The organism is Paenibacillus sp. P46E (assembly GCF_001909095.1).
GTDB classification, from domain to species: Bacteria; Bacillota; Bacilli; order Paenibacillales; family Paenibacillaceae; genus Paenibacillus_AQ; species Paenibacillus_AQ helianthi.
On the sequence record NZ_LVYZ01000042.1, the window covers coordinates 57672 to 100300 of the forward strand.

Annotated in this window: 36 protein-coding genes, 7 tRNA genes and 2 rRNA genes (1 of these 45 only partly in view); 7 read left to right on the top strand and 38 right to left on the bottom strand. The window is 49.7% G+C overall.

Features of this window, described 5'->3' with window-relative positions; all coding sequences use genetic code 11:
* The 8 genes from A3849_RS15115 to A3849_RS15150 all read right to left on the bottom strand — a co-directional run.
* A protein-coding gene (locus A3849_RS15115) for an NCS2 family permease (RefSeq protein WP_074112169.1) crosses the window boundary here: on the bottom strand, positions 1 to 104 show its 5' end (the start). The gene continues 1198 nt to the left of window position 1, outside the view; 104 of the gene's 1302 nt are visible here — the first part of the coding sequence; the start codon lies at positions 102 to 104; the stop codon falls past the left edge of the window.
* 160 nt (positions 105 to 264) lie between these two features.
* On the bottom strand, positions 265 to 1020 hold the full coding sequence (locus A3849_RS15120; protein ID WP_074112170.1) for a tRNA threonylcarbamoyladenosine dehydratase: 756 nt from the start codon (positions 1018 to 1020) through the stop codon (positions 265 to 267).
* A gap of 58 nt (positions 1021 to 1078) precedes the next feature.
* On the bottom strand, positions 1079 to 2857 hold the full coding sequence (aspS, locus tag A3849_RS15125; RefSeq protein WP_074086271.1) for an aspartate--tRNA ligase: 1779 nt from the start codon (positions 2855 to 2857) through the stop codon (positions 1079 to 1081).
* Between the two features lie 76 nt (positions 2858 to 2933).
* Complete coding sequence (hisS, locus tag A3849_RS15130) at positions 2934 to 4187, bottom strand: histidine--tRNA ligase (protein ID WP_074112171.1); 1254 nt, start codon at positions 4185 to 4187, stop codon at positions 2934 to 2936.
* Positions 4188 to 5006: 819 nt separating this feature from the next.
* Positions 5007 to 5453: a hypothetical protein gene (locus A3849_RS15135; RefSeq protein WP_074112172.1), complete on the bottom strand. Its 447-nt coding sequence runs from the start codon at positions 5451 to 5453 to the stop codon at positions 5007 to 5009.
* Positions 5454 to 5514: 61 nt separating this feature from the next.
* Positions 5515 to 6021 carry a type 1 glutamine amidotransferase domain-containing protein gene (locus A3849_RS15140; protein WP_074112173.1) on the bottom strand — a complete coding sequence of 169 codons (507 nt, stop codon included), beginning with the start codon at positions 6019 to 6021 and terminating at the stop codon, positions 5515 to 5517.
* A gap of 529 nt (positions 6022 to 6550) precedes the next feature.
* On the bottom strand, positions 6551 to 6994 hold the full coding sequence (dtd, locus tag A3849_RS15145) for a D-aminoacyl-tRNA deacylase (RefSeq protein WP_074112174.1): 444 nt from the start codon (positions 6992 to 6994) through the stop codon (positions 6551 to 6553).
* Between the two features lie 21 nt (positions 6995 to 7015).
* Positions 7016 to 9196 (bottom strand): RelA/SpoT family protein, encoded by a 2181-nt coding sequence (locus tag A3849_RS15150; RefSeq protein ID WP_074112175.1) that lies wholly within the window; start codon positions 9194 to 9196, stop codon positions 7016 to 7018.
* A 304-nt stretch (positions 9197 to 9500) separates the two neighbouring features.
* Here A3849_RS15150 and uraA point away from each other — a divergent pair, with 304 nt between their 5' ends.
* Positions 9501 to 10805: a uracil permease gene (gene uraA, locus A3849_RS15155; protein ID WP_074112176.1), complete on the top strand. Its 1305-nt coding sequence runs from the start codon at positions 9501 to 9503 to the stop codon at positions 10803 to 10805.
* Between the two features lie 102 nt (positions 10806 to 10907).
* On the opposite strand, the gene A3849_RS15160 is transcribed toward uraA, so the two are convergent.
* The 6 genes from A3849_RS15160 to A3849_RS15185 form a co-directional block, all read right to left on the bottom strand.
* Positions 10908 to 11426 carry an adenine phosphoribosyltransferase gene (locus A3849_RS15160; protein ID WP_074112177.1) on the bottom strand — a complete coding sequence of 173 codons (519 nt, stop codon included), beginning with the start codon at positions 11424 to 11426 and terminating at the stop codon, positions 10908 to 10910.
* A 200-nt stretch (positions 11427 to 11626) separates the two neighbouring features.
* On the bottom strand, positions 11627 to 14038 hold the full coding sequence (gene recJ / locus A3849_RS15165; RefSeq protein ID WP_074112178.1) for a single-stranded-DNA-specific exonuclease RecJ: 2412 nt from the start codon (positions 14036 to 14038) through the stop codon (positions 11627 to 11629).
* A gap of 28 nt (positions 14039 to 14066) precedes the next feature.
* Entirely contained in the window at positions 14067 to 15029 is a 963-nt protein-coding gene (locus tag A3849_RS15170; RefSeq protein ID WP_074112179.1) for a cation diffusion facilitator family transporter, read from the bottom strand.
* A 120-nt stretch (positions 15030 to 15149) separates the two neighbouring features.
* Positions 15150 to 16052 carry a protein translocase subunit SecF gene (gene secF, locus A3849_RS15175; RefSeq protein ID WP_074112180.1) on the bottom strand — a complete coding sequence of 301 codons (903 nt, stop codon included), beginning with the start codon at positions 16050 to 16052 and terminating at the stop codon, positions 15150 to 15152.
* Positions 16042 to 17292 carry a protein translocase subunit SecD gene (gene secD / locus A3849_RS15180; RefSeq protein ID WP_074112181.1) on the bottom strand — a complete coding sequence of 417 codons (1251 nt, stop codon included), beginning with the start codon at positions 17290 to 17292 and terminating at the stop codon, positions 16042 to 16044. Before secD ends, secF begins: the two co-directional genes overlap by 11 nt.
* A gap of 216 nt (positions 17293 to 17508) precedes the next feature.
* Positions 17509 to 17763 carry a post-transcriptional regulator gene (locus A3849_RS15185; protein WP_074112182.1) on the bottom strand — a complete coding sequence of 85 codons (255 nt, stop codon included), beginning with the start codon at positions 17761 to 17763 and terminating at the stop codon, positions 17509 to 17511.
* A gap of 176 nt (positions 17764 to 17939) precedes the next feature.
* Here A3849_RS15185 and spoVB point away from each other — a divergent pair, with 176 nt between their 5' ends.
* On the top strand, positions 17940 to 19502 hold the full coding sequence (gene spoVB / locus A3849_RS15190; RefSeq protein ID WP_074112183.1) for a stage V sporulation protein B: 1563 nt from the start codon (positions 17940 to 17942) through the stop codon (positions 19500 to 19502).
* A 4-nt stretch (positions 19503 to 19506) separates the two neighbouring features.
* Here spoVB and A3849_RS15195 read toward each other — a convergent pair whose 3' ends face one another.
* Positions 19507 to 20271 (bottom strand): YetF domain-containing protein, encoded by a 765-nt coding sequence (locus A3849_RS15195; protein WP_074112184.1) that lies wholly within the window; start codon positions 20269 to 20271, stop codon positions 19507 to 19509.
* 288 nt (positions 20272 to 20559) lie between these two features.
* Here A3849_RS15195 and A3849_RS15200 point away from each other — a divergent pair, with 288 nt between their 5' ends.
* Both A3849_RS15200 and A3849_RS15205 read left to right on the top strand, forming a co-directional pair.
* Complete coding sequence (locus A3849_RS15200) at positions 20560 to 20952, top strand: TIGR04086 family membrane protein (protein ID WP_074112185.1); 393 nt, start codon at positions 20560 to 20562, stop codon at positions 20950 to 20952.
* 96 nt (positions 20953 to 21048) lie between these two features.
* The gene (locus A3849_RS15205) at positions 21049 to 21888 is read left to right on the top strand and encodes a phosphatase PAP2 family protein (protein WP_256700787.1); all 840 of its coding nucleotides are present in this window, start codon (positions 21049 to 21051) and stop codon (positions 21886 to 21888) included.
* Positions 21889 to 21971: 83 nt separating this feature from the next.
* Here A3849_RS15205 and yajC read toward each other — a convergent pair whose 3' ends face one another.
* From yajC to A3849_RS15265, 12 genes are all read right to left on the bottom strand, one after another.
* Complete coding sequence (gene yajC, locus A3849_RS15210) at positions 21972 to 22286, bottom strand: preprotein translocase subunit YajC (RefSeq protein ID WP_074112186.1); 315 nt, start codon at positions 22284 to 22286, stop codon at positions 21972 to 21974.
* Positions 22287 to 22331: 45 nt separating this feature from the next.
* Positions 22332 to 23468, bottom strand: coding sequence for a tRNA guanosine(34) transglycosylase Tgt (gene tgt, locus A3849_RS15215; RefSeq protein WP_074086254.1), 1137 nt, complete (start codon positions 23466 to 23468; stop codon positions 22332 to 22334).
* A 21-nt stretch (positions 23469 to 23489) separates the two neighbouring features.
* Positions 23490 to 24518, bottom strand: a complete 1029-nt coding sequence (gene queA, locus A3849_RS15220; protein ID WP_074112187.1) for a tRNA preQ1(34) S-adenosylmethionine ribosyltransferase-isomerase QueA — start codon at positions 24516 to 24518, stop codon at positions 23490 to 23492.
* A gap of 9 nt (positions 24519 to 24527) precedes the next feature.
* On the bottom strand, positions 24528 to 26612 hold the full coding sequence (locus A3849_RS15225; protein ID WP_074112188.1) for a SpoIID/LytB domain-containing protein: 2085 nt from the start codon (positions 26610 to 26612) through the stop codon (positions 24528 to 24530).
* A 44-nt stretch (positions 26613 to 26656) separates the two neighbouring features.
* A complete protein-coding gene (gene ruvB, locus A3849_RS15230; RefSeq protein ID WP_074112189.1) occupies positions 26657 to 27661 on the bottom strand; it encodes a Holliday junction branch migration DNA helicase RuvB in 1005 nt (334 codons plus the stop codon).
* A 29-nt stretch (positions 27662 to 27690) separates the two neighbouring features.
* Positions 27691 to 28314, bottom strand: coding sequence for a Holliday junction branch migration protein RuvA (gene ruvA, locus A3849_RS15235; RefSeq protein ID WP_074112190.1), 624 nt, complete (start codon positions 28312 to 28314; stop codon positions 27691 to 27693).
* The gene (ruvC, locus tag A3849_RS15240; protein WP_074112191.1) at positions 28311 to 28814 is read right to left on the bottom strand and encodes a crossover junction endodeoxyribonuclease RuvC; all 504 of its coding nucleotides are present in this window, start codon (positions 28812 to 28814) and stop codon (positions 28311 to 28313) included. The genes ruvA and ruvC overlap by 4 nt, the downstream gene beginning before the upstream one ends.
* A gap of 223 nt (positions 28815 to 29037) precedes the next feature.
* Entirely contained in the window at positions 29038 to 29808 is a 771-nt protein-coding gene (locus A3849_RS15245; RefSeq protein ID WP_074112192.1) for a BofC C-terminal domain-containing protein, read from the bottom strand.
* A gap of 90 nt (positions 29809 to 29898) precedes the next feature.
* A complete protein-coding gene (locus tag A3849_RS15250) occupies positions 29899 to 31137 on the bottom strand; it encodes a serpin family protein (RefSeq protein ID WP_074112193.1) in 1239 nt (412 codons plus the stop codon).
* 112 nt (positions 31138 to 31249) lie between these two features.
* A complete protein-coding gene (locus A3849_RS15255; RefSeq protein WP_074112194.1) occupies positions 31250 to 33382 on the bottom strand; it encodes a CocE/NonD family hydrolase in 2133 nt (710 codons plus the stop codon).
* A gap of 13 nt (positions 33383 to 33395) precedes the next feature.
* The gene (locus A3849_RS15260; RefSeq protein WP_074112195.1) at positions 33396 to 34556 is read right to left on the bottom strand and encodes a dipeptidase; all 1161 of its coding nucleotides are present in this window, start codon (positions 34554 to 34556) and stop codon (positions 33396 to 33398) included.
* A 13-nt stretch (positions 34557 to 34569) separates the two neighbouring features.
* Entirely contained in the window at positions 34570 to 35544 is a 975-nt protein-coding gene (locus A3849_RS15265; protein ID WP_074112196.1) for an ornithine cyclodeaminase family protein, read from the bottom strand.
* Positions 35545 to 35704: 160 nt separating this feature from the next.
* On the opposite strand from A3849_RS15265, the gene fabV reads away from it, so the two are divergent.
* Together fabV and A3849_RS15275 are read left to right on the top strand one after the other, a co-directional pair.
* Positions 35705 to 36895 (top strand): enoyl-ACP reductase FabV, encoded by a 1191-nt coding sequence (fabV, locus tag A3849_RS15270; RefSeq protein WP_074112197.1) that lies wholly within the window; start codon positions 35705 to 35707, stop codon positions 36893 to 36895.
* A gap of 225 nt (positions 36896 to 37120) precedes the next feature.
* Positions 37121 to 38284, top strand: a complete 1164-nt coding sequence (locus A3849_RS15275) for a YhgE/Pip domain-containing protein (RefSeq protein WP_074112198.1) — start codon at positions 37121 to 37123, stop codon at positions 38282 to 38284.
* Positions 38285 to 38367: 83 nt separating this feature from the next.
* Here A3849_RS15275 and A3849_RS15280 read toward each other — a convergent pair whose 3' ends face one another.
* Positions 38368 to 39267, bottom strand: a complete 900-nt coding sequence (locus tag A3849_RS15280) for a helix-turn-helix domain-containing protein (protein ID WP_074112199.1) — start codon at positions 39265 to 39267, stop codon at positions 38368 to 38370.
* Between the two features lie 115 nt (positions 39268 to 39382).
* Between A3849_RS15280 and A3849_RS15285 the strand changes: the two genes are divergently transcribed.
* Positions 39383 to 40594 carry an MFS transporter gene (locus A3849_RS15285; RefSeq protein ID WP_074112200.1) on the top strand — a complete coding sequence of 404 codons (1212 nt, stop codon included), beginning with the start codon at positions 39383 to 39385 and terminating at the stop codon, positions 40592 to 40594.
* Positions 40595 to 40661: 67 nt separating this feature from the next.
* Here A3849_RS15285 and A3849_RS15290 read toward each other — a convergent pair.
* The 10 genes from A3849_RS15290 to A3849_RS15335 all read right to left on the bottom strand — a co-directional run.
* Positions 40662 to 40740: transfer RNA gene (locus A3849_RS15290), tRNA-Leu, on the bottom strand.
* Positions 40741 to 40762: 22 nt separating this feature from the next.
* Positions 40763 to 40839 (bottom strand) — tRNA-Arg (locus A3849_RS15295).
* Between the two features lie 6 nt (positions 40840 to 40845).
* Positions 40846 to 40920 (bottom strand) — tRNA-Gly (locus A3849_RS15300).
* Between the two features lie 84 nt (positions 40921 to 41004).
* A tRNA-Asp gene (locus A3849_RS15305) sits at positions 41005 to 41082 on the bottom strand.
* A gap of 4 nt (positions 41083 to 41086) precedes the next feature.
* Positions 41087 to 41163 (bottom strand) — tRNA-Met (locus A3849_RS15310).
* 35 nt (positions 41164 to 41198) lie between these two features.
* A tRNA-Val gene (locus A3849_RS15315) sits at positions 41199 to 41274 on the bottom strand.
* Between the two features lie 79 nt (positions 41275 to 41353).
* A tRNA-Glu gene (locus A3849_RS15320) sits at positions 41354 to 41425 on the bottom strand.
* A gap of 83 nt (positions 41426 to 41508) precedes the next feature.
* Positions 41509 to 42081 carry an AAA family ATPase gene (locus tag A3849_RS15325; RefSeq protein ID WP_074112201.1) on the bottom strand — a complete coding sequence of 191 codons (573 nt, stop codon included), beginning with the start codon at positions 42079 to 42081 and terminating at the stop codon, positions 41509 to 41511.
* 39 nt (positions 42082 to 42120) lie between these two features.
* Positions 42121 to 42237 (bottom strand): 5S ribosomal RNA (gene rrf / locus A3849_RS15330).
* A 145-nt stretch (positions 42238 to 42382) separates the two neighbouring features.
* Positions 42383 to 42629 (bottom strand): 23S ribosomal RNA (locus tag A3849_RS15335); the annotation flags it as partial.

Sequence of the window (42629 nt, forward strand, 5' to 3'; positions counted from 1 at the left end):
ATATATACAGAAGCAAAATAGGACAGAATACCCGCCGAGAGTTCTCTTTTCCAGTTGTCGCCCGGCTCCAGGCCTACACTATTTCGCCAAACCTTCGATTTCATGCAAAAACCTCCACTAATAATGGAATTCCAATCAGTCCCTGTAGCTTAAATAAACCGCAATAAAAGGGCGTAAACAGCCGGATGGCGGCTGTACGCCCTTTGTTCAACAAATTAGTCATTTCCCCAATACCCTGCGGGCATCGTTCTTATTCAGCTCTTCTTATACAGTGATGCCGCCTGCCTCCAGCAGGTCGTGTACGGTGACACTAACCATAATAAGACCAACGACCGGGGGCACAAACGAGTTGCTGGCCGGAGGCTGTTTGGCTTTGCGACGGTCCGGTGCATTGGCGGGAACAATCTGTTCTGTAACATCCTCGCGCGGCTTCACCGGTTCTTCCGTTGAGAACACAACCTTAACGCCTTTCTTGATACCTTCCTTGCGTAGCTTCTGGCGTACGACACGGGCAATCGGGTCCATACTGGTCTTGGAAATGTCAGCCACCTGAAAGCGGGTTGGATCCATTTTGTTAGCTGCGCCCATGCTTGAAATCATCGGGATTCCCCGGGCCAGGCATTCCTTGATGATATGAATCTTATAGATAATAGTATCCGAAGCATCGATTACAAAATCAGGATTATACTTGAACAGCTCCTCATACGTTTCCTCCGTATAGAACATGTTCAGCGCAATCGCTTCGCACTCCGGATTGATCAGCTTGATGCGCTCCACCATCAGATCCGTTTTGTTCTGGCCAACGGTTGTGGTCAGCGCATGGATCTGGCGGTTGATATTCGTGATATCTACCGTATCCTTGTCGATCAGGATTATCCGGCCGATTCCGGTGCGGGCCAGGGCTTCAACAGCCATGGCACCCACACCGCCGATTCCGAGCACAGCCACTGTGCTATTTTTCATGATCTCCAGACCTTCCGGTCCAATAGCCAGCTCCGTACGTGAGAACTGATGCAGCATAACGTACAACCTCCCATCAAAGTTTTGTAAGCATAAGCTTCCAGAACTTTGAAATGATTTATTTCTTTTCTTTGTCTGGCTTAGGAGCCAGTCTAATGTGAAGCTGCTCCAATTGACTAGCGTCTACCGGTGCAGGTGCATCCATCAGCAGATCGGTTGCACTTGCTGTTTTTGGGAAGGCAATCGTTTCACGCAGATTGGTACGGCCAGCCAGCAGCATAATCAGACGGTCGAACCCAAACGCGATTCCGCCATGCGGAGGCGTGCCGTATTCGAAGGCATCCATCAGGTAACCGAATTTCTCATAGGCTACTTCTGTTGTGAAGCCAAGGGCATCGAACATTTTCTCCTGAACATCGCGCTTGTATATACGCTGCGAGCCGCCGCCGACTTCATAGCCGTTAAGTACAATATCATAGGCTTGCGCGCGGATAGCACCAGGATCTGTGTCGAACAAATGCAGGTCTTCGTCCATAGGACGGGTGAACGGGTGGTGTTCCGCTACATAACGCTTTTGGTCTTCATCATAGCCGAGAAGCGGGAATTCAGTTACCCAGGCAAATTTGAATACACTGTCATCGATCAAGCCCAGCTGGCGGCCGATCTTCAGGCGCAGCGCCCCAAGCACATCTGCCACAACTTTCTTATTGTCAGCCGAGAAGAGCAGAAGGTCGCCTTCTTCAGCGCCTGTGCGCTCCTTCACAGCAGCGATCTCTTCTTCCGTGAAAAACTTGACGATTGGGCCTTTGAACTCGCCGTCTTTTACTTGAATCCAAGCCAGGCCCTTCGCGCCGTAACGTGCAGCATAAGGTCCCAGGTCATCAATTTCCTTACGGGTCCAGGTGCCGCAGCCTTTGGCGTTGAGGCACTTCACTTCTCCTCCCTTTTCAATGACAGAGGCGAACACTTTCACACCGCTGGCGGCTACGATATCGTTCATTTCTACCAGTTCGAGACCAAAACGCAGGTCCGGCTTATCGGAGCCATATTTGCCCATAGCTTCGGCATAGGTCAGGCGCTGGAACGGAGTGGAGACTTCTACGCCAATTGTTTCTTTCAGGAGACGCTGCATCAGCGATTCCATCATGGACAGGAGTTCGTCCTGAGGCATAAATGAGGTCTCGATGTCGAACTGGGTGAATTCCGGCTGACGGTCCGCGCGAAGGTCCTCATCACGGAAGCAGCGGGCCATCTGGTAATAACGTTCAATTCCGCCAACCATCAGCAGCTGCTTGTAGATTTGCGGCGACTGCGGAAGCGCGAAGAATTCACCGTCATGCACCCGGCTTGGTACCAGATAATCACGTGCACCTTCCGGGGAGCTTTTGGTCAGTATTGGGGTTTCGATATCGATAAAGCCTTCGCTGTCCAGGAAGTCGCGGAAGATTTTGGCCGCTTTGGAACGGAGCAGCATAGTCTTGTACATTTCCGGACGGCGCAGGTCGAGGTAACGGTATTTCATGCGCAGGGACTCATCCACTTCCACTCCGTCTTCAATGAAGAATGGAGGGGTCTTGGCTGCATTCAGTACTTCGATTTCTGTAATCTGTACTTCAATCTCACCGGTAGGCAGATTGCGGTTAATGGTTTCTTCATCTCTCTTCACAACTTTACCCGTAACGGACAGCACATATTCACTACGAACCTTATCAGCAGTCTGCAGCGCTTCACCGGAGTAGTCCGGGTTGAACACGATTTGTACAATCCCGCTGCGGTCGCGCAGATCGATAAACAGCACGCCCCCCAAATCGCGGCGGGTCTGCACCCAGCCGTTCAGTGTTACCGTCTCGCCAATATGCCCTAATGTCAGCTGCCCACAGTTATGACTTCTACTCATAATTTATCCTACCCCTTTATGGTTAAAATACCTATTTGGTTTCATTAATGGCTGTGCATTCCTATCCATGACAATCCTAAGCCAGTGATGCCGCCAGGTCTTCCAGCCTTACAGTCCGCTGTTCACCTGTTGTCATCGATTTCAGGGCTATGACGCCGCTGTTCAGCTCATCTTCGCCCAGAATCGCTGTATACCGTGCATTCATACGGTCTGCCGATTTCATCTGCGCCTTCATCTTGCGTCCAAGGTAATCCCGTTCCGCAGAGAATCCAAGACTCCGCAGCGTGAACAACTGCTTCGTAATCTCCATATCGGCTGCTTCACCAAGTGCGACAAAATACACATCCAGCGGCTTGGCTGGCTCCAGCTCCACACCCTGATTCTCCAGAATCAGCAGAATCCGCTCCAGTCCGATTCCGAAGCCGATGCCCGGCTGATCCGGCCCGCCGATTTCTTCCACCAGACCGTTGTAACGGCCGCCGCCGCCAACAGTATCAATGGAGCCGATACCTGCCGCTTTATATTCAAACGCGGTATGCGTGTAATAATCAAGACCACGTACAAGACGGGGGTTAATGCTGTATTCAACACCCATAACATCCAGATGGGCTTTGACCTGCTCAAAATGCGTGGTGCACTCCTCATCTAGACTATCGAGAATGGACGGTGCGCCGCCAAATTTATCCTGGTCCACCTTGCAGTCCAGCACGCGCAGCGGATTGCGCTCCATCCGGCGCTGACAGTCACTGCATAGGGTATCCCGCATTGGCCGCAGGAAGTTCAGGAGTTTCTCGCGGTAAGCCGCACGGCTGGGCGCATTCCCTACAGAATTCAGCTCCACATTTACATCCTTCAGTCCCAGATCCTTGTAGAACTGATAGCCCATCGATACCACTTCAGCGTCAATGGCCGGGTCTACCGCTCCAAAGGCTTCAATACCAAACTGGTGGAACTGGCGGTATCTTCCTGCCTGCGGCCGTTCGTAACGAAACATAGGTCCGATATAGTACAGCTTGCTGACATCCGGTTCACCATACAGCTTGTTCTGAACATAGGCGCGCACTACACCGGCTGTTCCTTCGGGACGAAGCGCCAGATCGCGGTCGCCCTTATCCTTGAAGGTGTACATTTCACCTTCCACGATGTCTGTTGTTTCCCCCACGCCGCGTTCAAAGAGCCCTGTGTGCTCGAACATCGGTGTGCGGATCTCACGGTAATTGAACCGACGGCAGAGATCTCTCGCCTTGCTCTCTACAACCTGCCATTTCTCCACTGCACCCGGAAGCACATCCTGCGTGCCCGTAGGCTTCTCAAATCTTTCCTTTGCCACAGCCAATCCCTCCTGAAAATAACAAAAAATCCCTCGTCTCTGTTTGTTACAAACAGGGACGAGGGATTATCATAACCAATAATTCACCCGTGGTACCACCCACATTCCGGATTCAGGATAACTATCCCTAAACCCGCTCTAAGCGGTTAACGCCCGCCTACGCGCTCCGGCTACTGACCTGCGGCAATCCTGTGATTGCCTGCTTTCGCCGTGCGTTCTCGGGGAAGTCATTCATCCGTTCATCAACAGAATCCTTACAGCCAGCGCGTAAACAGTTTGTTAATCCTTCGAATGGACTACAGCTGATTCAGCGGGGATTCTTCTCTGGGGTCGTGGGTTACGGATTACTTGGTCCCGTCATCAAAACAATATAACATATCGTATATTGTTAGATTCTACTGAACCACTGCGCTAAAGTCAAGGCATGGAACAAAATACATCCTCTCCACAAGCCTCTGGACACGTGTGTAAAAAAAATGACCTGCAGCCGATTGCTGCAGGTCCATCATCATATATTATAAAAAAGGGGGTCATGCTTCTATTATAAACACGCTATATTAAGGAATCATGAATGAAATATTACGGTTACATTACAGAAAAGAAAGCGTTTTATTTCCTGGGACATTCCTTATTTTCTTGCCTGCAAATTACTTTACACTACAACATTATTCTCTGTCTAGAGATATAGTACAACTTTTGGGTGTTAACCAATAAAAAAGCTCCGCTAGCCCTTTCCGAAGGGTTACGGAGCCTTTCATGTTCAGCGTACTTCTTTCCCTAAATCAAGCACTCGTCCAGAGACAGTTAGCGTGAACATCATTAATCTTCAAATATTTCCACAAAGGCATGTTTGCCCCGCAGAACCTCTACGACCTCATGATGCTTTTCTTCAGGTACCTTGAGGGCCATAACATAATGCAGATCGTCCAAATCACGGTCATCTGCAACCGAGCCGCTGCGCACATCACCGGCACTGCGTGCATCCGTGTTGTCGTCCAGATCATCGTCCACCCGGATGCCCGGTACGATGGCCGCTCCAGAAAGCGAACCTGTCGCACCTGCAACCCCAAAAGCCCCTCCGGCCATGGCTGAATTGTTGTAAGGCACCAGCGGCAGCAGAATATTACGGCTGCGGCGGTCTCCTTTGTCCAGAGGATCTGTTAATGGAGATACTTCTATGCCTTCCAGTCCGTAAGGAATCAAAGCTGTCTTCGCACCTTCTGCTTCACTTTCATTTCTGAAATACGCCTGAATTCTTGTAGTCATGGTCGTTCCCTCCTTTTAAATGGTCAGATCCTTAAGTTCCTGTGATACTGAATCACGTGTATTACAACACCTTAAGCAACTCACGCACAAATGCGGGCTCATCCTTGGGTGTACGTGAGGTAATGTAATTGCGGTCCAGGACCACCTCTTGATCCTTAAACTCTGCTCCTGCGTTAATCACATCATCCTTCAGCGGAGGATAGGAAGTAACCGTGCGGCCCTGCAACAGGTCTGCACTGATCAGAATTTGTGGTCCGTGACAAATGGATGCAATAGGTTTGCCAGCACCGTCAGCTTCCTTAACGAACTGGAGAATATCCGGGTCCAGCCGCAGATTCTCCGGCGATGAGCCTCCTGGTATGACCACAGCGTCATAATCACCAGCCTTCACCTCGCTGATTGCTTTATCTGCTGCATAAGAGACATCACCTTTCTTGCCAAGTAAGGTCTCATTCTTCTTCAGGCCGATAATTTCTGCCTGATGTCCTGCTTTTATCACTTCATCGTAAGGAACTTTCATTTCGGAATCTTCAAAACCGCTTGCCAGCAGAAATGCAACTTTACTCATGAGATTGTTTCTCCTCTCACTGTTCTGTTTTCATTCTGTCTTCGTCTTTCTATTACCCGCATTAAGAGGCTTTCTAACGATCCGGGGGACAACTCCCGAATATTTACCTTCAAGAACGAAGCGGAGAACGGAAGATGCATACAGAAACAGCCGCACTCTCCTTCACCTTAGGTGCGCGGCAAAAGACTGCGGCTGTTTCCTTTTAACACTTGACGCTCTTTACAATCTTCAGCACTCTTGGCTGCTGCCATTGCTTCAGCACAGCAACCTGCGCAATATGCCGGAATGCTGCTCCAGCTCCGCGACTTTTCAGATTGTCTCATGACCTGACACCCCGCTACCCTGCGAATACTTGATCCCTCTTAGTCTATCCAGCCCAAGCCGGGTCTATCCGTATGAAGGAAGGTAGCCCCCTTGTAACCAGTGCACCTTTATAAAAAAAAGTGCCTCACGCCAATTCCTACACGGAATTTCGTAAGACACTCCTGATCAACAAGAATACCCTTTTGGTTCTATAATACTGAGTCTGTTAGCCACGGCTGTCCAGCAGAAGCGTTACCGGGCCCCAGTTGGTCAGTGAGACATCCATCATCGCGCCAAAGACACCAGTCTCCACCTGCAGCCCTCCAGCCCTCAGCTCCTGGTTGAAGTAATCATACAGCCGCTCTGCTTCGACAGGCGCAGCTGCGGCCATAAAGTTCGGGCGGCGGCCTTTGCGGCAGTCCCCATACAGTGTGAATTGGGACACGGACAATACGGCTCCTCCTGTATCAGTGATACTGAAGTTCATTTTACCGGCCTCATCCTCAAAAATACGGAGTCCGGCTATTTTATCTGCCAAGTACTTAGCATCCTTCTCTGTATCCTCGTGGGTAACACCGACCAGCAGCATCAGACCCTCACCGATCGTTCCGGTCACTGTATCTGCTACGCTTACTTTAGCTTCCTTGCAGCGCTGCACCACAACTCTCATTACGCCTTCCAGCTCCTTGCTCTATTGCATTATGCGGTTTACTGTGTATACATCCTTGACCCGCTTCACCTTATCAACCACAGACTGCAGATGATCGGTGTTGCGGATCAGAATCGTCATATGAATCATCGCCATTTTGTTCTTGTCGCTTCGTCCGGTGACGGCTGAGATATTCGTCTTGCTCTCTGACACGGCCTGCAGCACTTCATTGAGCAGTCCATTACGGTCATGGCCGGTAATCTCAATATCCACGCTATAGTTGGCCTCCATGCTGCCTTCCCATTCCACTTCGATCACCCGTGCCGATTCTTCGCCATCCCCTTCGGCGGGAATATTCGGGCAGTCTTCACGATGGACGGAAACACCGCGGCCTCGGGTCACATAGCCGATAATATCGTCGCCTGGTACCGGATTGCAACATCGCGCAAAACGGACAAGCAGATTATCAATGCCTTTTACACGTACTCCGTTGGTCGGCTGATTGCGCTTCTCCCCGCTGGACTTGATTTCTTTCATTTGGGAAGTTAGCTCCAGATGACCCGCTGCTTCTTCCTGTTCCTTGCGCAGCTTCTCTGTAAGCTTGGAGGCAATCTGCGCTGCGGTAATTCCGCCAAATCCCACTGCCGAGAGCATATCCTCTACATCATTAAACGCGAATTTCTTGGCCACATCCGACAATTTGTCTTCCGTGAGCCAATCCGAAACTTCCACGTTCAGACGCTTCAGCTCACGCTCAATCGCTTCCCGGCCCTTTTCAACGTTTTCCTCACGTTTCTCCTTCTTGAACCATTGCTTGATCTTGCTGCGGGCATGAGAGGATTGGGCAATCTTCAGCCAGTCACGGCTCGGGCCATAAGAATTCTTCGAGGTTAGAATCTCCACGATGTCCCCCGTCTTCAGCTTATGGTCCAGCGGCACAATACGCCCGTTCACCTTGGAGCCGATCGTCCGGTTCCCCACCTCAGTATGAATCCGGAAGGCAAAGTCAAGCGGTACAGAACCTGCCGGGAGCTCTACAACCTCACCCTTAGGGGTAAACACAAATACCAGATCAGAGAAAAAGTCCATCTTGAGTGATTCTACAAACTCTTCGGCATCCTTCGCCTCATGCTGGAGCTCCAGAATCTCGCGGAAAAATGGCATACGGTTCTCTGGATTGACATTATTACCGCTACCCTCTTTGTAAGCCCAGTGGGCCGCAATCCCGAACTCGGCTGTACGGTGCATCTCCCATGTGCGGATTTGCACTTCAGTCGGTTCTCCGCCCGGACCCACCACGGTGGTGTGCAGCGACTGGTACATGTTCGCTTTGGGCATGGCAATATAATCCTTGAAACGGCCGGGCATCGGCTTCCAAAGAGTATGAATAATGCCGAGTGTGGCATAACAATCCTTAATATTGTCGACGATAATGCGGATGGCAAGCAAATCATAAATTTCATTGAACTGCTTGTTCTTCGTACTCATCTTGTTATACACGCTGTAAATATGCTTCGGACGGCCCGAAAGATCGCCTTCGATGCCCATTTCGTCCAGTTTGGAACGGATACGGCCGATAACGCTGTCGATGAACTGCTCCCGTTCCGCACGTTTCTTATGGACCAGGTTGGCAATACGGTAATACTGCTGCGGGTTCAGATACCGGAGGGCAATATCCTCCATCTCCCATTTGATCGCAGAAATCCCCAGCCGATCCGCAATGGGACAAAAAATCTCCAGCGTTTCATAAGAAATACGTCGCTGGCTTTCTTCCGACTGGTACTTAAGTGTACGCATATTGTGCAGACGGTCTGCCAGCTTGATCACAATAACCCGGATATCCTGAGCCATGGCGATGAACATCTTGCGGTAGTTCTCGTTCTGCTGCTCTTCCTTGGAGCGGAAACGGATTCGTTCCAGCTTGGTCAGTCCGTCTACCAGCATCGCGCAGGTATCGCCAAATTTCTCACGGATCTGCTCCAGAGAAACAGTCGTATCCTCTACAACATCATGCAAAAGCGCTGCAATAATGGAAATTACATCCATTTGCATATTGACGACAATATCTGCGACCGCGAGCGGATGCAGAATGTATGGCTCCCCCGATTTCCGAACCTGCCCGTGATGAGCCTGATCGGCAAATTCATAAGCTTCCCGGATGCGGAGAAGATCTTTTTCTTTTATATAGGCGCCGGCCTTTTCGGTTAATTGCTCTATGCCCATTCTCGTCGTATCCGTTTCCTTTCTATAATAAAATGAACCCGCAAGCGCTCGCTGAATTTGCAGGTTCCATATGTTTCAAATCTGCGCTACCCGCAGTGTAAAGTTGTCTATAATTATGACGCTTGTGATGGATTACGTCAACACTTGCCATAGCATGGCATCCGGGTAATGAATGGTATCAAGAATAGACAATTTCGTGGCACTTGCAAAAATGTTGTTGTAAAAAGACGCCGTTCTATTTAATCTAGTAAAGGCGGTTTTTTGAACCTCATATAAAATAGACATGAAAGAGAAGTGAATACCATTGCAACGCGAAATTCAAGTTAATCAAAAGCTCCCTTGGGGTCCGGGTTTTCTGCTGAGTCTTCAGCATTTGTTCGCCATGTTCGGCAGCACGGTGCTTGTCCCTAACCTGTTCGGGGTAGACCCCGGCATGATCCTGCTGATGAACGGTATCGGCACACTGCTATACATCCTGATCTGCCGCGGCAAAATCCCAGCATACCTTGGATCAAGCTTTGCCTTTATCTCACCGGTACTCAGTGTATTGGAAAAACACCAGGGAGATCACCAGCATGGATATTCGCTTGCTCTGGGTGCTTTTATCGTTACAGGTGTTATTTTCATTCTAGTCGCATTAATCGTCCGTTATGCTGGAACCGGCTGGATTGATGTGGTATTTCCTCCGGCGGTTATGGGCGCTATCGTAGCAACCATCGGGCTGGAACTTGTACCCGTAGCAGCACGCATGTCTGGACTGATTGCTCCTGAAGGCGTAACTGACTGGACCCCTGATACGAAAGCTATTACCCTTTCCATGGTAACACTGGGCGTAACTGTCATTGGCGCAGTGCTATTCCGCGGCTTCCCCAAAATCATTCATATCCTCATCGGTATCGTAACCGGTTATGTACTGGCCTATATTATGCAAGTGGTAAATACAGACGCGATCTCAAAAGCGCATTTCTTTTCCCATCCCACCATTATTACCCCTTCTTTTGACTGGCAGGTTATCCTGACCATTATTCCAGTCTCCCTTGTAGTCATTGTAGAGCACATTGGCCACTTACTCGTTACCAGCAACATTGTCGGCAAAGACCTGACCAAAGATCCGGGGCTGGACCGTTCACTGATGGGCAACGGGATCTCCACTATTTTTTCCGGATTCTTCGGTTCTACCCCAAATACGACTTATGGTGAAAATATCGGCGTTATGGCGCTGACCAAAGTATATTCGGTCTATGTGATCGGCGGCGCAGCAGTAATTGCAATTCTGCTCTCGTTCTCCGGAACATTCTCCTCTATTATTGCCAATATCCCGCAGCCGGTTATGGGTGGCGTCTCACTACTGCTGTTCGGTGTCATCGCAGCTTCCGGTCTGCGCATCTTTGTCGAGCAAAAAGTTGATTTCTCTAAAGCAACCAACATGATTCTGGCTACTTTGGTTCTTGTGGTCGGCATTAGTGGTATTTCACTTACTATTGGCGGTGTAGTGCTTAAAGGCATGGCGCTAGCAACCATTGTCGGTATGGTTCTGTCCCTGCTATTCAAATTAATTGAAGTACTGGGCTTATCCAATGAGCAGGGCAGTGACAAAACAGCACATTAACAATAATTAATACAATATATACACTGTATAAAAAAGCGGACTGCTGTCTATAATCGACAGCAGTCCGCTTTTTATTTCCCGGGAAAAGAACACCGTTTTTTATTAGTCTTCGTAGGTAAGGAGAGAATGAACCCCAATACCGGAAAGCTTATTCCGTCCGGCAAGCTGGGTCAATTCGATCAGGAAGGCCGCTCCGACCACCTTGCCGCCCAGTTGCTCGATCAGGCTGACCGAAGTGGCAATGGTGCCTCCCGTTGCCAGCAAATCATCAGCAATAAGTACGTTTTGTCCAGGCTTGACCGCATCCGTGTGAACCGCCAGTGTGTCTTTACCGTATTCCAGATCATAGCCTACCTCAATCGTGTCATATGGCAGCTTGCCGCTTTTGCGGATCGGCACAAAACCGACACCCAGCGCGTAAGCAAGGGGCGCACCAACCACAAATCCACGTGCCTCAGGGCCGGCAATGACGTCGATCTCCAGATGGGATACCAGAGCCTTCAGTTCATCAATGGCCCGGCGATATGCTTCGCCGTCCTTAAGCAGGGTAGTAATATCTTTGAAGCTGATTCCCGGCTGCGGGAAATCCGGAATCACACGAATACTGTCTTTAAAATCCACACTATCATCTCCTCAAAAGTTTGTGAGCGTTACCTCACTGAATTAACTTCGATCAAACTCACTTCGAAAGCATAAGCTAGTTTTGTTAGCTTCTCTGCGTTTATCTTCGTTCAAAACTCGCTTCGGAAGCATATGCTTAGTTTGTGAGCGTTACCTCACTGAATTGACTTCGAATTAGCCCGATTCGGAAAGCATTTGACTTATCCCACCCGGGACACATCCGGGCGGCGGGACAGCATCCACTCCTGCAGCTCGCTGCGGCTGCTTTCCATGAAATAGCGTTCCATTTCCGCAGTCTGCCCCAGTCTCACAAATTGCTGTGAAGCAGTAAGACTCTTGGCGGCGGGCTGCGTAACAAAGGTAACATTCCCCTGAGAACGCTCGATAAAATCAAGCTCCTCGAATACATCGAGCATTTTGGCCAGCATTCGCATCCCCATGGAAGACTGTCGGGTAAGCCGCAGCAGTAGTTCATGCTCAGGTATTGGAGCTGCTGCCAGCGCAGCCAATGATTTATATAGCACTTTGAAGTGGTCTCTTGTCGGCATCTGAAGCCGGTCCCGGCCATCCCTAATCGAATGCAGTAAGGCAATATTATCCACATGGGGAAAAGCGGCGAACAGCGCATCCAGCTGCTCCGGTGTTTCCGGCATATCCAGCAGGCAAAGTAGAGATACCCGTGTGTCTTCTGAAACTGCCGGTTCATGCCGAACTGGTGTTATACCAGCGTCCTCATCATATACCCATAGTGACATACCTTGGAGCGCGCTCATTGGCGACAAGCGGCTGTTCTGGAATACAGCAGCTGTTCTGAGCGGCTCACCACCACAATAGGGCTGCAGGAGTTCTGTAAGCTGTAAGGCTTGCTTCACCGCATCGGCTGCACCGCGAAGGTCAAAGAGTTGCGGACTGGGCACCGACAGATCCTGAAGCATGAGCTGTGGTTTCCGTGAGCCATTCCACTCATTGACCGACAGCTCTGCCAGAATGTCGATCAGCGTTCCATCCGGGAGCAGTTCAGCAAGCCCTCCTTTGCCAAAGGCAACCACTTCAATGGTATGGCTGCCCTGCTGGAGGACAAGTTTTAGATGCTTGCCTTCCTGCCCCATCTTTCGGGTCTCCTTCACCGCAGCACCGCGAACAATGAATTTCGGCACTGGGTTGGCCATCCCAAATGGAGCCAGCCTGTCCAGTTCGAGCGCAGCCTGCAGGGACAAATCAACAATGGCCGTCTCATCATCTGCTGCAGTCACCGGCAGAAAGTGCTCCGGCTTCAGCACCTTCGCAGCATAATCATTTAGAGCCGCTCTAAAATCCTCAATTTTGTCCTGATGCAGGCTCATCCCGGCCGCAGCCGGATGTCCGCCGAAATGATCCATTAAGTCTGCGCAAGAGGTTAAGGCTTCATAGATATCCAGACCGGGAATAGATCGGGCTGAACCCTTGCACATGCCTGTCTCCGGGTGAATATCCAAAATAATTACAGGGCGATAGTAACGTTCCAGCAGCTTGGAGGCTACTATGCCTACTACTCCTACATTCCACCCCTGATGGGCAAGCACAATAATATCAGGCAGCTTGTTCTTCTGAATCTGGAGCTCCAGCATAGCAGTGGCTTCGGTCACAATTCTCTCTACAACCAACTGGCGTTCTTTGTTCAGCAGGTCCAGCTCCCCGGCTAGCTCCTCTGCCTCATCCGGCTGCTCTGTAGTCAGCAAAGTAACTGCGCGTCCAGCGTGGTCCAGCCGTCCACTAGCATTGATCCGCGGAGCCATGCCAAAAGCAATATTGACTGCGCTTACCGTATCCATCGTTATTCCGCTAACCCCAAGCAGGGCACGTATCCCAGGAAATGGTGAGTTCCGCATACTGGAGAGGCCTTTACAAACAATGCTGCGGTTTTCGTCCAGAAGAGGCATCAAGTCAGCGACTGTTCCAATTGCAGCGATCTCGCTCCACTCCTCAGGCACATCATCCCCAAGCAGTGCCTGAGCCAGCTTGTAGGCCACCCCTACACCAGCCAACCCTTTGAACGGATAAGGGCAGTCAGGCAGTTTGGGATTGATCAGCGCATAAGCTTCAGGCAAAAGCTCCGGCGGTTCATGGTGATCCGTAACGATCACATCCATCCCAAGCCTGCTAGCGTATGCAATCTGATGATAGGCACTGATTCCAGTATCTACTGTGATGATAAGTGATACTCCTTGCTGCTTCGCCCAATCCAACGCATGATTATGCAATCCGTAGCCTTCATTTGCGCGGTGTGGAATATAAATATCAAAAGAAGCGCCCAGGTAGCGCAACAGATAGATCATCAGCGCAGTACTGGACACTCCGTCCGCATCATAGTCGCCATATACAAGGATATGCTCTTCGTCTTGTAGCGCCTTTCTAATTCGGGGTACCGCTTCAGTCATCCCCTTAAGCAGAAAGGGATCATGCCCTTCCTGGTCTCCGCCTTCCATGAACATAAGCGCCTTGTCCGGCGTGTTCATGCCTCTTTTCACAAGTAGCGACGACAGGAGTGGAGAAACCGAAAGAGTCCGGGCCAAATCCCGAACTTCTTCAGGATCGGCTGCCGGAGATTGCCATCTTGTTTTTGAATGAAGCAATAGATTTCACCTTTCTCTCCCTTAGCAGCTATTGAAGCAACGTTGGGATTTCATTGTCCACCAGCTCATGGTTGCTTTTGTAAGGATAACCCGGATCATACGGCACAACATCCATATGAACCTCGCCTACATGCACAAAACGGTGCTGCAGAAGCTTTCTGGCGCATTCCGAAATATCCTGGGCTTCCATAACCGTGATACGCGGATTCACGCTGATTTTGACCTGGAGATTTACATAACTACCTTGTTCCAATGCCTGCAAATATTCTACCCGGATCACGCCATGCACCCGCTGTACCGTTTCAATGAAGTTGGCAGCTTCTTCGGAAGGCAGCTCCTGTAGTTTCTTGCCATATACAGAAGCAGTGATCAGCGAAAAACCCCTGCGGATGATGAAACAGCCGGTTAACAGTGCTGCAATCGGGTCCATATATAACAATGGATGCCAGTTCAGAGATCCGCCGGCCATCGCCAAGGAAATCCCGATAACTACAGTAATTGAAGTATATAGACTGAAGCGGTGGTTATCTGCGTATGCAGCATGGCTGCCATCGCCCTTTTTTTTGAAATAACGGTACTGGTACTGAAAAATGGCCTCTTTCATAACAATAGAGATAAGCACAGCGACAAGTGCTGTTTGTTCTGGTGCTGACAAATGTCCTCTGGTCAGATCACGAATCGCTGAGAAGGCGATTTGAAGCCCGCCCATTAGAATTAGTACTGAAAAAAGAATGGCTATAATTGGCCCTTTATTGCTCTCCTGATTGCGCTGTGTTGCTCTATTCTTCTGAGCTCGCACTGTCCGCCATGGAAGCGGAAGAATCTCTGCCAGCTTAGCAGCTGCATCCGATCCCGAATATAATGCATCACCAATTAATGCCTTGCTGCCCGAGACATAACCAATGGTCCCTTTGGCTACCGCCAATGCAAGATCACCGGCAACTCCGGTCCAGACAACTCTATCACTTGGTGGTGATTGTTTGTCATACATTACGAGTTCCTCCTTACCACTAGCAAGTAATCTCATGATGACTGCTTTGCCTGACATTCCACTCCAAAGATTTCGAAAAGCCGCGTCGTCTTAGACGCGGCTTTTCAGGTGTAACTGACTTTAAGCCTTGGCGGGATTGCTCTTTCCAGCCGGTTTCTGGCGCTTTTTCAGCAGCAGCCAGAGCGGGCTTGCGATAAAGATGGATGAATACGCTCCAGAGAGCAAACCGATAACCATCGCAAGGGAGAACATTTTGATTGATTCTCCGCCGAGAATGAGCAGGAAGAACGCGGCAATAAACACTGTAAATGCTGTATACAGGGAGCGCATAAGGGTCTGGGACACACTCTTGTTGACCAGCAATTTAAGATCCTCATATGTTTTCTGCTTGCCGAACCGCAGATTCTCACGGATCCGGTCAAAGATAACTATCGTATCGTTGATCGAATAACCAATAATCGTCAGAACCGCGACAATAAAGGTCAAATCGACCTCCAAACGGAAAATAGAGAAGACGGAAACGACGATAAACGCATCATGGATAAGCGCCACAATCGCAGCCAAGGCAAAACGCCATTCAAAACGGATACTTACATAAATGATAATCCCCAGACAGGAGAGAAGCACAGAATAGATGGCATTGCGCGCCAGCTCCTTGGCCATTTCCGTATCTACCGTATTAACCTCGAAGGAGGCTTTATCATCCAGCTTCGAAATCGAGGCCTTCAGTGCCTCATCCTGGTTATTGTCAAGTTCCTTATCATAGCGGATATTTACGCGTTTCTCGCCCAATGTGATCTGAGGTTCGTTCGAGATTCCAAGACCATTTAGAGCGGGCTTAAGCTGTTCCAGTGTGATGTTCTTCGACAATGCTACGTCAACATTGGACCCGGCTTTGAAATCAACACTGTAGTTTAAGCCCATTGTTGCCAGAAAGATCAGACCTGCTATCGTAATAGCAATAGAAAAAATATAGAAAAATCTGCTCAGATGTACAAAATCAAGCTCTTTCTTAAAGCGCACGGATGTCACTCTCCTTTACCCCAAATTGCTTCGGCTTTTTCAGCGCACCGGCTTTAACCAGCACGGTAAGCAGCCAATGGGCAAAATAAAGGTTCGTTACGATACTAAGCACAATTTCCACAATCAAAATCAGCGCAAAACCTTTGACCGCACCGGTACCAAAAGCGAACATTACAGCCGCTACAATAATAGTGGTTACGTTCGCGTCCATTACCGTACGGAAGGAGGTTTTGTTCCCTGCTTTGACAGAAGACAATATGCTCTTACCGCTGCGCATTTCTTCCCTTATCCGTTCATTGGTAATGATATTGGCATCAACCGCCATCCCTATACCGAGAATGAATGCGGCGATACCCGGGAGAGTCAAGGTGAAGTCGGCAATAACGAACACCGCAATCAGCAGCCACGTATGGAGGATCAGCGCGAAGCTGGCCAGAGCACCCGGCAAGCGGTACATACCGATCATGAAAATCAGAATAATTACGGAACCCACAAGTCCGGCTTTCACCGTCTGGTCAAGAGACTGTTTACCAAGTGTTGCGCCTACGCTCTGCGAATATTTCTCTGTCAGCTTAAGCGGCAAGGCACCGAGGTTAATCGTATCAGCCAGTTCACGGGCTTTATCCAGCGTATAATTGCCTGAGATCGAAGCATTCCCATCGGAAATTTCCATATTGACATTAGGATCTGACAGCATTCTGTCATCCAGATAAATCACAAGCTTCTGACCGATCAGACGTTTGGTAATCTCAGCAAATTTGGATTTATCTTTGACCTTAATGCTGATTTCAGGCCGGTTCAGATTGTCGCGTTGAACATCTGCCGCACCCTCTACAAAATCACTGCCCACAAGCTCAATCTTGCTGTAGGTTCCTGCAGCATCGCCAGGAGCGGCACTACGGAAAGTAAGAACCGCAGGTTCTTTCATTTTCTTGCGGACTTCGGCCTCGTCGGTAACGCCCGCGATCTTCAGACGGATGCGGTCCGTTCCTTCAGTAGTAACCTCAGGTTCGCTTGTTCCTAGGGCATTTGCCCGTTTTTCCAGGCTTTCTGCTGTCTTTTGGAGTGAAGCACGGGATAATTCCGCACCCGCCTCCATCGGCTCGGCGTGATACAGAATCTCGAATCCGCCTTTCAGATCAAGACCCAGACGGACCTTGTCCAGTAGCCCGGGAGTGGTAAATACCATGACCCCTGTCAATACGAGCACGGTAATAATAAAGCTCAACATTCTCTTCATGCTCTTGCTAGTTCCCCTTTCATTACTCAATATTCCTATTATAGCCACGTGCGAAATCACCGTCAATTCAGGCAGGAATGACGGTACTATTATCACACAAAGAAACGGCCGGCTCTGCTCAAGCGGCAAGCCATCCGTTTTTGATAGGAAATGCTGAATTGCCCTTCTCTTACTTTAACGTTTCCAGTACACGTTTGCAAAAGCAAATCGTTCCTTTTATCCGTTCAAACCGCGATAAGCGGCAATAGTCAGATAATTCATATAACTATTGGCCTTGAGTGAATAGATATCATTCACCAGCTTATGCAGGGCAGGTCTGCCTTCCTTGGCGTAATTGCGGCTGACGCAATCCCAAATATCCTTGCCCGTTACATATTCATAGCCGAGGAGCCGAAATTCCTCCGCTTTACTGCGGCACATGGCTTCGATTTCATCACTAAGCTGTTCGTAATTCCATTGTTCCGATTCCACGTGTTGACACCTCCAAAGATCGCTCGCTTATGCATGTTCACAAGTATGTATTCGACCACACTTCCTTGTTTCCTTCTTCCAGCTGAAAAGTTGTCACAACTAAAGCTTGTCATCGAAAGGACCATCATCCGCATATCAATGTATGAGAGACTACTTTTGGGAAGAAGGAGTGCCCTTTGAGGAAACAGAGCTTTATTCAAGGAACCTTGATACTGCTGGCTGCAGGCATTATTAACCGGATGCTCGGTTTTATTCCGCGAATTATTTTACCGCGTGTAATCGGCGCCGAGGGCGTAGGACTCTATCAGCTCGGTTATCCGTTTTTCATTGTGCTGGTAACCATTATCACCGGAGGGATCCCGTTAGCAATCGCTAAAATGGTCGCTGAAGCCGAAGGGGAAGGACGTCCGGAGGAATCCCGGAGGATTCTGCATACCGGACTTGCCCTTAGTCTGGGACTAGGCATTTTTTTCACACTGCTTGCTCTGTTCGGGGCCTCATGGGTTTCGAATGTGATTCTGACGGACAGCCGTGTCTATTACACCTTTGTGAGCATGACACCCATGATCGCCATTGTGGCCGTATCTGCAATCTACAGAGGTTATTTTCAGGGTAGACAGAACATGATCCCCTCTGCGTTATCCTCGGTGCTTGAATCAGTGATCCGGATTGTATTTATGCTGTGGTTCTCCTGGCTTCTGCTCCCCAGAGGGATCGCTTATGCGGCAGCTGGAGCCATGCTGGGTGTGACTGTAGGAGAAGTCGTCGGTATGCTGGCGCTACTGTGGCAATATTATTTTATCGTAAAAAAGGACAAGAACTCAGGTTTATCCACCGCTGCTGACAAAGCTGTCTCTAAAGATTTTCACATCTTCAAAAGGATGATCCGAATTTCGGTTCCTGTCACTGCGGGACGGCTTGTCGGTTCATTCTCCTATTTGCTTGAGTCCATTATCACTGCCCGCAGCCTCGCGCTTGCCGGAATCGCCACTGCTGCTGCCACCGCCCAGTACGGCTCCCTCCAGGGGATGGTTATTCCCTTGCTGCTGCTGCCTGGGGTACTCAGCTCTTCACTGGCCGTGTCTCTGGTCCCTTCCTTATCAGAGGCTGCTGCCCGGCATGATCTGCCCACGATTCACAAACGCATGCATCAGGCCCTACGCCTGGCCATGGTGACCGGAGCGCCGTTTGCCGCAATTATGTACATTTTTGCTGTACCGCTATGTACATTGATGTACGGCAACGCCGATACGGCCCCAATGCTGCGGATGATGGCCCCTTTCGCCTTGTTTTTATATGTCCAAGCACCACTCCAAGCAGCCCTCCAGGCAATGGAACGCCCGGGCAGGGCATTGGTTAATACCCTGATCGGAGCGGTGATCAAAATTCTGCTGATTCTCGGACTGGCCTCACAGCCGGAGTATGGGATCTACGGGGCAATTATCGCTATTATCGCCAATAGTATTCTGGTGACTCTTCTGCACGGGGTCAGTGTGGTCAAGCTGATATCATTATCGCTGAGATTGGCTGATCCGCTCAAAACGTTTGCCGCAATGATCATTATGGCAGCAGGCATGTCTTATATCTATACCTCTGTACCGATCGCGTCCGCAGAGTGGGTCCAATTCTTAATAGCTACAGGCAGCGGAATGGCCCTCTATTTTGGAATCTGTCTGTTATCCGGCTTAATCTCCATACATGATTTGGACAGGGTGCCTTTTATTAAAAAATGGCGCTGAGCATTCAAGGATGCAAACGGTCTACATATATGTTGCCTTTATGGTCGATGGAGCATAGGAACACATCCCGAAAATCGGAGGCACCCTTTTGACGGATCTGGGTTCTCAGCCAGAATCGTGTCTTGCCGATCATCTCCAAATTCTGGTCCTGAACCTTACCATCCATAATAAGTGGAATCGGCAAGCCTTCATACCTGATTTTATGGCTTGGCAGTTTCACGCTATCTGAAGTATTCCCTTCAGAATTCCCGTTACGCTGTCCTGTTTCTGCGGTAGAACTGCTATTACCGCTATGATTACTGGAAGATATGCCTTTATTTTTTTCGATTACAGTGAGCTGGCCGCTCGTTTCCAGTATGGCAAATTCAACATCTGCCGGACTATCAATATTCTGGCCCCTTAACTGAAGCATCAGATCGTCAATGTTATACCGCTGTTTACGCATCTCACCACGGTGCAGCTTGCCATCCGAAATCAAAATGCTTGGCTTGCCGTCGATCAGCAGCCGGAGCTTTCTGCTCTTTAGGCTGAGCTGCGCGGCTATAATCTGAATCAGCACCAGCGTTGCCATCGGCACCAGACCATCGTAAATCGGCCGTTCTATATCTTCAATGGAGAAAACAGCGATCTCGGCAATCATGATGGAGATCGTCAAATCAAATACCGAGAGCTTGCCGATTTCCCGTTTACCCATTATCCGCATACACAGGAAAATGAAGATATACATCAGCACAGTCAGAAAAATATGGGCAGAAATATGCTGGAACATATTCTCTTCGCTCCCCTTCCATGTTCACCCTGATGAGAGGGCAGATTAATGTACCCCTATTCTGACCCCTCAGCCAAGGGAACATTCGGAAGACGGTTTATTAATTAATGGTAAAAAAGGCTTCATGACCATTCTTGTACTATTGGGGCAAGCCTCCCCATACAATAGTTAGTAACAGATCACTTGATCATTGTATTGCTCAAAAAACTTAGCATATGCTTCCGGAGCTGTTTTTTTGCAGCTGAGCCGGAGGTGTATTGCTCAAAAAAACAATTAGGAGGTTGTACCATGTATTTCATCCGGCAACTATTCTCGTGGAAAATATCGAGTCCTGTATTATCCGGTTTATGCCGATCCTTCCTATGGATGCTGCTGGGCGCGGTTGTCCTTTCCTTATTCCTGTGGGGAAGCGGACTGGAAGAACAGGATCTTACTATGTACACCTATATGATTCACGGTATGGCTGCGGCCCTCGGTGGATTGACCGCAGGACGGCGGTCATCGAGCAAGGGCTGGTATCATGGTGGAATTACGGGAGCTTTCTATGGAATAATTATAATACTGATTGGTTTTTTGGCACTGGATAGCGCACCTGCCGGTATAGATTGCTTATGGATACTGGCTGCAGCAGGCATCGCAGCATTCGGCGGAATGTTTGGGGTTAATTTACATAAATCCTAAATAATTTAATTACACAAAAAATCGAATCCTATTCCTTAAAATATGGTAAACTAAATTTATATGACTTCATGCGGGATCAAGGAGGCTTCGATTGTTTTGCTTTACCAGTCCATGAATTATGTAGTGTTGTACACGGTTATCATTGTTGCTGTATTGATGTGGCTAGGTGCCCTTCGCAATCCTCTGCTGGCTTTTGTTGAGATCGGAAGAGAACTTCTGCACTCTTATAAATTCTTGCTGCTGGTTGCGGGTATGTTCGGTGTGCTGGCTCTGAATAAATACGAACTGCAGATTGAGAGGAAGCTTCATCTCACTTCTGACTATACCTCTTTCGTCTTTGGGCTTGAAGGTCATTTTGTCAGGGATTTGCAGAATCTGTTCTATACGCCCTGGATGACGCCGACTATTGTATTCTTCTATATCTTCATGCTTCAATCCGTGCTGGCTGCTTCACTCGGCGTCTACCTACTGGATAAGAACCGGGTTATGCTCTATGCGACCTGCTATACGATTATTCTTAATTATGCAATTGCCATTCCGTTTTATCTCTACTTTCCGGTGAACGAGGTCTGGTCCTACGTTCCGGCGGGTGTCCGCTTTACCATGCTGGATGTTTTTCCGAATTTCGAGCAGGAATACAGGCCTCTCTCTGGACTCAACAACTGTTTTCCAAGCTTACACACAGCAATTTCTGTATCATCAGCACTGCTCGCCTTCCGTTCCGGCAATCGCCGCTGGATGGCAATTACCACCGTGTCTGCGGTCATCATTGTGTTCGGTATATTCTATCTGGGCATTCACTGGCTGACCGACATGCTTGGCGGCACCATACTGGCCGTTGTATCGACTACAGTTGCCGTGCAACTCTCCAAGTTGACCCTGCGCAGCGGAGAAGGCAAACTCACTGTCCGCAGCCGTGCTACTGAACTCCGTTAATTAACTTGGTCTCGCATAATAAAAAGGCGGCGTCGCTCTTTAATAAGAGGACGCCGCTTTTATGTACCTTTTACAGTAATTAATTACTCTTTGTCTTCTACTTCAACAACAGAATGGCTGATGGAGCCCCGGTCAAAGGTCAGCTTGGTTACATCATTTACCCGCAAGACCACGATATCATCGGAAATTTCCATGATCGTGCCGTGAAGACCACCAATAGTTACTACCTTATCGCCTTTTTTCAAAGATTTCAACATTCCGTTGCGCGCTTTGGTCTTCTTCTGCTGTGGACGAATCAGCAAGAAATAGAATACCACAAACATCAGCACGAATGGGCCTACGAGACCCAGAATGCTTCCGCCCCCTGAAGCTGCTGCAAAATGAAATTGCTGTACCATAATTCTCCCCCCTTTCAAAAAACAATAAAGCACAATCCAGTTGTACTAGAAGCCTTTGAGATTATCATATAATCCGTATTGTGCAAAAAACTCATCGCGAAAATCAAGCAGCCGATCTTCCCTGATGGCTTCACGCACTTTACGCATCAATTCCAGCAGGAAGTGCAAATTATGGTATGTCGTTAACCGCAAGCCGAAGGTTTCGTCGGCTTTGATCAGATGGCGCAAATAAGCACGGGAATAATTCCGGCAGGTATAGCAGTCACATTCCGGATCAAGCGGCCCGAAATCACGTGCATACTGTGCGTTGCGTACTACAAGTCTTCCCTGACTGGTCATTGTTGTTCCATTGCGGGCTATACGCGTAGGCAGAACACAGTCGAACATGTCTACTCCGCGGATTGATCCTTCCAGCAGCGCATCCGGTGACCCCACGCCCATTAAATAGCGCGGTTTTCCTTGCGGCAGCAGTGGAACCGTATAATCCAGCACTTCATACATAAGCTGCTTGGACTCTCCGACGCTGAGTCCTCCAATAGCATACCCCGGGAAATCCATGGAAGTCAAATCAGCTGCACTTTGACGCCGCAAATCCTCATGCATGCCCCCTTGAACGATGGCGAACAGCCCTTGGTCCTCAGGACGGGCATGGCTTTTCAGACATCTTTCAGCCCAGCGTGAGGTGCGTTCGAGTGACTTTTTAACGTAATCATACTCTGCCGGATACGGCGGACATTCATCAAAAGCCATCATAATATCGGAGCCCAAGGCATTCTGAATCTCCATCGCCACTTCAGGCGATAGAAATTTCTTATCCCCGTTCAAGTGGGAACGGAAATGCACACCCTCTTCGGTGATTTTACGCATATCACTCAGTGAGAAAACTTGGAAGCCGCCGCTGTCTGTAAGGATCGGCCGGTCCCAGTTCATGAATTTGTGCAGCCCGCCGGCTTCACGGATAATATCATGCCCTGGGCGGAGGAACAGATGGTAGGTGTTGCTCAGAATAATGTGAGCGTCCATTTGCTTCAGCTCTTCAGGACTCATTGTTTTGACGGTGGCGAGCGTGCCCACAGGCATAAATGCAGGTGTCTCGATTACACCATGAGGGGTATGCACCCGGCCGAGCCGAGCCCCCGATTGTTTACAGGTCTTGATGTGTTCATAAGTGATTGCTGCCATATATTTAACCCTTCCTCTTGCTTAATAAATAAACATTGCGTCGCCGAAGCTGAAAAAACGGTACTGCTGCCCAATCGCAGCCTCATAGGCGGTAAGGATATTCTCCCGACCGGCCAGAGCGCTGACCAGCATTACCAATGTAGACTTTGGCAGGTGGAAATTAGTAATCAATGCGTTTACGACGGTAAACTTATATCCGGGATAGATAAAAATATCCGTCCAGCCGCTGCATTCTTCAATTGGACCCCCTTGAGATTGTCTGCCCACCGTTTCCAGTGTCCGGCAAGACGTTGTACCAACAGCTATGATTCGTCCGCCCCTAGCTTTGGCAGCATTTAGCACATCTGCTGTCTCCTTAGACAATACAAAGTACTCAGCATGCATTACATGCTCCTCGACCTTCTCAACAGACATGGGCCGGAAGGTTCCAAGTCCGACATGAAGCGTAATATACGCAATCGTGACGCCTTTAGCCTTGATTTGCTCCAGCAGCTCCCGGGTGAAATGCAGCCCCGCAGTCGGTGCGGCGGCCGAACCTTCATGCTTGGCATACACAGTCTGGTAACGCTCGCGGTCATCCAGCGTCTCCTTGATATATGGCGGAAGCGGCATGCTTCCCAGCCTGTCCAGAATCTCCTGAAATATCCCTGTATAGATGAAATGGAGCGTCCGTCCCCCCATGTCAGCCTCGTCCTCAATAACCGCACGAAGCTCATCACTGAAGATAATCACTGCTCCGGTCTTCAGCTTTTTACCGGGTTTCACCAGCGCTTCCCAGCGTTCCTCCCCCAAACTCTTGAGCAGCAGAACCTCTGCCTTCGCGCCGGTATCTTCCTTTACGCCAAAGAGCCGTGCGGGAATCACCCGAGTATCGTTCAGAACCAGTGTATCACCTGGCTGAAATTGATCCAGTATATCCGTAAAATGCCGATGCTCCAATTGTCCATTTTGCTTGTTCACGAGCAACAGCCGTGATGCACTACGGTCAGACAACGGAGTCTGGGCTATAAGTTCTTCCGGCAAATGAAAATCATAGTCGTCTACATTCATGGTCAGTCTTCATTCCTTAACTATAGTAACGTTATAAAAATAGTGTTGCAATATTTTCGTGTAATCATACCCTTTGTCAGCCATGCCCTTTATTCCCCACTGGGACATACCAAGCCCATGGCCATTTCCCCAGCCGATGAAATAAAAGCCTGGACTATTCGTAACTGCCCTGGACGAAGTATCTGCCCCCATAACAACCGTGCCGCTGCTATTCAACGTCACTTTGCCGGATGCGGACAGTACGTTAGCGCTCTGGGTACTGCTAACAATTCCCTTCGAGCCGTCAGCGCCTAATACAGTATAACTGCCTGCAGGTACAATATCAAACAAAGTACTAGGCAATCCGCCCAGTGCTGACCGGAACAGATCAGGGTATTTCACCTGTAAAATCTCGCCGTTGGCTTTTACTTGCGTTACTCTTCCGGATGGCCCGCGCTGTGTAACCTCCAGACTGGCGATAGAAGACGGCAGTGAATTGCTGACCTTGCCTGAAAGGCTTTTGAGCAGATCTGCAGAGGTGTAAGGTCCTTTAACCCAGCTGTAGCTTCCGTTCTCATAGAACTGGTCCAGAACCACAGCATTCTCGCCGGGATTCAGCTTGCCGAGCGGACTTGCACCGCTCTCAATGACAGGCAACGGACGGATATTCACATCTTTAGTGCTAGCTGTGGCCATGTCCAGGCCAGCCGCCGTTTTACTGCCAGTCAATTTGATATTGTCCTCACGCGCATACCCCGAGACCCCGCTGTCAAGCAGCAGGTAATACCACTTCTTCGAAGCTGCGACAGCTGCAGCATCCTCTGCGCTGGCAACACTGACAAAAGTAGTGCCGCCATTACCCCATACTTCCGACGGATCAGCTGTTACACCGCCGCTGTTGGAGGAGAATACAGCTTCAACTATTTTTCCTCCGCTCATCAACACTTCACCCGCGGTTGCATCTACTGCCTTGGTTATTACCGGTGCTTCAGCACCTATGCCGTTATACACCTGGCTGAGCGTGGTATCCACCACATTAGCCACGTCAAAGCGGGTTCCCTGCGTCAGCGCATAGCTTCGAGCAGCTACAGCCTGAGCCTTGAGCGCCTCTTCCGGCCAGCCGGATGATACTTCTCCGCCAACAACCGCATACAAATACTTTTCAAGCGGAACTTCATTGATTACGGCGAGGGATCCAGCGAGGCTGCTTAGCTCCAGGTTGCCTCTGTAAATACGTTTGGAACGCTCAGCCAGTTGAATGCCCGCAGAATTGCCGGAGGCCATAAACTTGGCTCCTGTACCCGACACCTGATAGTGAAACGCCTGGCTCTCACTGCTCCAGTCCAGTCCCGCATCTGTGCGGATCATCATTCCCGGCTTGGCTGTCGCCCCGCCCCCTATATTAAGCTGCGGAAGCGCAGCAGTTATTGCTGCCCGCAGAGCAGCAAGATCACTGTCGCTTGCCGCTTCGCCCACCCACACTTCTACTTGTGCGCTGCCGTCTGTACCGTTCACCAGAGTCTTCCAGGCATCGAATCCGGCAGTTGTGACCGTGTTCATGACAGCATCCGCTTCCTGCTCGGAAGCAAAGGTTCCGGCAGACAAATGTTTACTTCCCGTCAAAGCCGGAACCTGACCCTGAGGCAGGCTTAGCCCTGCTTTGGCTACACGGTTCAAGCCTTCCTTAGCCGCATTTTCACTGGTATAGGGGCCAGTATATAACTGATAGACCGTTGCCCCATTTCGCGAAGATACGAAGAGCATCGGTTTGTCAGAGGTCGTTTGAAGCTGCTTGGCAGCTTCTGCAGCTGCCTGCCATGTTGGGCTGTCCATTACCTTGACCTTATACCCGTCGAGACTGATCCGGATTTTGTTATTGGCTGGAATGGGCAGCAGCTCAGTACTTCCGGACGTGAGGCTGAAGCCCATCGTCGAACTCAACGTCACGAAAGGGACGGTAGATTTATATTTACTGCCAATATCGGCATACAGCGCAACCCGGATGGTTGCATTCGGATCGGCATGGCTGTCAGTTGCAGGAAGAAGAAGGCCGCCTGCAAACAAGGTGCCTGCAAGTAAGGTCACTCCTGTCTTTTTCCACCTGGCAAAATTCATCTTGATGCCTCCTAGAAATAGAGATAATAGCAAAACAAGGCTTATTACGGCTGTGGAGGAACTGGTAGGCCTAAATGGTGATAAGCCGCAGGAGTCACAACTCTCCCCCGCGGCGTCCGCTGCAGGAAGCCAATCTGCAGCAGATAAGGCTCATACACATCCTCAATGGTCTGACTCTCTTCTCCGATCGTTGCTGCAATGGTATCCAGACCTACTGGTCCGCCCCGGAAGGAACTGATCATCGAATGAAGCATTTTGTGATCAATACTGTCCAGTCCGCGCGGGTCCACCTGCAGCATCTTCAGTGATTCTGCAGCAATCTCAGGTGTGATAATTCCGTCACCGCGCACCTGCGCATAGTCGCGGACCCGCTTCAGCAGACGGTTAGCAATCCGGGGAGTTCCCCGGGCCCGCAAGGCGATCTCCTCAGCAGCATCGCCGAGAATCTCGATGCCTAGCAGTTCTGCATTACGGGAAACAATGAAGCTCAATTCCTCAATGTTATAATACTCCAGACGGCTGACTACCCCGAAGCGGTCTCGCAGCGGTGCAGACAGCAGCCCGGCACGGGTTGTGGCGCCGATAAGCGTAAAGGGCGGAAGATCCAGACGCACCGAGCGGGCACTCGGCCCTTTGCCGATCATAATATCCAGTGCAAAGTCCTCCATCGCCGGGTACATGACCTCCTCAACCGTACGGTGCAGCCGGTGAATCTCGTCAATGAAGAGTACGTCTCCCTGCTGCAGATTGGTCAGCAGAGCGGCCAAATCTCCGGGCCGTTCAATGGCTGGACCGGACGTTGTCCGCAGATTCACGCCAAGCTCGTTAGCAATAATATTCGCCAGTGTTGTTTTGCCTAACCCCGGCGGGCCGTATAGCAATACATGATCAAGCGCCTCACTTCGCATTTTGGCGGCTTCTATATATATTTTAAGATTCTCTTTAACCTGGCTCTGCCCAATATATTCCCCCAGATAACGGGGGCGCAGACTTAATTCGACCGCCTGCTCGTCCATCATCAGGTTAGCCGATATAATCCGGTCATCCATTTATACATCACTCCGTTCTGTCAAGCAGCCTATTTGGCTATAAACAGCAGCCCCAGCGCCTTTTTCATCAGCACATCAACAGGTCCTGTATCTGAACCCTCTTTTTTCATAGTAAGCCATACCCGGTCCAGTTCGGCTTCGGTATAACCGAGGGCCTTCAGTCCGTCCCTTGCTTCCTCCCATGGTAACGCTGCTGCTGCAGCCTCTGCCTCAGCCGCTACGGCGAACAGTCCGGTCTGCATCACTACTCCACTCAGGCCGTCCAGCTTGTCACGCAGATCCAGAATCATCCGCTGGGCCGTCTTCTTGCCGATCCCCGGAAGCTTGGTCAGGAAGGTGATATTCTCCTGGTAAATTGCTGAGATCAGCTGTTCAGGTGTCCCTCCGGTCAGAATGCCCAGGGCTACGCGCGGGCCGATGCCGGATACTTCTATCAGTTTGCGGAACAGCTTCTGTTCTTCCCTTGTGGGGAACCCGAACAATAGGGTCGCGTCCTCACGTGTCTGGTAATGAATGTATACAGTCACCGGACCCTCCGCCTTGGCAAACGCATATGGATTCGGGCAGAATACCCGGTACCCGACCCCCTGGACGTCCAGGACTACATAGTCCGACTCCAAATGTACAACCGGTCCTCTTAAGTAATCTATCATTTTCGCAATACCTCATTTAATTTGGAATTTAGACTGACGGAATGGGCGTGGCATACCGCTACAGCCAGTGCATCCGCCACATCATCGGGCTTCGGTACAGCTGACAGCTTCAGCAGCAGCTTCACCATCTCCTGTACCTGCTTCTTCTCCGCTTTGCCATAGCCAACGACGGCCTGCTTAACCATCATCGGTGTATACTCCGCGATGGAGAGTCCAGCTTGAACAGCTGCCAGAATCACTACACCTCTTGCCTGTGCTACTGGCAGGGCTGTGGTTACATTACGGCTGAAGAAAAGCTTCTCCACTGCAACCGCATCAGGCTTATATTTATCAATCAGCTGCACCATGCCTTCATAGACATGCAATAGACGTTCTTCCTCCGGCGTGTGCGCCTCGGTCTGAATGCATCCGTACTGCACCGGAGTTAATTTATTTCCCACCTTATCTACAAAGCCGAAGCCGACAATCGCCAGCCCCGGGTCAATTCCCAGAATGCGCAAATCCAATCTCTCCTCTTAAGCAGGCAGGATTTTCCTACTTTTCATCCATTTCTCCACTGTGAAGCGAACATATGTATTCCTTCTAACCATTATAGCAAAAAACCATCTTCCCGGAGCATAAAAGTTTGCCATCCCCCGAGAACATATAAAAAATTTTCAGCTAACAAAAAAAGCCGCCCAGGCTGTATTAGCAGCTGGAGAGGCGACCTTCGTTTCATCTATGTTATTCTTCGCTTTGCATAACCTGTTCCGATGAATCCCGCGCATAATCGCTGAAGGTGGACAGGACACTATTGTATTCTTCAACATCCTGCACACGGATGCCTTCATGCAGCTGATTCAGAATATCTTCCGGCAGCGAAGACTTCATTGAGCCCATATCCATTTGAAAAAAAGTCTTCAGCACCCTCTCATCCGCTGGCGGACCTTTGAAGAGAGTCAGATTCCCATGCTCATCCACTCCGATAAACGCATCTTTCTTGATTTGCGGAGACAAATCATTGACACTGTGCTCCAACCACAGATCACCATCCGCACTAATCCAGCCGTTCCAGTCCGGGTGTGCAGCGATGATCCTTTTGAGCTGCACAATCGATTCCTTCCCTGGAGTGGTCAATATCTCCTCACCGGAAATGTACGTTGTTTTAAAGTGAACCGTTCGGCGAATCGGCTCCGTACTTATCGCCTTCAGTAGCTGTTTATGATCCATTACAGCTACCCCTTCACGTCCATTCTCTTCAGCATGGCTGTACACAGCCGCAGTAACAGGCACGCTTCCGCCAGGACTACCGGTTTGTGCCTCATGGCTTAACTCGCTAAGATTGCCCGGTACAGCCCATTCCGAACCACGCAGCAGGCTGCTGAGCTCCTCCGGAACCTGCATACCGCGCCAGGCCAGCACCGTCAAGACGATACAGGCCGCGCCTACCCAAGGAGCCTTTTTCCAACGTCTCCAACGCCGCCACAGTTGTTTTTTTAAACGAAAAGCATTCACGTTGATCCCTTCATTCTGCTTTTTCCCTATTGTGACCTGTGATGGGAACATTTATGCGCAGGAGGTGAAAGTTTGATGAATCGCCCCGTTTTATTTAGACAGCGGATTCTCAACGGCACCGATGAACAGCCAGACTCCGGTCTGACGTTCTTCGATCACAAATAAAAACGGCCGGTTGACTGTCATTTGAAAGGGCGGGTCGGGCGTAGGCGCAGCGCCCATATCCATTCCAACAATCGTAGAGGCTGACGATTCAGTCCCTTTTTCATTAACATCAATATAGGTTTTATGAACGATATTGCTGATGAAGATGGGATCAGAAGTATCAGCCAGCTTGGAGAAATCGCCCTTATCCGGATCAAAGGCACACTTCACGCCCAGTGCCTGCAGAGCTTCTTTCAGGTCCGTCCCGAAATTGGCCTTGAACCGCGGTAATCGGATGGTCCCCTGCTTCTCCACAAAGTCCTCTTCGGCTGGAAATCTGCCTGCCTCAAACCGGGCTTCCAACTCTTCCAATGAAGAATGTACACTTGGCAGAATAACGAGCATGTCCATCTGCTTGTCACCATAAGGAATGCGTATGGCTTGCCATTCTTCATGTTCAGAGTACGGGAAGTATCCCTTTTGGCTCATCATTGGCACTTGTACCGTTTCATCCGTGGAGAGTCGGAACTCTGCCTGCCGGGTATTCTCCACCGGAAAAGCTTCCTTCCATCCACCTTTGAAATACAGCGCGTTAACAAGCACGGCTACCGCTTCTGGCCCAGGAGGTTTGTCCAGCATCTGCGTTATTTTGTGCTCCGTATGCTTGGATACCCATCCATTAATCTCGCTGACCGACCGCCGTGCCGCCAAGTCTACCTTGCGGATCTCTGCACCATAATAAGTCTTGCTGGTTGCCAAGTATTCCTTACGCAGCGGAATGCCGGAGGTACCCCAGACAGAATTGGCCAACTTCAGATCAACCCCCTGCCCGGCATCCTGCATGAACCGCATGAGGTCCTGATGGCTTTTATTCAGCTGCATCCGTTCATCAGGGGCATAACCAAGCAGTCTTCCCAGCTCTTCCGCAGTTTCACCGTCGCTGCCAATGTAGGCTAGAGCCAGGGCGGTGGTGATACTATACGGCGAAATCGTCAGATTGCCACCGCTCTTATCCTTTAATTGGCCGAACAGCTTAAGCCCCAGCAGGTTGCTCTGCTGCGCCAGCCGGACATCCAGATTGTCCGCAGAGCCTTTTCTATCGGCATAGCTCATGTGTGCCCCACTTTGGCTGCAGCCTGCCAGCAGAAAAACCGCCAGCAGGAGCTTAGGTATTCTTTTGCCCATATCTGCACATTCTCCCCTTTCCACGTCGTCTTCAGCAAACGTATACACACGAGTGCCATTTACTGTTTAAGACGCAATCAGATGGAAAATGTTTCAAATTTCCTTTTTCAAATTATACGCTGGGAATCACAGGCAATAGGATATGGCTCGGATACTGGCTGTCATGGTAAATAGACTGCTGCACAATCACCGCTTCGTTATCCTCGTAAGGGTTATTACCTGTATTGTTGTTAGGAAAAGCTACGAATTTGCTGGAAGAGGTGACCGTGAAGCGAATCCGGTGTCCAGGAATGAAGGTATGGGCAATATTTTGCATAAAAATATCGTACTGCTCCACCTGTCCCGGTACCAGCAGCTGCGGATTCTCCAATCCATGCCGGTATTTGGCCCTCATAATATAATTGGACAACCGCAGGGAATCGCCCTCTTTATTCACATCACTGAGCGTTACTACCCAGTCGGTGTCAAAACCCGTACTCGCAGCGTAAATGACCGCTGACAGCTCTCCGGCGATGGTCAGCTTCTTCAGCAGTGGCTCGCTCGTATATACCACAATGTCGCTGCGCAGCTCATGTCTCCGCATATTCTCAGGCTCCCTCTCCCCGCTGTCATCTACAGGTTCCGCCGGATTATAGATGTAGGTATCTGCCGGAGAAACCTCTTCTGGCTGAGTTCCTAGCCTGCCATCACCCAGAGAGGAATTTGCCCGGCCATCACCGCCAAGATAGAAGGGAGTGATCACCGCCTCAACCGGTGTCCAATCCTCCGAGGTCCGCCAGCGGTTCTCGCCAACTACATAATATGCCGCGCGCGGCTCCAGATCGATACCATTGGGAATATCCTTCAGGAACCGGTCGAACCAGCGGAGTACGGAGACATCATAATCATATACTACCGCGTCATTTCCAAAAGCAACGCCCCCAAGATCTCTCGCCCGGTTCGGTCCATGTTCCCAGGCACCCAGGCGGATTTTACGGTTCGGCACATCATACTCAGTCAGCATCCTCCAGGTCTCAGAGACACCTGGGCTGTCGCCGTCATACCACCCGGAGATCACATACATTGGAACCCGGACCTGATCTCCACGCTCCGTGAAGGTACAATTCTTCCAGAACCCGTCATACTCCGGATGCTGGCTCCACAGCTCCCACGGCCCGGAGGGTCTGCCAATCATCTGCTGCGGTATATCTTTGATGGGCCTTGCATCGACAGCCGCTTCCGGGTTGACCGTAATGCCGCCAAAGATATCGAAATCCGTCCGTGTTCCCACCGACTGTCCAAGAGTCCATGACAGCAGCGGCCAGGAACAGAGTGTCCCGCCTTTACGGGCGGTGTCCACGAATGGCGAACCCACGTTCACTTCATCCACAACCGCCTTCAGATTCGGATGTCCGCTGGTGGCGGCAGCAACAGCAACATAGCCAAGATAGGACGCTCCCCACATGCCTACCTTGCCGTCCGACCATTCCTGCGCAATAATCCAGTCTATCGTGTCATAACCGTCATCCCGCTCGTTATAAAAGGGAACCAGTTCCCCCTCCGAATCCGCCCGTCCGCGCACATCCTGTGACACCACGGCATAGCCCTTGTTCGCCCAGCGCATAAAAATCTCTTTTTTACCATTGCGGTCGTAGCAGGTTCTGACCAGAATCGCCGGAAGCTTGGATCCAGACTGAATGCCCTCGGGCAAAAACACATCTGTAGCCAGCCTCACGCCGTCCCGCATCGGAATCAGATACGTCCCGAGATCGTTCACCCCATACTCCGGCTGGGACAGCAGCGGCTCATCGTACACGGTGAGGGGAGTGAGCTTTTCATAGCCCTCTTTTACAATCAATTCAATGCCATACCGGTTGGGCGCCAAAAAAGCGATAATTTCCCCGTCCAGCGTCACAATATCCAGTGCCGTATCCTTACGTAGCGCCCACACCTGCGAGGTCCGCTGTACACCCCGGATTTCAGCGTGATACTGGATATGTCTCTGGTACACATCTCCTGTAGCCAGTACCACCTCTTCTCCCACCCACTCTGTTTGACTGTATACATCGAGCTTCTCGCGGATTTTAGCCAAAGGAAGCACATATTTCGCTAGCGGGTCCAGTTTGTTTTCCTGCATTTGCGTGCGTCTGCGGGTATCCACCTTGGCGTGCATCACTTCCTGGGCCGTGAAATAAATCCGCCCGCTATACACACCCGAGCAGTAGAAATTAAACAAACTGTTATGTAAATTAATAGTCTCTGTCACTTCATCAAGCCCCCTATCCGCAAATTTGTTCAAATACTCGAAGCCAGTTGCCGCCCATGATCTTTGTAACATCTTCATCCGAATAGCCGCGTGATACCAGACCTCTGGTGAAATTGATGAAATAGCTGTATTTTTCCAGGCCCTTCACCAATTCCGTGGATGGCCCATCCCCCTTGGCAAAACCCAGCCTCGGTGCGACCTGCTCCTTGAAGTACACCAGCGACCATTCCAGATCACTCATGGGCCAGTCCGTACCGATACCTGCATGGTCAATGCCGACAAGCCGGATCACGTATTCAATATGGTCCAGGACATGCTCTATGGTGGTGTGGTTAGGGTCCTCATGTACAAACCACGGCATCGCAAAAATACCAATAACTCCGCCTGTCTCAGCTATTGCTTGGATCTCCTTGTCACTCTTGCAGCGCATATGGGGATAAACCGCCTCTACACCGGTATGTGAGGCAATCACAGGCGCCTGTGAGAATCTGCAGGCCTCCAGTGTGGTCTGTTTGCCGCAGTGCCCGGTATCCACGATGATCCCCAGCTGATTCAAGCGTTCCACAAAACGCACACCAAAATTGGACAATCCGCCATTTGCCTGTTCTGCACAGCCTGAACCAATCAGGTTCTGATTGTTATAGGTCAGCTGGAGAATTCTCAGACCAAAGCTGTGCAGGTCATCCAGCAGCTCCAGGTTTTTACCCAGTCCATCGGTTTCCTGCGCAGTGATAATTCCCGCTTTCCGGCCATCACGCTTAGCCTTGCGGATATCTTCAGCCGTCAAGGCTTTGACCAGCCAGGGCGAGGAATCGAACTGCAGCTGCACTTCAGCCATGCTAGTGATGATACTCCCCCCATCATTTAGATGGAGCTCACGGTTGCCGGCCGTAATTCCCGACTTATACCACTCCTCCTTGTACTGGGGGATCTCACCGCTTGCGGACAGCTTCGTTACCCACTTGGCGGGCATAGCACTGAAGAGCATGGGATCGTCCTTATAAGGCTCACACAGCTCATGAATCTTCCGGGAGATGTCCTCCGGGATCACGCTTGGCGACAATGGCCCCTGAAACAGCAGATCAATATTAATGTTCTCATCATGAAGGCGGCGTGCCCGCTCCTCTTGCTCCTCACTTAATTTGAAATCATACAAGCTCTCAGGTTCGTCCATGGATACCCTCCTCCTAAAATGCAATCTCGATACCTTTATTCAATAGAACCGCCTGTTCATAAACGTAATGGGCAGCGGCCAGATCTTCAATGGCAAGCCCCAGGCTTTTGAACAGTGTAATTTCCAACTCACTGCTCCTGCCCATACCGCTGCCGCACAATAATCCGCCGATCTCACCAACAATATGCCCGGAGGAGATAGCACCCTCAGCCAGTGGAATCAGATAGTCTCCCGCCTCATGGACAGCAGACTCCAGCCGGTCCACATAGAGCCTTGACCCGGCAACCAGCGTCGTATCCAGTTCGCGGTCCATCGGCCTGCAAGCGCCTACCGCGTTAATATGTACTCCCGGCTTGACCCATTCTCCGAAGAGGACCGGCTGCGTGGATGCCGTAACGGTGCAGATGATATCTGCATCCCGGACTGCATCCCGGACGGATTCAACCGCGCTGATCTGCACCCCCCACTTCCCGCTCATCACTTCCGCAAAGCGCTCTGCTTTGCCCTGCGTTCTCCCCCATACCTTGACATACCTGATTCGGCGGACCTGCAGCATTGCCTCCAAATGACTCTCGGCCTGCTCACCGGTCCCTATTATCGCCAGGACTTCTGCATCTCCCCGAGCCAGCAGCTGTGTCGCCACGGCACTGACCGCAGCCGTACGAATCGCTGTAATCGCCTGTCCATTAACTATTGCTCGGAGACTCCCCGTGGAAGCATCGAATAATGAGACAGCCCCTTGATGGGAGGGCAGCCCCAAGCTATGGTTATGCGGGAATACGCTGATTATTTTGGCTCCTGCCACGGCCTCCCGCCGCAAATACCCTGGCATCAGACCCATAAGATTCCCCTCCTGCAGGGGCAAGACCTGCCGCATGCTCTGCACCGCCTCACCGCGTGCTAGATCCGTCAGCACCTCTCCCATTACCTGGATCGCTGCCTTCATTGTCAATATCTCCGCTGCTTCGCTTCCACCTATAATCCTCACTCCTGTTCCCTCCCGTTTACCAAGTAATAGCAGATTACACAAATGCCCAAATGTACTGATGACTATAAAAATACAATCATACTTATCTTTCTAGGCCATCATTTGCTATACTCTATATTAGCGAAAAAAGTTAAAAACTAAAACAAAGGGGTAATCCTTGATGATCATTCAGCCAAAAACGCGCGGCTTCATTTGCACAACCGCCCATCCGGAAGGGTGCGCCAAACAAATACAGGAACAAATTGATTACGTAAAAGCACAAAAGAAGTTAACCGGACCCGTGAATGTGCTCGTTATCGGTGCCTCCACCGGATATGGTTTGGCTTCCCGGATTGCTGCCGCTTTTGGAGCCGGAGCCAATACGATTGGTGTATTCTTTGACAAGGCTGCTGAAGGAGTTCGCACCGCTTCTGCAGGGTGGTATAATTCTGCCGCTTTTGAACAGGCAGCCGCAGAGCAAGGCCTCAAATCCCACAGCATCGTTGGGGATGCCTTCTCAGATGCCATCAAGACCACAACAATTGACCTTATCAAGGCGGAATATGGCACAGTTGATCTTGTAGTGTATAGTGTCGCTTCCCCGCGCCGTACCCATCCCGTAACAGGCGAAACCTTCTCCTCCGTAATTAAGCCGGTAGGCACTGCCTATACGAACAAGACCATGAACTTCCATACCGGAGAGGTCTCAACGGTGACTATTGAACCTGCTACAGACGAAGAAGTCCGCCAGACAATCGCCGTTATGGGCGGGGAAGACTGGGGAATGTGGATCGATCAGCTACAAGCAGCCGGCGTGCTGGCAGATGGGGCAACCACAGTAGCCTACTCCTACATCGGGCCAAAAATTACCCATCCGATTTACCGGGACGGAACCATTGGACAGGCCAAAAATGATCTGGAGCAGACTGCTATCGCGCTGAATCAGAAGCTGGCTGCCTTAGGCGGCCGTGCTTTTGTATCGGTTAACAAAGCACTTGTCACGCAGTCCAGCTCGGCAATTCCAGTGGTTCCGCTGTACATTTCTGCACTGTATAGAGTGATGAAGGATAAGGAACTACATGAAAACTGCATCCAGCAAATGTACCGTTTGTTCGCAGAGCATTTGTATAATGGCGGCGAAGCGGCGGCAGACGGCAGCCACCTGATCCGTATCGATGATTGGGAAATGCGCGAGGATGTGCAAATCGAGGTTATGAGACGCTGGAACGAGCTCGAAACCGACAATGTCCCTGAACTGGCAGACCTTGAGGGCTATCGCGAAGACTTTTTCCATCTGTTTGGCTTCCAGACCGAAGGTGTGGATTACGAAGCCGATACCGATCCTTCGGTAGAGATTCCCAACCAGGTTTAAAGCTTCTTAATATTCCGCCTCACACCTGATAAATAAGCCGCTCCCTGAAGTTCGAGGGGGCGGCTTATTTACGTTTTCTATTTTTTCACAACGATCTGTTCCAACTCAATCGCTGATTATATCCGTATTTTTCAAAACATGAATATCACTCTTGTCAATTATATATCTAGATGATATATTACAATACGATATAGATCGCATTGGTATATAAAAGGAGATGTATTCATGTCTATTTCATTATTAAAAAGGTTTCTTAAGCAGCCTGTCACTATTGTCGGAATTATCACTGCACTCTTATTCCAGGTTTTCTTCAGCTTAATTTGGGTGACAGGGTACGATCATGTTAGTGACCGTGTAAACCAAATGTCCATTGCTATTGTTAATGAGGATGGCACCGCTGCTCAGCCAATCATTGATGGAATTAGCAGCTCATTGAAGTTCCGGCTCGAGACTGACCTGACCTTGCAGGAAGCGAAGGATGCGATGAACCGCCGTGATATCCGTATGATTATCAATATCCCGCAAGGGTTCACCAAGCAGCTGAGTAATCCAGAGGAACAAGCCGAGCTGGACTACTTAATCAACCAATCCAACCCGCAGATGGTGTCCAATGCCATGCAGACGGTAGCCGCTCAAATCACTGCCGCATTGAACAAGCAGACTACTGTGCGAGGCCTTCAGCAGGCGCTTGAAGCCATGCAAATTCCGGCCGCACAAGCCGATATTTTGAAATCCGGCATCTCGTCCCGCATACATGCCAATGTGAAGATCACTAACCCTGCTACTAACTTTGCCCAAACCATGGTCCCTTTGATGATTGTTACAGCCTCCTTCACCGGCTCCATGCTGCTTGCTATGAACCTGAACCGCGCTTCGATAGTTCTCTCTTCCCAGGCAGGCAAATGGCAGCGGTTCGCCGCACGCTTTATTATTATGGGTACCGTAGCCTTCCTGGCCTCTCTGATCAGCACTACACTGATTAATAGCCTAGGCATCCCGTTCACTACAGGATATTTCGCTACCTGGATGTTCGAATTCCTGATCATTCTAGCCTGTATGACAGTTGCACAGCTTAGTCTCGTACTCTTTGGAGATGCAGGCGCCTGGATGAACATCGGTCTGCTCTCCATTCAGATGCTGTCCTCCGGTGCGACCATTCCCCGCGAGATTCTGTCACCATTCTATGTCTGGATCGGCCAATTCTTCCCGGCCCGTTACGCCGTGGATGGCATGTTGGATCTCGTGATCGGCGGCCAGGGAATCAGGCACGACGTGCTCGCTCTCGTCTATATCGCAATCGCCTGCACCCTGCTCTCCGCTCTAGTGACTGTAGTCCGCCGTGCCCCCAAAAAGATTCCTGTAGAAGCAGCAAGCCCTGCATCCTCCTAAAACAAAAGAACAAGTCCGTGTCTCCTATACGGGCTTGCTCTTTTTCATAGCTACATATGAATAAAAGATAGGCTGCTCTTGTTCTAGCTAATAATTAAACTGCCTTCTGAACGTGGCGGCCATTCTTCATAAAGATGCTTTCGGCACACCTCCAACAGGGCAGTATAACTGTCCATGAAATCAAGCTGCTTCAGAATATCCAGATAGCTTTTTAATTTCGTGGTGTCCTGGCTTTGCTTTAGGCAGACTAATGTAATTTCATAGAATACAGAGGTCACAATCTTGTCGTACAGCAGGTTTGTTTTGTCAGCTAACGGTAATGCCCGTTTGAGAAAGAATAGGCTTTTCTCATAATTCCGCTCAGCGAGACAGATATTCGAGATGTTTTGGAGTAAATGTTGTTGAATAGTTCTACTCTCGGCAAAGGAACGATATTTATCAAACTCATGCACAGCCCTTTGCCCAAAAAAAATGGCATCATCACTGCTTAAAGTGAACAGGAAGTTGTTTAGCAGTTTGAACTCATACAAATACCAGGTATCCACCTCAAGCAAATACGGCTTGATAGTATTGGCTACTTCACTTATCTGCTTGATTTGATCTTCATGCCCATACTGGATCAGCACTCCCTGCCCAAGTAAATACAAATGGTAAAAGGCATCTGTTCCCGTACTCCGATACATCGCAAGGCATTCATGGCTAGTCTCCCTAAGCTTTTCAAAATCATACCGGTTCCCGGCTTCAACCAACGTAAGATGCAGTGTCCGTTTGATCGGCTGAGCGAGATCCTGATGCAGAAACAGCAGCTCTTCAAGAGACATCTCCAGTTTATCCAGAAGTAGAATCAGCTTGTCATAACCCGGATAATACTTCCCTCCCTCAAAACGCGACAGATTGGAGCGGCTCATAATTCCCTGGGCAACCTCAGTTTGATTCATCCCTTTGGACCTTCGAATCTGTTGAATCGTTGTACCTAGATACATCCTTTCCCTCCACTTTTGTTGTGAGTATACAGCACAATTCTCCAGCCTTTTTTTCATTGTATGCTACATTCGACGCAATGAAAATACATTACGGCAGAGAAGGAAGAGAATAAGAATGAGCATATATCGGAATCTGAACAGCACAGTTTGGAATATCCTCATAGGAACCCTTTTTACGAGAACAGCACTTTTTATGAGCACTCCTTTTCTGGCGATCTTTTTAACGAATCAAAAGGGCCTTTCCCTCCTGGATACAGGTTATATCCTCAGCATAAATCCACTCATCAATGTTTGTTTCGGCGGTTTTGGCGGATTCCTGGCAGATAAGCTTTCTTTGAAAAGAATTGTGGAGTACATCCCCATTGTCTGGGGAACCGTGTTCATACTCTTTTATTTTGCCGATAGTTCTTGGCATTTCCTCCTGCTCAGCGGCCTTAACGGATTATGCTACTCAATCTTTGAACCAGCAAGCAAAAAAATACTCTCTACCCAGACTCCCCGGGAGAATCGGCTACTGGTATTCAATCTGAGGTATGCAGCGATTAATCTCGGTGCTTTTGTCGGTCCACTACTAAGCCTGCTATTTAACATGAAAATGACATTATTTCCTTATGTACTCCTCGGCATTCTGTACATTCTATACGGGATATCCACACGCTTCTTCTTCCGCGATCTGCCGGGTATACATGTGTCTGAACCGCAAAAAGCGAAGTACAGCGCCCATGCCTTCAAACTACTCCTACAAGACCATGTTTTCCTCCTGCTGTTAGCCGGTATGAGTTTCTCCTTCTTCGGCTACTCTCAGTTGAACGCGACAGTGTCACAGTATCTGGCCAATACTAGTTCCTTAACCAACGGCGTTCAGCTATACTCTACCTTGTTATCAGCTAATGCCTTTATTGTTCTCGTAGCCCAGTTTGCAATGCTTCGTTGGATATCCAACTGGAACCCCTTTAACGTTGTACTGCTCAGCAATTTACTGATCAGCATGAGTTTTTTGTCCTTCCTTTTTACCGCTACCTCATTTATAGTTCCACTGATATTCATCCTACTTTTCAGTCTGGGAGAACTATTAATAGGTGCTCGCTTCGATACAATGGTAGATGAGCTTGCCTCAGAATCAGCCAAAGGCTTATATTTCGGCTGCTCCGAGTTCGTCAAAATCGGCACTATCGGAGGTCCTATCCTGGGAACGCTTCTGTTGAATCAATTCGGCTTCCAATCCGGATTCTCTGTATTCGGACTAATATGCCTCATATGCATAATCGGCTCCGGACTCATTGTTCTATCCAAATTCAAGCATCAGTGGAACATATTCAATACATAAGATAATTCCCACAAAATAAAAATAGCCTTGCACACCGCTAAAAGCGATTTACAAGGCTACTAAAGTATACCGGCGAGAGGACTCGAACCTCCACGGTTTCCCACTCGATTTTGAGTCGAGCGCGTCTGCCATTCCGCCACGCCGGCGAATTATTAGTTAAAAGATAAATGGCGCGCCCTGAGAGATTCGAACTCCCGGCCTTTTGATTCGTAGTCAAACGCTCTATCCAGCTGAGCTAAGGGCGCAAATTATGGAGCGGACGACGGGAATCGAACCCGCGACCCTCGCCTTGGCAAGGCGATGCTCTACCGCTGAGCCACGTCCGCACACGGTATGTATAGCATTCATTTCTTAAGTAAGATACCTCAACGAACCCTTAATGGATTATCGTCTCTAAAAAAGTGTAATAATGGCGGAACCGACGGGATTCGAACCCGCGATCTCCTGCGTGACAGGCAGGCATGTTAGGCCAACTACACCACGGTTCCAAATTGGTTGCGGGGGCAGGATTTGAACCTGCGGCCTTCGGGTTATGAGCCCGACGAGCTACCGGGCTGCTCCACCCCGCGTCAGTAATAAAAAATTCTATTCAATAATGGTTCCCTGGTGGAGGCTGAGGGGTTCGAACCCCCGACCCTCTGCTTGTAAGGCAGATGCTCTCCCAGCTGAGCTAAGCCTCCATTGAAAGAAGCAACTTAATGATCTTAACACATTCTCACGCAAAATGCAAACATTATTATAACCTTCAAATTAAAACAATGACTCGTATGGGATTCGAACCCATGTTACCTCCGTGAAAGGGAGGTGTCTTAACCCCTTGACCAACGAGCCTTAATATTATTATTCTTTTCGACAACAAAAAATATTATATCAAGTTTAAATGGATAAAGCAATAAAAATATTTCATTTTGATTTCAACTGATTCTTGGCAGTAGTGTGATATCTAACAGCAATGCAATACACTCTACCACATCTTCAATTGACAGCCGCTCTGTGTCCAAATGATAGTGGAATACCTCATGGTTCAAGCCCTCAACACATCTATCAATTTGTTGGGCAGCCCATGAATTTTCCTCCTCTCCACGGCTTCGCAATCTTGTTAACAGCGTTTCACGGGAGGCCCGTAAGGTGAACTGACTAATCAGTATTCCTTCCTCTCTTAGTCTCCCTACGATCTCTATGAAATAAATAGGATCAGCCACTGTCATCGGTACGATAACCGTCCCACTGTATTCAGAATCTATGTATTTCAACATTTGATAATTAAAGTCTCTCCAGAGAGTATAATCCTGGAAATCCGTTTTTGACATGACATGCGGGATGTTTTCTCTAAGATAATATCCAGTTATCTCAGGGTCAAAAACAAAGGACTGAGGCAGCCTGCGATGCAGCTCATAAGCAACTGATGTCTTCCCGGAACCAAATGCGCCATTCACCCAAATAATTATATGAACCACCACCAAAATATCATATTTATTACTATACACAAAAAAGCCATTGTCGATGACTCAACAATGGCTTCATGTGCTTGGCAACGTCCTACTCTCCCAGGACCCTTCGGTCCAAGTACCATCGGCGCTGGAGGGCTTAACGGTCGTGTTCGGGATGGGTACGCGTGGAACCCCTCCGCTATCGCCACCAAACGGGCATTTGCGGTGCAAATGCATCATTCAGGTCTCAGCATCGCCAAATGCTGAAAACAACTCTTCTTCAATTAACCTCTTGGGCCTCATGAATCGGAACTTGATTCCTGAAAACTGAATCCGAAACGAATCTGCGTTTTATAATTTGGATAAGCCCTCGACCGATTAGTATTGGTCAGCTCCACACGTTGCCGTGCTTCCACCTCCAACCTATCTACCTCGTCGTCTTCAAGGGGTCTTACATACTGGGAAATCTCATCTTGAGGGGGGCTTCACGCTTAGATGCTTTCAGCGCTTATCCCGTCCGTACGTAGCTACTCAGCCATGCTCCTGGCGGAACAACTGATGCACCAGCGGTACGTCCATCCCGGTCCTCTCGTACTAAGGACAGC

Coding starts and splice junctions, on each gene's coding strand:
- secD (WP_074112181.1), bottom strand. CDS start 17,292: ATGAAGAGAATGTTGAGCTTTATTATTACCGTGCTCGTATTGACAGGG.
- A3849_RS15170 (WP_074112179.1), bottom strand. CDS start 15,029: ATGTATGACAAACAATCACCACCAAGTGATAGAGTTGTCTGGACCGGA.
- ruvB (WP_074112189.1), bottom strand. CDS start 27,661: ATGGATGACCGGATTATATCGGCTAACCTGATGATGGACGAGCAGGCG.
- A3849_RS15225 (WP_074112188.1), bottom strand. CDS start 26,612: ATGAATTTTGCCAGGTGGAAAAAGACAGGAGTGACCTTACTTGCAGGC.
- dtd (WP_074112174.1), bottom strand. CDS start 6,994: ATGAGAGTTGTGGTGCAGCGCTGCAAGGAAGCTAAAGTAAGCGTAGCA.
- fabV (WP_074112197.1), top strand. CDS start 35,705: ATGATCATTCAGCCAAAAACGCGCGGCTTCATTTGCACAACCGCCCAT.
- tgt (WP_074086254.1), bottom strand. CDS start 23,468: ATGGCAGCAATCACTTATGAACACATCAAGACCTGTAAACAATCGGGG.
- A3849_RS15275 (WP_074112198.1), top strand. CDS start 37,121: ATGTCTATTTCATTATTAAAAAGGTTTCTTAAGCAGCCTGTCACTATT.
- queA (WP_074112187.1), bottom strand. CDS start 24,518: ATGAATGTAGACGACTATGATTTTCATTTGCCGGAAGAACTTATAGCC.
- A3849_RS15150 (WP_074112175.1), bottom strand. CDS start 9,196: ATGGGCATAGAGCAATTAACCGAAAAGGCCGGCGCCTATATAAAAGAA.
- A3849_RS15250 (WP_074112193.1), bottom strand. CDS start 31,137: ATGGGCAAAAGAATACCTAAGCTCCTGCTGGCGGTTTTTCTGCTGGCA.
- A3849_RS15135 (WP_074112172.1), bottom strand. CDS start 5,453: ATGACTACAAGAATTCAGGCGTATTTCAGAAATGAAAGTGAAGCAGAA.
- A3849_RS15285 (WP_074112200.1), top strand. CDS start 39,383: ATGAGCATATATCGGAATCTGAACAGCACAGTTTGGAATATCCTCATA.
- A3849_RS15200 (WP_074112185.1), top strand. CDS start 20,560: ATGTATTTCATCCGGCAACTATTCTCGTGGAAAATATCGAGTCCTGTA.
- A3849_RS15260 (WP_074112195.1), bottom strand. CDS start 34,556: ATGGACGAACCTGAGAGCTTGTATGATTTCAAATTAAGTGAGGAGCAA.
- A3849_RS15280 (WP_074112199.1), bottom strand. CDS start 39,267: ATGTATCTAGGTACAACGATTCAACAGATTCGAAGGTCCAAAGGGATG.
- A3849_RS15140 (WP_074112173.1), bottom strand. CDS start 6,021: ATGAGTAAAGTTGCATTTCTGCTGGCAAGCGGTTTTGAAGATTCCGAA.
- aspS (WP_074086271.1), bottom strand. CDS start 2,857: ATGAGTAGAAGTCATAACTGTGGGCAGCTGACATTAGGGCATATTGGC.
- yajC (WP_074112186.1), bottom strand. CDS start 22,286: ATGGTACAGCAATTTCATTTTGCAGCAGCTTCAGGGGGCGGAAGCATT.
- A3849_RS15195 (WP_074112184.1), bottom strand. CDS start 20,271: ATGTTCCAGCATATTTCTGCCCATATTTTTCTGACTGTGCTGATGTAT.
- ruvA (WP_074112190.1), bottom strand. CDS start 28,314: ATGATAGATTACTTAAGAGGACCGGTTGTACATTTGGAGTCGGACTAT.
- A3849_RS15120 (WP_074112170.1), bottom strand. CDS start 1,020: ATGCTGCATCAGTTCTCACGTACGGAGCTGGCTATTGGACCGGAAGGT.